Genomic DNA, 57671 nt, shown 5'->3' on the forward strand with positions numbered 1-57671 from the left:
ACTGGAAATTCAGGCAACTTGATAAGGTGGTCAGAAAAACGTTCGATGCTAATTGCCGTTATCTTGATGCTATTCTGGTGCAGTACCATCAGGGGAAAGACAACAGTCTCGAGTACCGTCTGGCCCGCCGTGATGCGCATAATTGCGATGCCGAACTGGCGTCCGTGGTGTCGAACATGAGCTCTGAGAGAAATAACGAACCGGCGACACTCGAAGCGGCGTTTCGCCTGTTATGCCTCAATCATACTATGCTGAGCTACATTTCAGCGCTGGGTGCCCATCGCGAAAAACTCAATGATGCCGAAACCCTGAGGTTGCTGGATGATGCAGCATGCTGCGTTGACGGCGCTTTGCATCATCTGCCTTCTGAAGCAGAACGCATCCAACACGCGCTCGGTGAACTCACTGCACGTATTCAGATGCGTACAACGGATATCGACAGTAAAGAGCAGCTCGTGCTTCAGCAAATTGGATTACTGGTGGCTCATTTGCCTGAGCTCACCAGTCTTAATACTAAGATCCTGCCGGCACAAAATCGGCTCTAGTTGCAGATAACTTACGCAAACTTAGTGCACAACCGTTGATAGCTGCTCTTGGTGATGGTTAAACCAGTGAGTTAATGACTCTCTGGATTCCATCGGCAAAGCGGCTTCATGGAAGCCCAAAATTGCCCCTTCGAGTGCCATCAGTAAATTAATCCCTAAATTCTTTTTTTTAATGGCACACAGTTTGAGGTAGGTATGGCAGGCCCCCTGTAACCGCAAGTCCCCCGAGTTCTCAATGCCGACTTGCCAGAGCATCCTTTCTAGCGCCAGCGAGAGATTGGGTAAATCTTTCAATCGGACCGCTTCGTTGTTTTTTTTCAGCTCTATATCCCGCAACATCCCTTGCAACGATAATCTGCCCAGCTCGCACAGTGCCTGGTGATCACTCCATTGCCGGGCACTCACTTTGAAATAACGCAACTGCACATCCATGCCTCGCTTGCGATAGGTCAGCCTCTCCATCTTTTTGCGGCGAAAATGAGTTTCGGTTTCTCCGGTCGCTCGCAGATAGAGTTCACCATCAGAAACCAGGGCGAACATGACGCGGTCAGCGGACAAGCTCATCCCCCCAAATTGGGTGCGGGAACGAATATTGCCCAACGGGGCAAAAATCTCCAGACACTCAAGCACTCGTTTTTTTGATTTGTTTATCATTGCGTTATCCTTTTCACGTTAATCCCTTGCTTCCATTTTGAGTTACCAAAACAGCTAAAAGCAAAATACGCAATCTTATGAACTCCAACAAACATAAAATGCCGTTACAGCCTGTTGCCTTCAAAATTTGCGAGATATCTTGGAAAAATTGGGTTGATCTTTGCTCACCGCCAGAGTACTGTACATACATACAGTAACTCACTGGAGTACATCATTATGCGAACTCAACACCATACAAATCATCATTTTAGTCAGCTTGCTTTGCCCGTCACTCCGTCACAGGTAAATACGTCTGCATCCTTGAATAATGGTCTGATCACTGAGTTCGTCTATAGTGCGAGCCAACCTGCTTTTGCGCAGTTATTACTGCCCTTACTGCAACACCTGGGTATGCAGTCTCGCTGGTTGTTGTGGCTCACACCTCAACAAAAACTGAGCCGTCATTGGTTATCTCAGTCAGGTCTGCCGGTGGATAAGATGGTGCAAGTTAATCAAATTACGGCGATGTCGACGGTAGATGCGATGGAGAAAGCCTTGCAGACGGGTAACTACAGTGTCGTGTTGGGATGGCTTCCGGATTTGAGTGATACTGAGAGGGAAAGATTGCAAATTGCAGCACGCCAGGGTGGTGCTTACGGCTTCATAATGAGACCGACAAATGAACAGAATTCAGCTTGTGGACATCATTCCACAGTAAAAATTCACTCTTCCGTATACCATTAGTTCAAAATAGGAATCTTCCTATGAAAATAATGCGGAACTTAGTGATTTGTGCTGAATAATGCCTGCAAGCCAGTAAAAACGGGCTTCCGGAATGCAGATTAGTGCCAGATTTTGTCAGCAAATTGCCAAAGCCGTTAAGAAATGTGTCCGTTTTTCCCTTTTTTTCCACGGTGTTAACACATCAAGCTTGTAAGTTTCGCGCCACGTTGTAGACTTTACAACGCCAAGGTTGCTCGATAATGCCAACGTAAAGTGGCAAGTTCTGAAATGAAGCAATAATCTTGGCGTAAGGATTTTAACCAAGGGCTTAAAAAGCTTAAAGCTCAATTGCCTATTTGGATGATAACGAGGCGCAAAATGAAAAAGACAGCTATCGCATTAGCAGTGGCACTGGCAGGTTTCGCTACCGTAGCGCAAGCCGCCCCTAAAGATAACACCTGGTATACCGGTGGTAAATTGGGCTGGTCCCAATACCATGACACTGGTTTCGCAAACGCTTACAACGGTATCGGCAACGGCCCTACCCACGAAAGCCAACTGGGTGCAGGTGCGTTCTTGGGTTACCAAGCGAACCAATACCTGGGCTTTGAAATGGGATATGACTGGCTTGGCCGTATGCCTTACAAAGGCAGCGTAAATAACGGCGCGTTCAAAGCACAAGGCGTTCAGCTGGCTGCTAAACTGAGCTACCCGCTGACTGACGATCTGGACCTGTACACCCGTCTGGGTGGTATGGTTTGGCGTGCAGATGCTAAAGGTAACTTCAACAACGGTGCTAATGGTCGCGTAAGTGATCATGACACTGGTGTTTCTCCACTGGCAGCAGTTGGTGTTGAATACGCAGTAACCAAAAACTGGGCTACCCGTCTGGATTACCAGTGGGTTAACAACATTGGTGACGCGGCTACCGTTGGTGCACGTCCTGATAACGCAATGCTGTCTGTAGGTGTTTCTTACCGTTTCGGTCAAGATGAAGCAGCTGCTCCAGTTGTTGCTCCAGCACCAGCTCCAGCTCCAGTTGTAGAGACTAAGAAATTCACTCTGAAATCTGACGTTCTCTTCAACTTCAACAAAGCGACTCTGAAACCAGAAGGCCAACAGGCTCTGGATCAGCTGTACAGCCAGTTGAGCTCTATCGATCCTAAAGACGGTTCTGTTATCGTTCTGGGTTACACCGACCGTATCGGTTCAGAACAATACAACCAGAAACTGTCTGAGCAACGTGCTCAGAGCGTAGTAGATTACCTGGTATCTAAAGGTATCCCTGCTAACAAGATCTCTGCACAAGGCCAGGGTAAATCTAACCCAGTTACCGGTTCTACCTGTGACTCCGTTAAAGGCCGTGCTGCTCTGATCGACTGCCTGGCACCAGACCGTCGTGTAGAAATCGAAGTTAAAGGCTACAAAGATACTGTTACTCAGCCACAGGCTTAATAACACGCTTTAGCTACAGATACTAAAAACCCCGCCATGGCGGGGTTTTTTTTATGCCTTCGGTCAGAGCAAATAGCTGACTCCCTGAGACGCGAAAGCAAATCTATCCAATATCTTTCTTGCCGAGTATTTGTTCTAAATCTTCTTTCAATGAAGACATCTGATTCGCGTATTTCTCTTTACGCTCGGCATCTTCAAGCAGCTGAATGATTGTGTCAGAAAGCGTGACACCACGCCTTTGTGCCAATCCCGCTAAACGCTGCCAGACCAGAAATTCTAAATCGATAGATTTTTTGCGAGTGTGCTGATGCTCTGCATTGAAATGACGCTTACGGCGTGCACGAATCGTTTGCTTAAGACGATTTTCCAGCGCCGGATTCATATTATTAACAATCCAGTCTGACACTTTGACCGGCTCGTTTTCCAGGTTGAGAAGTTGATTCACGGATTCCTGGGCAGCGCTGTTTTCCAAATGGCGGGTGATCCGCTCACCTTCCCGGTGTTTTTTCACCAGATACTTCCATTTCCAACCACTTTCGAGATTTTCCAGTTGCTGATATTTCATCGTGAACTCTTCGGTGACCACGTAACTTTACTAAGCATAACAGCTTTAATTCAATTTTCACCCCAAATAAAACCGCTTATTTTGGTTGTTTTTTGCCCACCTGTACAGCAATGTGCACTAAGACCAATTCCGCTACGACTCTCATTGTATGCAGCCGGATTTATTCTTGTATAATCGCACTTTCCCTTTTTATAGAAAACAGCTAACACATTGACCAATAACCGACTTGACTGGCAGCTTTTACTGCCCGACTCCGCGCCTTACGAGGCAATCTTTGCAACGGCTGCCCAGTTAGCCCCTGTCGATTTTGCAGGAATTCAGCCCCGGCTGGAAAATGGTTTAACGCTGTTTTGTCATCCCCGCTCACGTGTGCGTTTTATGACGCTCAAGGCGCAGGAAAATCGCGAATACTTGTCACGCATTACGCAGGTGGTCAGCGACTTACTACCTGAACCGGCGGAAGTCACGGGTAATCGTTACCATATTGAAGGCAATAAGGTAACGCTGCTGGCGGCGAAGACAGCGGAAGATGCATTCGCGGCGAAATCGACCTGCCAGTATCGTGAATGGGTTGAACCTGAACAGCTGTTCGGGTGCGTGCGCATTTACAAAGACCAGATCCAGCTGGAGCCGGGATTGGTACACCAGGTGAATGGCGGTGTGCTGGTACTTTCCATCCGTACCCTCATCGCGCAGCCTCTGATGTGGTTGCGTCTGAAACAGATGATCACCGAAGGTCAATATCATTGGGTCTCACCAGATGAGACGACACCTTTACCTGTGACAGTCCCTCCGATGCCTTTGGATATTCGCCTGATTCTGGTCGGTGACCGCTTATCGCTTGGTGACCTCAGTGATATGGAGCCAGAGTTGGTGGATTCTTCCATTTATGGTGAATTTGAAGCCGACCTGCCGCTGACGGAAGAAAGCGATATGGAAACCTGGTGTGGTTATGTCAATACGCTGGCTGATGAGCTTGAGATCCCACGCCTGGCCGCTGATGCATGGCCCGAGTTTCTGAAAATGGCCATTCGTCACAGCACCGATCAGGGCAGTCTGACACTCGACCCAGTATGGCTGAACACCCAGCTTAGCGAAGCTGCACTCTATAATGAAGACGAGTTGCTGAGCGTTAAGTCTCTTGAAGCGGCATCCGGTGCACGTGCATGGCGTGAGAGTTATCTCCAGGAGCGTATGCAGGATGAAATCGAACTTGGACAAATTCGCATTGAAACAGAAGGCGAAGTTGTCGGGCAGATTAATGGCCTGTCTGTACTGGAATATCCGGGGCATCCGCGAGCGTTGGGTGAACCTTCCCGAATTAGTTGTGTCGTACATGCCGGCGACGGCGAATTTACAGACGTCGAACGTAAAGCCGAGTTAGGTGGTAATCTGCATGCCAAAGGCATGATGATTATGCAGGCCTTTCTGATTTCCGAGTTAGAACTCGACCAGCCTCTGCCCTTTTCCGCCTCGATTGTATTTGAGCAGTCTTACGGAGAAGTGGACGGCGACAGCGCTTCACTTGCTGAACTCTGCGCACTGATCAGTGCGTTGTCGATGCAGCCGATCAACCAGCAAATTGCGGTCACCGGCTCTGTCGATCAGTTTGGGAATGTGCAACCTATTGGTGGCGTAAACGAGAAAATCGAAGGTTTCTTCGAAGTTTGTCAACGTCGCGGTTTGACCGGTAAACAAGGGGTCATTCTGCCAACCAGCAACGTGCGCAACCTGTGCCTGCATCCGCAGGTTCTGGACGCCGTTCGCGAAGGCCAGTTTCATTTATGGGCAGTTGATAACGCAGCCGAAGCGCTGCCTATCCTGACCGGATTGATTTACACAAACGAAGAAGAAGCTGAAGAAGAGCGTCCGAGTCTGCTGGGATTAATTCAGCAGCGTATTGCGCTGGCGACATCGCAAGGCAGCCCGCGTTATCCGTGGCCTCTTCGCTGGTTGAACTGGTTCAATCGCAGCTGATCGGAGTTGTTCAGCTTACAGCTGTTCGCTAAACTTCGCCCTTCATTAAAATAAGGCTTACATAGAACATGGTAGATAAACGCGATTCCTATACGAAAGAAGACCTCATAGCTTCTGGCCGCAGTGAACTGTTCGGCGCTGGTGGCCCTCCGTTACCATCAGGCAATATGCTGATGATGGATCGTATCGTTAAGATGCAAGAAGACGGCGGCACCCATGGCAAAGGCTATGTTGAAGCTGAATTAGATATCAACCCTGATCTGTGGTTCTTTGGTTGTCACTTTATTGGCGATCCGGTAATGCCTGGTTGTCTGGGTCTGGATGCCATGTGGCAGTTAGTGGGCTTCTATCTGGGCTGGCTCGGTGGCGAAGGCAAAGGCCGCGCACTGGGTGTGGGTGAAGTTAAATTCACCGGTCAGGTTCTGCCAACCGCAAAACTGGTCACCTACCGCCTGAATTTCAAACGTGTTATCAACCGTAAACTGATCATGGGCGTAGCTGATGGTGAAGTGCTGGTTGATGGTGTGGTGATTTACACCGCAACTGATCTGAAAGTGGGTTTGTTCAAAGACGCGGCTGCTTTCTAAGAGAGCCTGTTGCTGAGTCTGATAAAACGGTGAGTCTGATGGGCTCGCCGTTTTTTATGCGTGTTTTTCAGCGAACAGGGATGGTATTTGCCACAAACAAAAACCTCCGCGCACAGCGGAGGTTGTTCCTTATTCTGACAGGGTAGCCGCTTAAGCGGTAACAGCCCTGTCCTCCATGGCTTGTCGCCAACCCCCGAGCCAGTGTGATCGGGCATCTAATGATTGGTACGGACAAATCTCTTTTGAGCGTCCGCCAATACCTGCTTGATATCCACGTGATTGTGCCCGTTCCAGGCGATCGCGTTTTTGTCTCTTCATGCCTTGTATCCCTCATTATTCAGGTCAGGTGGAAAGAAAACAGTGGCCCGCTTCTGCGTCCACATCTAACAAATAGCTGCAATATGAGGAGAGGTCAATGCGCAAAATTCACGCCAATGTCACATTTGTGAGCTATATTATTGGATTGCGCACAAAATAATCGCGCCAGTTAATCCCTCATCTGGCTGATCCCCATAAAAAAATCCCGGTGTCTGTCAGGTCAGAAACCGGGATTTTTTATCTTTAACTTAAAAAATATTAAGCTTAAAAAAACGTCATCTTATCTGCGCAGCAATCTGGCCCGCTTCTTGCTGCCAGCCGGTAGCCAACGTTCTGACCAGCGCGTCATAACCATCTTCGTTTTGCTTGAGATTCAGGGTGAAATCACGCTGAATCATCTGCCCGTTGCGTGTCAGGCTCCAGCTGCCACTGACGATCACAATACCGTCATAGCGGCCATGGAAACCGGTGACATTAACGTTCAGCACATCCTGATCGTCGGTATTCGCCGCCTGAGTGGAAACCAGCGAGCCCGGCAAGTCCCGGCGTAAATAGGTGACCAGTGCTTGCTGTAGTTGCTGATCCAACGGACTGGCCCAGAGATTATTCTGGGTCAGCGTGTACTGCACATCATTGGTCTGATATACCAGCCCTGACCCTGCCAGATAATCAGCAACACTCACCCGCTCAACCCACAGATGCCGCTGTACGGCACCTGCAGACATCACGCTACCTGTTGTTACGGTGCTGCTCAGCACAGGCAACTGGTAGTAGGTTTTCTGATCACTGCTGCTACAGGCAGTCAGGAATAATGCTAAGACGACAGGTATCCATTTCATCATTATTTGGCCTTCTTCGGCTGAGGATCATCTTGCCCTGGGGCAGCGAAAATCAGTGCGTTACTTTTCTGATTCAGCGTTTTCAATACCGGTTGCAGCTCACGCAGGGTTTTATCCAGACTCTGCATATCGCCGACCAGATTGCCGTACGCTGGCGAACCAGGCTGGAAGCCTTTCAGGCTGCGGTTCAACTGAATCAGCGTCTGCTGCATATCCTGAGGCAGATTTTTCATCTCTTTACTGCTGACAATCGCGTTCAGAGACTCAATCGTTTTCTGCGTTGACTTCATCGTCCTCTGACTTTCAGCCAGCGTACTTGTCGCTTCGCGCATCATCGGTTCGATTGGCAAATTGTTGATCTTATCGAGGGTTGTCATCAGTTTTTGCTGAATCTGTGCAAAGCCTCCGCTCACCGTCGGCAACAATTTATGCCCGCCGATTTCCAGCGGCCCTTTCCACGGTTTTTCATTCGGATAGAAATCCAGATCGATATACATCGCCCCTGTTAACAGGTTGGCGGATTTCATCGAAGCACGCAGACCCTGAGCAATACCGTCACGGATATGATCTTCAATATTGAAATTACTGCCCAGCAGTTGAACGAAGCGATCGGGTTCAATGCGGATCAGCACAGGAATACGATAATCGTCCGACATCTGCTGTTTCACCACATTCATCGGATAAGGCACTTCGGCCACAGTACCCAGACGAATACCACGGAATTCAACAGGTGCGCCAGGTTGCAGACCGCGAATAGAATCCGAGAAGAACATCACGTAATCCGTGTGACGGGTATACAGCGATTCCTGAATGCTTTTCTGATCATCAAAGAGCTTATAACTGTCACCATTTTTGGCTTCGTTGCCCTGCGTCCAGCCATTCGGAATATCAAAGCTGACACCACCACTAAATAACGTGGTCAGTGACCCCATTTCGACACGCATACCGGCGGCAGACATATCGAAGTTCACGCCGCTGTCTTTCCAGAAACGCACGTTATCAGTTACCAGTGTGTCGTAAGGCGCACGGATGAAAAGCTGGTATTTGATGTTACGTGCTTTCGGATCAAAGTGACTGGTTTCCACCGTACCGACCTGGAAACCCCGGAACAACACCGGGTCGCCTGGACTCAGCTGACCGGAACGCTCACTTTCCAGACTCACGCGGATCCCTTTCGCATCAGGTGAAGCCAGCGGGGGGGAGTCATCCAGTTTATATTCTGATTTTTCTCCCCCCTTGTTACCCGGCTGCAGCTGAATATAAGCGCCGGACAATAATGTGCCCAGACCGGAGATGCCTTCACGTCCGATTTGCGGTTTCACTACCCAAAAAACAGAGTCCCCGCGCAGCATTTTTTCCATGCCGGTGTTCAGTCGTGCTTTGATGATAACTTGTTGTAAATCATCGCTAAGCGTAACGGACTCTACTTTACCGACATCGACGTTACGGCTTTTGATGGTGGTTTTGCCACCTTCGATACCCTCAGCAGTGGTAGTGATCAGCGTGACTTCCGGGCCCTGATGGCTGTAGTGATAAAACAGGATCCACGCGCCAATCAGCGCAGTGACGATCGGTACGATCCACACTGGCGACCAGCGTTTAATTTTCTCTACTTTGGCAGTTCCGTCATGCTCTGCCATGTTATTTCCCGCCATCTTGTGGCTCCTTTGTAGACTTCATTCCAGCACGATCCCAAATGAGCCTTGGGTCAAATGTCGTTGCGGCAAACATGGTGAGGATAACTACGCCGGCGAACAGCAGCGCGCCAATATCCGGATAAATACTCATCAGTTGCCCCATTCTCACCAGCGCCGCCAGTACCGCAATAACAAACACGTCGATCATTGACCAGCGGCCAACGAACTCAACCACCTCGTAAATGACATGTAATCGTTCCCTGTCGATCTCTTTATTACTGTTCGCATCCCAGCATAGCCAGCCAATAGCGATCATTTTGAGCGTCGGTACCATAATACTGGCGATCAAAATAACCAGAGCCACGGGATAGGAACCTTCGCTCCATAACAGCGCCACCCCGGCCATAATCGTAGACGGTATCGGATTACCCAGTACCTGAGTGATCATGATAGGCAACAGATTTGCCGGGATATACAGCAGAACGGAGGTCACCAGCAGAGCCATTGTCCATTGCAGACTATTTTTACGCCGTGCATGACCATGGGTTTTGCAACGGCCGCATTCTTTCTGATCAACCGGTAAAATTGCCATGCAGCAATGACAGGATCGCAGACCCTGACGCAGACCGCTTTCTCCCATGCGCAGTGGCTGATCTACCGCCGGAGCAGGTTCGATGTGCTGCCATATCCAAAGACGGTCAGTGCATTGAAAGGCACGCAATTGCAGAAGGCAAAACAGGACATAGGGATAAAAACTGCTGCCCACGCCCACGTCGCCATAAGCCATGAGTTTCACGAAGCTGACCAGTACCCCGGCAAGGAAAATCTCGACCATACACCAGGCTTTCAGTTGGAATAAGGTCCGGGCAATGACAACTTTCCAGCGAACGGGAATATTGAAACTCTGGCAGAGGATGATAATGGACAGCATGCAGATGGCCGGGAGCAGTTGCACCACGATCATGAATAACGACGCCATGCTGGCATAGTCTTCTGAAACCAGAACCTGAGGGATTTGCACCAGCGTGACTTCGCTGCTCAGCCCGGCAACATTCATATTGACGAAAGGAAAGAGATTGGCCAGCAACAGCATGAACAACGCACTGATGGCATAACCGACAGGACGTCTTCGAGGCTCATTCCAGCGGGAGGTTAGCGTAGTGTGGCAACGGGGACACACCGCTTTTTGCCCGATGTGCAGGCCGGGTATTGCCACCAGCATATCGCATTGGGGACATAATATGTGCGGGTCATGATCATGGGCGTCAGAACACACTATCGACTCCTCAACAGCGGAAAGACTACGAATATCGGCAACCGGCCTTCCCTTTATCCGGTTGCCAATCATGAGGCAGTGTTAAGCGTTCTTCTGCGCTTCCAGCGCTTCCCAACGTTCAAACGCCTGCTCTAACTCAAGCTCTGCGGCAGCGAAAGCGGTGAGCACCTGCTGCGTTTCTTCATGAGGAAGGGTGAAGAAATTCGCATCGCTCATTTGCTGTTGCAAGGCACTGATTTTTTCTTCCAGAGTGCTGATTTGCGAAGGCAATTGTTCCAGCTCACGTTGCTGATTATAGCTGAGCTTATTCGCGGTGCGTTTGGCCGGTTCTGCTTTAGGTTGTGCAGCGGGTTTATTTTCCGTGGTCACCGCCTGACGGATTGGCTTCTGGTTGCGGCGCTGATGCTGTGCATCATGGTAACCACCGACATAGCTGTTGATCACGCCATCGCCTTCATAAATCCAGCATTCGGTTGCCGAGTTATCAACGAATTCACGATCATGACTCACCAGCAGTACCGTGCCCTGATAGCTGTCGATCATCTCTTCCAGGAGTTCAAGAGTTTCCACATCCAGGTCGTTGGTCGGTTCATCGAGGATCAACAGGTTGCTTGGGCGCAGGAATAATTTTGCCAGCAGAAGGCGGTTACGTTCGCCACCTGACAGCGCTTTTACCGGTGTCATGGCACGTTTCGGGTGGAACAGGAAATCCTGCAGGTAGCCCAGTACATGGCGTGCACGGCCATTGACCATCACTTCCTGCTTACCTTCGGCCAGGTTATCCATCACCGTACGCTCAGGATCCAGCTCAGCACGGTGCTGGTCGAAGTACGCCACTTCCAGTTTAGTACCGCAGTGAACACGGCCGCTGTCTGCCTGAATTTTACTTAACATCAGTTTCAGCAACGTCGTTTTACCACAACCGTTCGGGCCAATCAGCGCAATTTTATCACCACGCATGACTTGCGCAGAGAAGTTGCTCACCAGTTGTTTTCCGGCAATGCTGTAATAAACGTCTTCCATTTCAAAGACAATCTTGCCTGAACTCGCGGCTTCGACCACCTGCATTTTGGCGGTGCCCATCACTTCCCGGCGATCGGAACGCTCTTTACGCAGGGCTTTCAGAGCGCGTACGCGGCCTTCGTTGCGGGTACGGCGGGCTTTGATACCCTGACGGATCCACACTTCTTCCTGCGCCAGTTTTTTATCAAACTCAGCGTTCTGCAGTTCTTCAACGCGTAAGGCTTCTTCTTTTGCCAGCAGATAGGCTTCGTAATTACCTGGATAAGACACCAGTTTGCCGCGATCAAGATCGACAATGCGCGTCGCCATATTGCGGATGAAAGAACGGTCATGGGAAATGAAGATAATGCTGCCCTGGAATTCCTTCAGGAAGTCTTCCAGCCACGCGATACTTTCGATATCCAGATGGTTCGTCGGTTCATCGAGCAGCAGAATATGCGGCGCGCTGACCAGAGCACGGCCCAGCGCCGCTTTACGCAGCCAGCCGCCGGACAGGGATTTCAGCTCTGTATCTGCATCCAGACCCAGTTTCAGCAATACTTCGTTGATACGGCTGTCGAGCTGCCACAGGCCCTGATGATCGAGGATCTCCATCACCTGAGCCAGTTTGTTCATGTTCTTTTCGCTCGGGTCGGTTTCAACCAGATGCGAAATCGCGTGATACGCCTTCAGATGTTCAGCCTGCTCGAACACGCCTTCGGAGACGAAATCAAACACCGTACCCTCGACATTGCGCGGCGGATCCTGTTGCAGACGCGCCACAATCAAATCCTGCTCATACACGATACGCCCGTCATCGAGCGGCACTTCGCGGTTCAGGATCTTCATCAGCGTCGATTTACCGGCACCGTTACGGCCAACCAGACAGACACGCTCATTCGGCTCGATGTGTAATTCGGTGTTATCCAACAGCGGCGAGTCACTGAATGACAGCCAGGCACCTGACATACTAATTAACGACATAAACTTTATTTTTCCTCGCCGGCATGGGACAGCAGCCAGCAGTTATGAATCTGACGATTACGGGCGAAATCCTGTGACAGGGTTTGGCTGGTGATTTCTTTCGCGCTCAGCCCCAGTTTACTCAGTCCGTCGAGATCCATCTGGAAACCGCGCTTGTTGTTGGAGAACATAATGGTGCCGTTGCGACGTAAAATGCGTTTCAGATCTTTCATCAGAGCCAGATGATCACGCTGTACGTCAAAACTTTCGGCCATACGTTTCGAGTTGGAGAACGTCGGTGGATCGATAAAGATCACATCAAACTGTTCGTCACACATGCCCAGATATGACAGGCAATCCGCCTGGATAAGTCGATGCTGACGGCCGGTCAGATCGTTGGCACGCAGGTTCTTTTCCGCCCATTCCAGATATGTGCGGGACATATCTACCGTGGTCGTGCTGCGCGCGCCGCCCAGGCCAGCATGAACACTGGCGGTACCGGTGTAAGCAAACAGGTTAAGGAAGTCTTTACCTTTGCTCATTTCACCCAGCATTTTGCGAGCGATACGGTGATCAAGGAACAAGCCGGTATCGAGATAATCCGTCAGGTTAACCCACAGTTTAGCGTTGAATTCCTCAACCAGCAGGAACTCACCTTTCTGCGCCAGTTTCTCGTACTGACTGGTGCCTTTCTGGCGCTCACGGGTTTTCAGGATCAACTGGCTGGATGAAATATCCAGTACAGACAGGGTGGCGTTTATCACGTCAAACAAGCGCTGACGGGCTTTTTGTGCATCAACCGTTTTTGGCGGCGCATATTCCTGCACCACCACTTTGCTGCCATAGCGGTCAACCGCAACGTTATAATCCGGCAAATCGGCATCATACAGGCGATAGCATTCAATGCCCTGCTGTTTGGCCCATTTTCCCAGTTTTTTGACGTTTTTACGCAGGCGGTTAGCGTAATCTTCCGCCATTTGCGTACCGGCCGCACCCGTCGGGTTTTCTGCCAGCTGATAGTTTTTCTGCACACATTCCAGCGGGCCGTTTTTAGCTTTGAACTGGCGCTCAGCACGCAGTTGCAGGCAGCTCAGCAATTCCGGTGACGCACTGAACAGCGACAACTGCCAGCCACCAAATTTGGTCTTCATGATGCGGCCGAGCATGTTATGCAGCGCAATCAATGCCGGTTCGCTTTCCAGACGCTCGCCGTATGGCGGGTTGCTGATGACCGTACCCACCGGGCCTTCCGGCAGCGGATTCACCAGTTTCCCAACTTCTGAGGCTTCAAAGCTGATCAGTTCCGCAACACCAGCGCGACGGGCGTTCGCACGCGCCATCTCAATCACGCGACGGTCGATATCAGAACCGAAGAAACGGGACGTGGTTTCCTGCACCGCACGGCGGGTACGAACCTGCGCTTCTGCGATCAGTTCGCGCCACAGTTCAGCGTCAAATTTATTCCAGCCGGTAAAGCCCCAGTGCTGACGATGTAAGCCAGGCGCGCGATCGGCAGCGATCATTGCCGCTTCAATCAGCAATGTCCCGGAACCACACATCGGATCGACCATCGGTGTGCCCGCCTGCCAGCCGGAGCGCATTACAATCGCTGCTGCCAGGTTTTCTTTCAGCGGCGCCTGACCGGTCAGATCGCGGTAGCCGCGCTGATGCAGGCCTTCGCCGCTGAGATCCAGCGCGACGCTGGCGGTATCACGCTGCAGGAAGACGTTTACGCGGATGTCGGGCTGCTGTTTCGCCACATTCGGACGTTCGTCCATTTTGCGGGTAAAGCTGTCGACGATGGCGTCCTTCACTTTCAGTGCACCGTACTGGCTGTTACGGATTTCGTCATTCAGGCCGCTGAAATGCACAGCGAAGGTTTTTTCCACGCCAAAAACGGCCGGCCAGTCGATCGCCATCACGCCAAGATAAAGATCCAGATCGCTGTGAACTTTGAATTCGTTCAGCGGCAACAGGATGCGCGAAGCCAGACGGCTCCACAATAAGCTGCGGTACAGCAGGCGATCGTCACCTTCAAAATGCACCCCTCCCTGCACAACTTTACAGGCTTGCGCACCCAGCGTTTCCAGTTCGCTTTTTAACAGTTCTTCCAGTCCACGCGCCGTGCTGGCAAACAAAGAGTTCATATCGACATATCACCAAAAATAAAATTGTTGCGCATTATAGCTAATCCCCGCCTCTTGTCATAAAGTCTCTGGTTCTTCTTAAGACTTTACACTCTGAGAGGCAGTCTTCAGTGCCCATTCTTTCACGTTTATTTGTTCACCCGGTCAAATCCATGCGCGGCCTGCAGGTTTCATACTCGCTGGTGACAGCAACCGGCCTGGCGTTCGATCGCCAGTTTATGATTACCGATCCGCAAGGCATGTTCATTACAGCCCGCCAGTATCCGAACCTCGTTCTGTTCACGCCGGTTTTGTTGCCCGATGGTCTGATGATCTCCGCGCCCGAAGGCGAAAGCATCACAGTCAAATTTCGTGATTTCGCAGGCGTTCACTCGCCGACGGAAGTCTGGGGCAATCAGTTTACCTCACTCATCGCGCCGGAACCCGTAAATCGCTGGTTAAGTGGCTATTTAAAGCGTGACGTTCAACTGCGCTGGGTTGGCGATGAACCGACGCGCCGGGTAAAAAAACATCCGGAAGTGCCGCTGTCGTTTGCTGACGGATTCCCGTATCTGCTGATCAATGAAGCCTCAATGCAGGATTTACAGCGCCGCTGTCCGGGCGGTGTCAGGATTGAGCAATTCAGGCCGAACATCGTGGTCAGCGGCGCACAAGCCTATGCCGAAGACAGCTGGCAGACGATCCGCATCGGGGAAGTGATTTTCGATCTGGTGAAACCTTGCAGCCGCTGTATTTTTACCACAGTCAGTATCGAAAAAGGTCGCAAACATCCGCGTGGCGAACCGTTGAAAACATTGCAGGGCTATCGTACCGCCAGCGACGGCGATGTCGATTTCGGTCAGAACATGATTGCCCGCAACAGCGGCGTGATCCGCGCAGGCGACAGCGTTCAGGTGCTGGCAACCAGGCCACCACGGCCTTACTGCGCGGGCGATATCATTGAAAATGTGGAAGCGCCAAAAAGCACCGCGCAGGACGTCAGCATTAATTATCAGGGAACGCAGTTTACCGGCAACAATCAGCAGATTTTGCTCGAGCAGCTGGAATTGCAGGGATTACGTATCCCCTATTCCTGTCGTGCAGGAATTTGTGGCGCGTGCAGGATGATATTGAAAGAAGGAAAAGTGGCACCGCTGAAAGAGAGTGCAGTGGGAAAAGATGGAACGATATTAGCGTGTAGTTGTATTCCGGCTACGGATATCGTGCTCGGCTAGAGGTGTATTTAATGAGGATCAGGCAGGAAACTAAACTGCCTGATCGTAGACATCATCCCTGTCAACGCGGAATGCTGCTGGCATTAGCCGGTCATGCATCACTTTAATAGCATCCCCCAGCACCATGCCGCGCCCTGCGACCGTCAGCCGTTCCTGCGCCAGCAGGCACAGACTGGCATTATCACCGGATTCCACCACCAGTAATGTCGCCTGTTCACCGCTTTCCATCACCTGCACCTGAGCAAGCTGACCATTCGCAGGCTGGTAAGGACGCATCTGCTGACTGAAATGCCAGCTCTTCGGCATCAGCGGTTTTAAAAAACGATAAGCGACTAAGGCGTTCAGAACTAATTCAGCGCGTTGTTCAGCTGCGAGACGAATATGTTTGCACTGTTCTTCAAAATCAAAATACAGCGCCGCATCATCGACACAAAATGACATATTTCCGAAAGCATCAGGAGTTAACATTTTGGCGGGAAAACGGGAACGGAAAATCATGCCATTGGCGAGGTCCAGCATAAGCCGGTCATGTTCTGTATCAAAATACCAACGCCAATTATCATCTGGTTTAATTTTCATTTCGTCATCCTGTTTACCCTCATGCCCTCTGCCTGACTTCATTACCGGCTAATCTGTAAGAATAGATTTTTCAGTAACGAAACGATATCAGACAAATCCTGAGCCTGAATTACGGTCAGTGGACAAAATATAGACGAGCCGGGTTAATAAATAAACCCCTGACTCGTCTTCAGGATGAAAAATATTAGATATGGGTAACAATATCTTTGATCAGACCCGGACCTTTAAAGATAAAGCCGGAATAGATTTGAATTAAGGAAGCGCCTGCGGCCATTTTCTCACGGGCCGCCGTTAATGAATCAATACCGCCAACACCAATAACCGGCAGACGCCCTTGTAATTCATGAGAGAGCATACGGATAATTTCTGTGCTGCGCAGCTGCAACGGGCGCCCGCTCAGACCACCAACCTGTTCGCAATAATTTAGCCCCTGAACCAGTTTACGATCGAGTGTGGTATTGGTCGCAATCACGCCATCCATATTATGGCGCACTAAACTGTCGGCTATTTGGATCAATTCTTCCTCAGAAAGATCCGGTGCGATCTTCACCGCAACAGGCACATATTTCTGATGGCGTTGCTGTAACTCAAGCTGCTTATTCTTAATCGCTGCCAGCAAATCATCCAGCGCTTCACCGTATTGCAGTGAACGTAATCCCGGCGTGTTAGGTGATGAAATATTCACCGCGATATAACCGGCGTACGGATATACCTTTTCCATACAGGTCAGATAATCGTCTGCGCCGTGCTCAACAGGCGTATCTTTATTCTTGCCAATATTAATCCCCAGAATGCCGCCAAAATGTGATTTTTTGACATTATTCACCAGATTATCCACGCCATGGTTATTGAAACCCATGCGGTTAATCAGGCCTTCAGCTTCCACAATACGGAATAAACGCGGCTTATCATTACCGGCCTGCGCACGCGGGGTCACAGTACCGACTTCAATAAATCCAAAGCCCATTGCCCCCAGCGCATCAATACATTCGCCGTCTTTATCCAGGCCTGCGGCCAGTCCCAAAGGGTTCTTAAAGGATAATCCCATGCAGTTTACCGGTTTGGTGGGCACTGACTGGCGGATCAAGAATTCAAACGGGGTGCCGGAAATGCGGCTCAACTGACGAAAGGTTAACTCGTGGGCGCGCTCTGGATCGAGCTGAAACAGTGCTTTCCTGACAAGAGGATAATACATGGAGACTCCTGAATTCCCGGTGGCTAGACGGGGCGGTATTATTGACTAAGCGCCGGACAATTGGAAATGATAACCGGCATATTGGCCAAATAATTGCTTCGCTGCGCAAACGATTACCTTTTTGTTACCTTTAATTCACTTTTATTTCCTTTCCCCCCATCGCCCCACAGCACACCCGACACGTGCTTTATCTGATTTGAAACTTTCCATAGCCAAAATTGAGATTTCCGCTGCGCCGCCTCTGCCTGCTAGGTTTACCTCACTTCGTTAAGAAAAATGATAGTTCTATAACAGATTGTTATAAGGAATAAGCAAATGCGTGTAGTGACTCTGGCAGGCAGTCCGCGACAACCCTCCCGCTCCTCTTCCCTGCTGGCACTCAGCCACCAGTGGCTGGCGAGCCGTGGCGTTGAAGTCTTTACCTACAATATTCAGGATTTTTCAGCAGACGATCTGCTTTTCGCTAATTTTGGCAGCCCGCAACTCAAGCAACTGAATGCTGAACTGGCGAGTGCTGATGGCCTGATCGTCGCCACACCAGTGTATAAGGCGTCTTTTTCCGGCGCACTGAAAACCCTGCTCGATTTACTGCCAGAACGCGCGCTCGACCATAAAGTGGTGTTGCCACTGGCTACAGCCGGATCTATCGGCCATATGCTGGCCGTCGATTACGCCCTAAAACCGGTACTCGCCTCGCTGAAAGCACAGGAAGTGTTGCAGGGCGTTTTCGCAGATGACAGCCTGATCACCGATTATCAGACGTTCCCTGCGAAGCTGGCCCCCGCACTGGAAGAGCGTTTGATCGAATCTCTGGAAAACTTCTACCTGGCGCTGAGCCGCCGCCGTCCGCAGCTTCCGTCTGTTGCATCCCTTTCTGCGCAAGCACTGCGTGTCTGACTTTAAAAGGAATTAATCATGCCTGCTTCTTTCTCTTTATTACGCCGTATCCCGGTTGTGGCCAGCCTGCTGACCAGCCTTTTCCTGAGCGGCACCGCAACGGCTCAGGAAAAGGATCCGGCGCAATTACGTATTGCCTATCAGAAAGGATCTGTCGGACTGGTGCTGGCGAAATCACACCAGTTACTGGAAAAACGTTTCCCGGACACAAAAATAAGCTGGGTAGAATTCCCTGCCGGGCCGCAAATTCTTGAAGCGCTGAACGTCGGAAGTATTGATCTGGGCGGTACCGGTGATTTGCCGCCGTTGTTCGCGCAGGCAGCGGGGGCAGATTTGTTGTATATCGGCTCTGAACCCCCGAAACCGAAAGCAGAAGTGATTCTGGTCGACAGCAAGAGTCCGATCAAAACCGTCGCAGATCTCAAAGGTCATAAAGTCGCTTTCCAGAAAGGCTCCAGTTCGCACAACCTGCTGTTGCGTGCCCTGCAACAGGCGGGCCTGAAATTCAGCGATATCCAGCCGGTCTATCTGACCCCTGCCGATGCACGGGCCGCATTCCAGCAACATGATGTGGATGCCTGGGCTATCTGGGATCCGTATTATTCGGCCGCGCAAGTTCAGGGTGATGTGCGCGTTCTGACCGACGGCTCGACGCTCCACCAGACGGGCTCCTTCTATCTGGCACCGAAAAAATACACCGAGGCCAATCCTCAGTTCATCAGTCAGGTTCTGGAAGTGTTAACGCAGGCGAATGCGCTGACCAAAACTGACCGTGAACAAAGTATCAAACTGCTTTCTCAGTCGATGGGGTTACCGGAAAAAGTGGTCGCCTCTTATCTGGATCATCTGCCGGATATGCCTATCACGCCGGTCAGTGCGGAAACAGAAAAGCGCCAGCAGCAAACCGCCGATTTGTTCTATCAGAACCATATTTTGCCAAAGCCGGTTGAAATTAAAGACCGCATCTGGAAACCAGCCGTACAAGCTAACTGAACATCCATTTAGCCGCCGCTGAGCGGTAACGAATCGCACACTTTGAGAGGAACACAACGATGAGTCTGAACGTATTCTGGTTTTTACCTACCCACGGCGACGGCCGCTATTTAGGCACAGAAGAAGGTGCCCGCGTGGTCGATCACGGCTATCTTCAGCAGATCGCGCAAGCGGCTGACCGTTTAGGTTTTGGCGGCGTGCTACTGCCAACGGGTCGTTCATGCGAGGACTCATGGCTGGTAGCGGCTTCCCTGATTTCTGTCACACAACGTCTGAAATTCCTGGTGGCGCTGCGTCCCGGCATTATTTCTCCGACACTGGCAGCCCGTCAGGCAGCAACACTCGACCGGCTTTCCGGCGGTCGTGCACTGTTTAATCTGGTGACAGGTGGCGATCCGGCTGAACTGGCGGCTGAAGGTTTACACCTCAATCATAAAGAACGTTATGAAGCGTCGGCGGAATTTACGCGTATCTGGCGTCGTGTTCTGGAAGGTGAAACCGTCGATTACGAAGGCAAACACATTCAGGTAAAAGGCGCGAGCCTGATGCATCCACCGGTTCAATACCCCCGCCCGCCGCTGTATTTCGGTGGTTCTTCCGACGAAGCACAGGATCTCGCCGCCGAGCAGGTGGAACTTTATCTGACCTGGGGCGAACCTCCGGCGTTAGTGAAAGAGAAAATTGAACAGGTGCGTGCCAAAGCTGCCGCACAAGGCCGCACCGTGCGTTTCGGCATTCGTCTGCACGTGATTGTGCGTGAAACCAACGAGGAAGCCTGGCGTGCTGCCGACAAACTTATCGCCAACGTGGATGATGAAACTATTCAACGCGCGCAGGCGGCTTTCGCTAAAACCGACTCTGTCGGTCAGCATCGTATGGCGGCATTGCACGGCGGCGACCGCAACAAGCTGGAAATCAGCCCGAATCTCTGGGCCGGCATTGGTCTGGTACGCACCGGAGCCGGGACGGCGCTGGTGGGCGATGGCCCGACCGTCGCCGCGCGTATGCAGGAATATGCTGATCTGGGCATCGATACCTTTATTTTCTCCGGTTATCCGCATCTGGAAGAAGCGTACCGCGTCAGCGAACTGCTGTTCCCGCATCTGGAACTGGCGAAACCGGAAGATGACAATACTGTGAAGAAAGCCATTTTGCCGCGTGGCGAGCTGGTCGCTCATGACTTTGCGACCAAACGCACCGCCAGTCAGCACTGAGGAGAATACCGATGACAACGACACAACGCTGGCTGAACCGCGCTGCTCCCTGGGTAGTGCCGGTGGTTCTGATCGGTGGCTGGCAGTTAGCTGTCGAAGCGGGCTGGTTATCCAACCGCATTCTGCCCGCTCCCAGCGCAGTGGTGGAAGCCTTCTGGACACTGGCGAAGAGTGGCGAGCTGTGGCAGAACCTGAAAATCAGTACCTTCCGCGCTCTGATTGGTTTCGCTATCGGCGGCAGTCTCGGCTTGCTTCTCGGCTTTATTACCGGGCTTTCCCGCTGGGGCGAACGTCTGCTCGACAGTTCTCTGCAAATGCTACGAAACATTCCGCATCTGGCGCTGATCCCGCTGGTGATCCTGTGGTTCGGCATTGATGAATCCGCCAAGATCTTCCTCGTGGCGTTGGGAACGCTGTTCCCGATTTATCTCAACACCTACCACGGCATCCGCAATATCGACCGCGGTCTGCTTGAAATGTCGCGCAGTTACGGGCTTTCCGGTTTCCCGCTGTTTATTCAGGTGGTATTACCGGGCGCGTTGCCATCAATTATGGTCGGCGTACGATTTGCGCTGGGGTTCATGTGGCTGACGTTGATTGTGGCCGAAACCATTTCCGCCAACTCCGGGATTGGTTATCTGGCGATGAATGCCCGCGAGTTTTTACAAACTGACGTCGTGGTTGTCGCCATCGTGCTTTACGCCATTCTTGGCAAACTGGCCGATGTCCTTGCCCGCCTGCTGGAAAGTGTCTGGCTGCGCTGGCACCCTGCATATCAGAAAAAACATGGAGATGCCGCATGAACGCCCCCGCACGTATTCCGCAAGGCACGCCGGTGACACTGTCCGGCATCACCAAAAAATACGGTAACCGCGCCGTGCTGAACGATATCAATCTGCGCATTCCGCCCGGCCAGTTTGTAGCCGTCGTCGGGCGCAGCGGTTGTGGCAAAAGTACCCTGCTGCGTTTGCTGGCCGGGCTGGAAAAAACCACTCAGGGCGAACTGCTCAGCGCCAGCGCACCGCTGAGTCAGGTGCGCGAAGATACGCGTCTCATGTTTCAGGATGACCGACTGCTGCCATGGAAAAAGGTGATTGATAACGTGGGATTGGGCCTGAAAGGCCAGTGGCGTGAAGCCGCACAAGCTGCACTGGAAGAAGTCGGGCTGGCAGATCGTGCCGACGACTGGCCGTCAGCATTATCCGGCGGACAGAAACAACGCGTGGCACTGGCGCGTGCATTAATCCACCGCCCTCGCCTGCTGTTACTGGATGAACCGCTGGGCGCACTGGATGCCCTGACGCGCATCGAGATGCAAAGCCTGATCGAGCGTTTGTGGCAGCAACATGATTTCACCGTGCTGCTGGTGACGCACGATGTCAGTGAAGCGGTGACCGTCGCTGACCGTGTGATCCTTATCGATCAGGGGCAGATTGGCATGGATTTAACGGTTGATTTGCCACGTCCGCGTCGTAAAGGTTCTGCGCGACTGGCGGAGCTGGAAGCCGAAGTGCTGGAACGCGTGCTGACGCCACAGCCTCCACATACGGTGGCGCAGGAAGCAAAACGCGCGCAAAACTGATCTCTCTGTTCAGCGAATACAAAACGAAAAAAGGGCGATGTTTCCATCGCCCTTTTGCTTTGCGGTTAATTGCGATTACGCATCTAACGCTTTGGTAATTTTCTCGAACAAATCACCGGACAGATTTTCCAGCCCTTTCAGCTGTTGCAGCGCCTGACGCATCAGCGCCTGACGGTTCTGGTCATAGCGTTTCAGGCGGATCAACGGCTCGATCATACGTGCCGCTACCTGCGGGTTACGGGTGTTAAGATCGGTGAGCATTTCAGTCAGGAACTGATAACCGCTGCCATCTGCGGCATGGAATGCAGAAGGATTTGCAGACGCAAAAGCACCGATTAATGAACGGACCCGGTTCGGGTTGCCCATGCTGAATGAACGGTGGTTCAGCAGTGAGCGGACTTTCTGCAATACATCGGCTGCCGGGCTGGTCGCCTGCTGGATAAACCATTTATCCATCACCAGACCGTCGTGATGCCAGCGCTCATCGTAAGCCGCCATCAGGGATTCACGGCAAGGCAGTTGCGCGGAAACCGCCGCAGACATCGCCGCCAGAGAATCCGTCATGTTATCAGCCTGCTCAAACTGCGCTCTGACAAGTTGATCTGCCAGCGTCACATCGGCAAAGGCCAGATAATGCAGGCAGGTGTTACGCAGCGAACGTTTACCGATATCTTCATGCACGACACGGTATGCAGGCAGACGGTTAGCGTTGTAAACCGCCAGGAATTCATCCGCCATTTCGGTTGCCAGACAACGGGTGATCGCATCGTGAACAGCGCTGATCGCTTCAGGATCGATAATATCGAACAGTTCAGCAATTTCATTTTCAGACGGCAGAGTCAGAATCTGCGACGCCAGCGCCGGATCAATGTTCTCATCCAGCAATACCGCGCGGAACGCATCTGCCACATGCAACGGCAGGGACAATGGCTGTTTCTGCTGATGACGCGCTACGTTCAGTTTGATGTAAATTGCCAGCAGGCTTTGTGCCGCATCCCAGCGGGCGAAATCATTACGCGCGTACTTCATCAGGAAAGTCAGCTGATGATCGCCCCATTTGTAATCGAGTTTCACCGGTGCGGAGAATTCACGTAGTAAGGAAGGCACCGGCGGATATTCCACGTCGTCAAACACAAACGTCTGCTCAGCTTCAGTCACGTTCAGCACGTTACTGACCGTCTTACCCTGTTGTTTCAGCGCAATCACATTGCCCTGCGGGTCATACAGTTCAATATCCAGCGGGATATGCAGTGGCAGCTTTTCAGTCTGATCAGGCGTCGGCGGGGTTTTCTGGCTGACAGTCAGGGTGTATTGCTGTTTTTCCACGTCATAGTCGTCGCGCACGGTCAGCACTGGTGTACCAGACTGGCTGTACCAGCGACGGAACAGGGAAAGATCGACGTTTGAGGCATCTTCCATCGCCTGTACAAAATCGTCACAGGTTGCCGCGCTGCCATCATGACGCTCGAAATACAACTGCATGCCAGCCTGGAATTTCTCTTCACCCAGCAAAGTGTGCAGCATGCGAATAACTTCTGAACCTTTCTCGTACACCGTCAGGGTGTAGAAGTTATTCATTTCAATGACTTTTTCCGGACGGATCGGGTGCGCCATCGGGCTGGCATCTTCAGAGAACTGCGCACCACGCATGACACGTACGTTATCGATGCGGTTAACTGAACGCGAGCCCAGATCAGAGCTGAATTCCTGATCGCGGAATACGGTCAGGCCTTCTTTCAGGCTCAGCTGGAACCAGTCGCGGCAGGTCACTCGGTTGCCGGTCCAGTTATGGAAGTATTCATGGCCGATCACCGCTTCGATACCAAGATAATCTTTATCGGTGGCGGTTTCGGCTTTCGCCAGCACGTATTTGGAGTTAAAGACATTCAGGCCTTTGTTCTCCATCGCGCCCATGTTGAAGAAATCAACGGCGACAATCATAAAGATGTCGAGGTCGTATTCCAGATTAAAACGGGTTTCGTCCCATTTCATGGACTGCTTCAGGGATTCCATCGCCCAGCCTGCACGATCCAGATTGCCACGATCGACAAACAGTTCGAGCGCTACATCCCGGCCGGAACGGGTTTTGAAGGAATCGCGCAACACATCAAAATCACCCGCGACCAGCGCAAACAGGTAGCAAGGTTTCGGGAACGGGTCCTGCCATTTGATCCAGTGTTTGCCGCCTTCCAGCTCACCCTGATCAATACGGTTACCGTTTGACAGCAGATACGGATAGCGGGCTTTATCCGCCACAATGCGGGTCGTGAAACGCGCCAGCACATCCGGACGATCCAGATAATACGTAATGTGGCGGAAACCCTCGGCTTCACACTGCGTACAAAGCGCTTCACCGGAAAGATACAATCCTTCGAGCGCAGTGTTTTTTGCCGGATGAATTTCATTAACAATCGCCAGTTCAAAGGCTTCCGGCACACCGGTAATTTCCAGTGCGCCTTCTTTTAACTGATATTTTGGCCAGTCCTGGCCGTTAACCTTCAGGCTAATAAGGGTCAGGTCTTCGCCGTTGAGCACCAGCGGCGCGCCCTCTGCGCCCTGTCGTTTAATCTGACTGACCGCAGTCACAAGGGTCTTCTGTGCATCAAGCTCGAAATTAAGGTCAATGTCCGTGATGGTATAGTCCGGCGCACGATAATCGTGGCGGAACTTGGCTTGTGGCAGTTGAGTCATAAAAAACCTTTTGACGTGTTGGTGGTTAGTAGTGATGGCGATATTGATTAATGAAGCAGGTTTTGCAAGTCAGCGAATCGCTGCACAGCACACCGGACGACCTTCATACTTTTTATCTTTAAACTCTACCACAGGCATCAGGAAATCCCAGATTGTTGCCAGTTTGTGAGTGCGTATGCGCACCTTTCAACCAAAACACAGAAATTTCTGTAAAACAGCGGGTTTGGCGCATCCGGCAAAAACACAACCGTCACGGACAGCTTGTCGTATGGCTTCATGGTATTCACATACTGGTCGTGATGCGGGTGATCGGTATTTGGGGCAAAAAAAACCTGAATCACTCTCGAAAACATCAGTTCGTTTACTATCGTGAACAAACGTAGCGAAATGAACATAAGAAAACCGGGGTTTAATCGCCCCCAATTTTTTCTTCCTTAATGTCAGATTGATTAAATTTATGTAATCAATTCGTGCTTTTTTTACGCCGGAAAATCGCCAGCTTGCCCATATTTCCTACATTTAAGCACATTTAGACCTCGACCATTCCCCGACAATTATGATGTGATGAGGGTTCTTTGACGGGATAATACGGTATACTTCACAGACTTTGCTGTTTTATCCAGAACGTTTTTTTTACGGAACGGTTGTTTGTGTTCAAACACTCAGTTTCTGACGAGGATGCTGTAAACGCGCTATGACTCCATACGCCTCCCCGATTTTGACTTCGCTGTTAGATACCGATGCCTACAAGCTTCATATGCAGCAAGCAGTCTACCATCGCTACCACAACATCAGCGTCGTGGCAGAGTTCCGTTGCCGTGGTGATGAACTGCTGGGCGAATACGCCAGCGAGGTCCGCCAGCAAATCCAGATGATGAGTCAACTGGCGCTGACGGACGACGAGTTCACCTACCTTTCCGGGCTGCCGTTCTTCACGCAGGATTACCTGAACTGGCTAAAAACCTTCCGCTACAATCCTGAACATGTAATGGTTTCCGATCGCAACGGACATTTGCATGTGCGCATCGAGGGCCCGTGGCGTGAAGTGATTATGTGGGAAGTGCCTCTGCTCGCGGTCATCAGTGAAGTTGTCCATCGCCAGCGTTCTCCACAAGTGACGGCGCAAATGGCCGTGGAGCACCTGCGTAAAAATCTCGCCAGTTTTAAAGAACAGGCCGCAGATATCGATCTCGGTGCCTTCCGTCTGATGGATTTCGGTACCCGTCGCCGCTTCTCCGGTGAAGTTCAGGAAGCCATCGTCAGCACACTGAAAAATGAATTCCCTTATCTGGTCGGCACCAGTAACTACGATTTAGCGCATAAATTGCAGCTGGCACCGGTCGGCACGCAAGCCCACGAATGGTTCCAGGCACATCAGCAAATCAGCCCGGTTCTGGCTAACAGCCAGCGCGCGGCGTTGCAGGCCTGGCTGGACGAATATCCGGATCAGCTGGGGATCGCTCTCACTGACTGCATTACGATGGATGCTTTCCTGCGTGATTTCGGCAGCAAATTCGCCAATGCCTATCAGGGACTGCGTCATGATTCCGGGGATCCGTTTGAATGGGGTGAGAAAGCGATAACGCATTATCATGCGCTGGATATCGACCCGATGACCAAAACGCTGGTCTTTTCCGACAATCTGGATCTGGACAAAGCGTTACACCTGTATCGCCATTTCCATCAACGGGTGAATCTGATATTCGGGATTGGTACGCGTCTGACATGTAATATTCCGGGCGTGAAGCCGCTGAATATTGTCATTAAATTGGTACAGTGCAATGGCAAACCTGTCGCGAAACTCTCTGACAGCCCAGGCAAAACGATTTGCCAGGACAAAGCTTTTGTTAAAGCCCTGCGCAAAGCTTTCGATCTGCCGCTGGTGAAAAAAGCGTCCTGACTCTCCCTAAAGTGCCGGAAATCAATCCGGCGCTTTATTCAGATTTTCTTTCCTTTATATAGTTGCGATCTAATTCTGCTCGGCTTTTATTCACTCTCTCAATATTTCCCCACAACTCTCTTCATTCGCGCCACAATTCTTGTCCGCTGACGACGATTTCTGCTTGTGTCCTGAGAAAGCCTAAGTAACATAGCAAAATCCCTATTTACAGGGTGTCCAATATTTCTTAGTCAACATATATAAAGAAAGAGAGAAATCTATGAGCGTTGTGCCTGTAGTCGACGTACTGCAAGGCCGTGCTGCGGTTGACAGTGAAGTCACCGTACGCGGTTGGGTACGTACCCGGAGAGATTCTAAAGCTGGTATCTCATTCGTCGCCGTTTATGACGGCTCCTGCTTTAATCCTTTACAGGCCGTCATCAATAATTCTCTGCCCAATTATCAGGAAGACGTATTGCGTCTGACGACGGGTTGTTCAGTAGAAGTGACCGGTATTGTTGTCGCCTCACCTGGCGAAGGCCAGAGTTTTGAGTTGCAGGCAACGACCGTCAACGTTGTTGGCTGGGTGGATGACCCTGATACTTATCCGATGGCGGCAAAACGCCACAGCATCGAATACCTGCGTGAAGTGGCTCACCTTCGCCCGCGCACCAATCTGATTGGTGCTGTCGCCCGTGTGCGCAACACCCTCTCTCAGGCCATTCACCGTTTCTATCATGAAAACGGGTATTTCTGGGTGTCCACACCGCTGATCACTGCCTCCGATACTGAAGGCGCGGGTGAGATGTTCCGCGTATCGACACTGGATCTGCAAAATCTGCCGCGTACAGACAAAGGCGAAATCGACTTCAGCGAAGATTTCTTCGGCAAAGAAGCGTTCCTGACGGTTTCCGGCCAGCTGAACGGCGAAACGTATGCCTGTGCGCTGTCCAAGGTTTACACCTTCGGTCCGACTTTCCGTGCAGAGAATTCCAACACCAGCCGTCACCTTGCGGAATTCTGGATGGTAGAACCGGAAGTCGCATTTGCGACACTGGATGACATCGCAGCACTGGCTGAAAACATGCTTAAATATGTTTTCAAAGCCGTTTTAGACGAACGCGCAGACGATATGGCCTTTTTTGCTGACCGTGTAGACAAAGATGCTGTTGCACGCCTTGAGCGATTTGTAACATCCGATTTCGCCCAGGTAGACTACACCGATGCAGTAGAAATATTAATGAATTGTGATCAGAAATTCGAAAACCCGGTTTCATGGGGTGTCGACCTTTCTTCTGAGCATGAACGTTATCTCGCGGAACAGCATTTCAAAGCGCCGGTGGTGGTTAAAAACTATCCGAAAGATATCAAAGCCTTCTACATGCGTATGAATGACGATGGTAAAACCGTCGCGGCAATGGATGTTCTGGCACCGGGCATTGGTGAGATTATCGGTGGCTCTCAGCGTGAGGAACGTCTGGACGTACTGGACGCCCGTATGGCTGAAATGGGGCTAAATAAAGAAGATTATTGGTGGTATCGCGATCTTCGTCGTTACGGCACAGTCCCGCATTCAGGCTTCGGCCTTGGCTTTGAACGTTTAGTCGCCTATGTGACCGGTGTTCAAAACGTTCGTGACGTGATCCCGTTCCCACGTACACCACGTAGTGCAACCTTCTAATTAATTAAACTATTTTTAATTAACATAATAGTTACAAAACTAAGGCCAGCTTTGCTGGCCTTAGTCATTTTCAAAGATAGATCCCTGTCACAAAGTTCCGTAAAATACACATTTTGAAATACATTCTTTCCTGCTGAAACATATTTAGTAATTTAGTAGCATTTTCGCTGTGGATTAAGCTCACCACGGATGGAATAGTGCGTTCAGACACAGGAGACACCAAACTTTCGTGAATAGTTCCGTAAAGAATTATTTAGGCAGTGGCAGGTGTCCAAATAAAACCAATGAGGGTAATAATAATGATGAAGCGCAATATTCTTGCAGTGGTAATCCCTGCTCTGTTAGTTGCTGGTGCAGCTAATGCAGCTGAGATCTATAACAAAGATGGCAACAAACTGGATCTGTACGGTAAAGTTGACGCACGTCACACCTTCTCTGACAATGCTGGCGACGATGGCGACCAGACCTATGTCCGTTTCGGCTTCAAAGGCGAAACTCAAATTACTGACCAACTGACCGGTTACGGCCAGTGGGAATACAACGTTCAGGCTAACCATGCAGAAAGTGCTGGCGATGAAGGCAACAAAACTCGTCTGGGCTTCGCAGGTCTGAAATTTGGTGATGCAGGTTCTTTCGACTACGGTCGTAACTACGGCGTAATCTACGACGTAATGTCCTACACCGACCAATTGCCAATCTATGGCGATGACACCATGTACCAGAACAACGACAACTTCATGGTTGGTCGTGCTAACGGTGTGGCAACTTACCGTAACAGCAACTTCTTCGGTCTGGTTGATGGCCTGAGCTTCGCTGTACAGTACCAGGGCAAAAACGACGAAGGTCGTGATGGTCGTGGCGCAGTTGATTCCAATGGTGACGGCTGGGGTACTTCTGCCGCTTACGCTATCGGCAACTCAGGTGTTAGCATTACTGGTGCTTACTTCTCTTCTAACCGTACTGTTACTCAGAAACAAGACGGCACTGGCGACAAAGCTGACGCATACGCATTCGGCGCTAAATACGACGCTAACAACCTGTACCTGGCAACCTTCTACGGTGAATCACGTAACACCACCGATTACGGTAACCCGGATGCAATTGCTAACAAAACTCAGAACTTCGAAGTTGTTGCTCAGTACCAGTTCGATTTCGGTCTGCGCCCATCTATCGCATACCTGCAGTCTAAAGGTAAGAGCCTGAACGGTTTCACCAACAACGGTTCTACCTACGCTGGCGGCGATGCTGACCTGGTTAAATATGTAGAAGTTGGTACTTACTACTACTTCAACAAAAACATGTCTACCTATGTTGACTACAAAATCAACCTGCTGGACGACAACAGCTACACCAAAGCAGCGGGTCGCAGCACTGACGACATCGTGGGTGTTGGTCTGCAATACCAGTTCTAATATCACTTAACGATGCGCTTACGGGCGCATCAAAGTGGATATCAAGGCAGAGCTTCGGCTCTGCCTTTTGCATTTCTGAGTCTTGAAAAGACCGCTTTTCCACCCTCGCCTATAAAATATTTTAATCTCCCACGCCTTCTCACAACTCTGTTTTCTTTTTGCCGCAAACGGTTGGCAAAAGGGGGCGCTGGCGTTACCCTGATGACCTCTTTCGTAATATCAGGCTATGGAATTTTCCGACATGTTTGAAAAAATCACTGCAGCACCTGCTGACCCTATCCTGGGTCTTACCGATCTTTTCCGCGCTGACGACCGCTCTAATAAAATCAATCTGGGGATTGGTGTTTATAAAGACGAAACAGGTAAAACGCCGGTTCTGGCCAGCGTGAAAAAAGCCGAACAGTTCCTGTTGGAAAATGAAACCACTAAAACCTATCTGAGTATCGACGGGTTGCCTGATTTTGCCCGTTGTACACAGGAACTGCTGTTTGGCAAAGACAGCACGGTTATTGCTGATAAACGGGCACGCACCGCACAGACTCCGGGCGGCACCGGCGCTTTGCGTATCGCAGCGGATTTCATCGCTACACAAACCAGCGCCAGACGCGTGTGGGTCAGTAATCCGAGCTGGCCGAACCATAAAGGTGTGTTCTCTGCTTCCGGTCTGGAAGTTGTGGAATACAATTACTATGACGCTGCAAATCACAGCCTTGATTTCGATGGCATGCTGAAAAGCCTGAGCGAAGCGAAAGCAGGCGACGTGGTGCTGTTCCATGGCTGCTGTCACAATCCAACCGGTATCGATCCTACAGAAGAACAATGGGCACAGCTGGCAGAATTGTCGGTGAGCAACGGCTGGTTACCGTTGTTCGACTTCGCCTATCAGGGCTTTGCAAAAGGTCTGGAAGAAGATGCGGCGGGTCTGCGCCTGTTCGTGGCAAAACATAAGGAATTGCTGGTCGCCAGTTCTTACTCGAAGAACTTCGGCTTATACAATGAACGCGTAGGTGCTTGTACGTTAGTCGCAGCCGATGAAGAAACTGCCGGTCGCGCTTTCAGCCAAATGAAATCGGTTATCCGTGCAAACTACTCCAACCCGCCGTCACACGGTGCTGCGGTTGTAGCCACCATACTGGGTAACGAAGCTTTGCGCACGCTGTGGGAGCAGGAACTAAGCGATATGCGCCTGCGTATCCATCGTATGCGCCAGCTATTCGTCAGCACCTTGCAGGAAAAAGGCGCTCAACAGGATTTCAGCTTTATTATTAACCAGAACGGGATGTTCTCTTTCAGCGGCCTGACCAAAGATCAGGTATTGCGTTTACGTGATGAATTCGGCGTGTACGCGGTGAACTCCGGCCGTATCAACGTTGCTGGCATCACGCTCGAAAATATGGCACCGCTGTGTGAAGCCATCGTCGCCGTACTGTAAAAGATAAGCAGTGTTGCTCAATTAAAAAAGCCCGTCAGGTATCCTGACGGGCTTTTTGTTTTTTGCTGATAAACAGCAAACGTAATTACCAGACCGGCATTTCATCCTGCAGGAACGGGTTCGTTTTACGCTCATAACCAAAGTCTGACATCGGGCCATGACCGGGAATAAAGACCATGTCATCGCCGAGCGGTAATAATTTCGTTTTGATGGAATGAATCAGCGCCTGATGGTCACCACGCGGGAAATCACTGCGGCCTACGCCACCCTTGAAAACCACATCACCAGAAACGGCAATTCGCGCTTTATCATTGATGAAGACAATATGCCCCGGCGTATGGCCTGGACAATGCAACACGGATAAGATTTCTTCACCAACACTCACTGAATCCCCTTCTTCCAGCCAGGTATCCGGCGTCAGCGGGTCACAATGGTCGAGGCCAAACATCTGGCTTTGGGTCGGTAACGCATCCAGCAGGAATTCATCTTCTTTTTGTGGTCCGATAACCGGTACCTGATAGTGCGCAGCCAGTTCTGCTGCGGCACCAACGTGATCAAGATGTCCGTGAGTCAGCAAAATTTGCGTAACCAATACACCTTTGGCAGAAACTTCCTGGATGATCCTGGCGGCTTCACCGCCCGGATCAACAATGGCGGCCTGATTGGTTTTAGCACACCAAATCAGTGAGCAGTTTTGGCTGAACGCCGTGACGGTAATAAGATGGGTTTTCATAGAGCTCCACAAAATGGCCTGTACATTCCGGCAGGCCATTAATTACACACATCACCAGGTCCGTGCGGGACCGGTATCGATGTGCACAAAGTTACTTCGTGGATAATATCCTACACCACCCATCCGCATTTTTAATGCTGCTTTGCGGATATTGCTCAGTTCAATGCCCTGAATGTGGAAATCCATTGCCTGCCCAAGCGTGTGATAGCTGTGCTTCGCTACCCCGCTTCCGGGTTCACGCATGCTGTTGTTTGTCGCCAGTGAGCGGTAACCCGAAATCAGCTGGACTGGTTTATTCGTTCCGCCAAGCATCACCTGCAAACGATAGAGGTGATCGAACAACGCGGGATCGATAGATTTTACTTTTTCCGCACGATAGTCCCTGAACAGATGATTCAACCGGGCCAACTCATCCTTGTTGTAACGCTTTCCATCAAAAAACTCGGTTTTGAGGGTTTCGCCGGTATTGATATTGTTAACGACTAAAATACGCGGGCGAGGTGTGGAAAGAGTGGCGAATGCACGACCTGGAAGTAATGCAATCCCCATAGCGGCACTGCCTAATGCCAGCCATTTACGGCGATGTTTGTCGATTTCATTCATGAACAGTTTACTATCCGGTAAGAGAGTCAAAAATAAGCTCTGATCTGAGCCGTTTTGAACCTTAACTGCCAATTTTCTGCGAGTCAAGGGAACCCATATAAGCAAAACGAGCGTGCCAGTGGCTCACGCTCGTTCGATGGCCAAATACTCTGACCCTTATCAGATTAGTTTTACTGCATTTATTGAAGCAAAATTTCCGCCTGAGGCAGAATTTGTGCACCGGATCTCACCGTTGAATCATAATTGTAAATATCTGTTCTGAATTGCGGCTTACCGTCATCCGCGACCCATGCCGTCAGATAAAACAGTTTTACCGGTATATGATGGCGTATTGCCACATACGTGGTATTGCCGCCCTGCAATGCAGAAGATATTCGCGTGTCATTCCAGCCTGCATCCTGTAACAGCATATTGGCTAATTCAGAAGCCTTATTCACCCTCACACAGCCAGAACTCAGCGCACGAATGTCTTTGCTGAACAAGTTATGGTTTGGCGTGTCATGCAGATAAATAGCATCAGAACTCGGCATATTAAATTTATACCGCCCCAGAGAGTTGCTTACGCCCGGCGCCTGACGGATGCGATAGGGGAAATGGTTGGGTGATATCATTGCCCAGTCGATCATTGAAGGATCGATGACTTCAGCATCGTTACTCCAGCCAGACAATACCTGATAGCCATGTTGCTGGAAGTAACCGGGATTGTTCATGGCTTTAGGCACGATATCTTCACGCACTAACGTTGTGGGCACATTCCACGGTGGATTGACCACCACATTATTCAACGCACTGCTCATTAACGGCGTTTTACGGCTTGGACGACCGACAATTACCCGTGACGACAACACTTCATTGCCATTGAGATAATAGGTGAGCTGATAGTTTGGAATGTTCACCATGATTCCGGTGTTCACATTGCCTGGAAGAATGCGCAGACGCTGAATATTCAGCGCCAGCAAGGTAGCACGCAATTGCGGAGAGGCATTCAGCCACTGACGGGTACGTCCGCCAATAATACCGTCCGCTTCCAGCCCCTGCCATTTTTGAAAACGCTTAACAGCTTCCACTAAATCCGGTGTGTACTGATTATCAGCGACAGCCACTGGCGCGGGTGTCGCTGGCACTTCTGTCGACTGAACCGTTGGCAGGACATCTTGTACTGATGTTGCGGAAGGGCTGACAGCCGGGGTCGATTGCTGGGCCTTATCAGCGGTTTCATCAACAGACAGATCGTCATTTGCCGCGCTTCCCGGCGTGTTCGGAGCGATAGTTTCATCTGTCGGTTTAGCCACCTTATTCTCTTCAGGCGAGGCGACCATCATACCAGTTCGGGTCAGGATCTCCCGCAAGGCCGGGACATCGTCACTGATCTGGTCCGGACGCAAACTGGCTGATCCTGTCATCACGGGCCATGGTCGATTGTCCGTCAGCATGATTTTCAATGCATCATGCATTTTGGTGTAATAAGGGTGCTGTGGTGCGAGAGTCGACAAATAGTGTGACGTATTGCCCTGACGCACAGCCAGTTGCCACTGATTAATCACAGTCAGCGACGGCGTCGTCATTTTGTACGGTGTGGCGCTGTATAACCACTTATCTCCATTGGCTTCCACGCTGCTCGTAAACTGCAAATAGCCCAGCATTGCATCTGACAACACCACATCACGGGCCATGCCGGTAACTTGCGGATCCGTCAGCCATTTCACCCATTGCGTGAACTGAGGCTGGATCCCCGATATGGCCAGCTCGGCGAGTTGCTGCTGGAATAACTGAACTGTTTCACGATCGTTCCACATGGGCTGCATATGATTTGCAGCATAAAGCGATGACAGAGATGACAGATACAACGGCCTGATGCCCCTTGGCAATAACTCTGCCTGCAACTGGCTCATGCTCTGTACGCTTGATAGCGTGGTTTTTCCTAATGGCAGCGCGGGCACGGTAGCCCATGCAGCAAACCACGGCGAGAGACCGCTCGCCAGCAGACAGCTGGCGACTAAAAACCTGAGAGACCTTTGATTCATTAACATCTTCCCTTGCCTCCCGATAAGGTGCTCAATCTCATCCCCAAAATTGAGCCAACAGCTCTTGGAATAAGTATATAAAGAGAATTCTTTTTTTGCGTAGGAACTCAATGAAATAGAGCCCGCGTGTAACGTAAAGACTCTAAGCCAGCTGTCAGTTTAAATAAAGTCTTCCCTTACGTGTTTATGTGCTGTTTTCAGGCATTCGTCTATAAATTGCGCAGCACCTTAGCGTTGGCTTACAAACTATTTAGTTCACCACAACTTTTTAAAGAAATATAAGTGAAATGGATGCAATTTCAATAAAAAGCCCCGGCGCTCAGGCCGGGGCTTTTAAAAATCAGACATCTTATTTATCTGAAAACACTCAGGAAACGTCAGCTTCCGTATTGACCAGTGCCGGAAGTTCAGGTGCGAATCCACGTAAACCGACCACGTGTACATGTTCATTATTGCCGAACACTTTACGTACCAGTTTATAGGTCGTGCCTTTTTCAGGGCTGATGTTTTCCGGTGCCGCAATAATCAGCTGCATTTCCAGACGGTCGCAAAGCTCGAACAGCGTGGCGATAGATTTAGCATCCAGACGTGCGGCTTCATCAAGGAACAGCAGACGACAAGGCGAAATATCCTTCCCGCGCATACGGCTCGATTCGTCTTCCCAGCTCTGAACCACCATCACCAGAATCGACATACCGGTACCGATCGCTTCACCCGTTGACAGCGCCCCGCTTTCTGCGCGTAACCAGCCGTCAGAACCACGGTTCACTTCCACTTCCATTTCGAGATAGTTGCGGTAATCCAGCAGTTCTTCACCAATAGTTTGCGGTGTGCGCTGACCCATATCAATTTGCGGGTTCAGACGCTGATAGAGTTTCGCCAGCGCTTCCGAGAAGGTCAGACGGTTACTGCTGAAGAGATCCTGATGCTGTTCCTGCTGTTCAGACAGCACATCCAGCAGTCCCGCGTGCGCTTCGCGTACATTCACGTTCAAACGTACACTTTTCACCTGACCAAAGGCCACAGCCTGCAGGCCCTGGTTCAGCTGGCGGATACGGTTCTGTTCGCGCTGAATGGTTTTACGGATGATATTCGCCACACTTTTCGAACTGATAGCCAGTTGCTGCTCACGGGCTGTCAGTTCTTCGGTCAGACGGCCCAGTTCGATTTCCATCTGTTCAATCGCTTCAACCGGATCATCGGTACGAATAATATCCTGACGGATACGTTCGCGCAGATGCTGGTATACAGCAATGTAGAACTGGATTTTACGTTCAGGGCGTTTTGGATCTTCGGACAGACGCAGTACATCGCGCAGATGTTCGTTATCAGAGACCGCCAGACGCAGCGCGCCAAGGGATTTATCCGACATGGAACGCAGTTCGTCGCCATCCATATACGCCAGCTCACGACGGTGCAAACGACGTTCAACGCCATTGTCTTTCACCAGACGCATCACCGCACACCAGCCCGCTTTCGAGGTCACTACCTGTTCGCGGCTCTGATGATAATCACGCTCAAGTTTGCGCAATTTCTTCTGCAGGTTATCCATTTCTGCTTCGCAGAAGGTGATTTGTTTTTCGAGCTGATTACAGCGTGCCCGGTTGGTGCTGAGCGCGGTGTGCAGTTCGTCACGGCGGGTTTTAGCACGTGCTTCAGCATTTGCATCAGCCTGAACACCGATATCCTGCAATTCCTGGCTAAGTTCTTTGAGCATATCGCGTTTGGCATCGAACGAACTTTTCAGCGAGGCCAGAACCTGACTGTACTGCGTCAGTTGTGTCTGATGCTGACGCATTTGTTCACGGGCACGCGTACGTTCCGCTTCCGCATGTTCCAGACGCTGACGCAGTTTGTCATTCAGATCACTGTTTTCATTCAGCATGCCGGCGGAGTCGGTATAGCTGAAGTGAGCACGGCGCTGAACCACTTCCGTCAGAGCGAATGCCTGTTGCTTCGCCAGACGCTGTGCATGCTGCGCCTGTGCGTAATCTTCTTTCAGTTGCTCATGCTGTTCCGGGTCGCTTTGCAGCACCGATACCAGCGGTTCCAGCTTGCTCAGTGACACACCGTGTTGCTGAATGAAACGGGCGGAATCCTGTGCCTCTTCCATTTCTTCGCGGATTTCTTCAACGCGATCAATCAGCGTTTCATCACACAGCAAGCCGACACGTGGCTGCAATTTATTGAGCATGCCGATAGCGTCTTTCGCCTGCTCGTATTGCTGACGCTGTTGCTGATTCTGGCCTTCATGCGCATTGATAGCGCGTTCCAGTTCGCCACGACGCCCGCTCAGAGTGCGGATTTCAGCTTCCGGGTCGGCGTCAAACGCCACGGCTAAATGACTGCCGATGAAACGACTAAATGCCTGATGTGCACGCTGAATTTTCTGCACGTCAAACGACAATGTCGCGTAACGCTCTGACAGGTTTTCGCGTTCTTTATGCAAGGTTTCCAGACGGTTCTCACGCGCCGCACGGCCAAACAATGGCACCTGTGGGAAGTGAGAATAACGCCACTGGCGATCACCCGTTTTGACCAGTACCGCGCCCTGCATTTCTTCTACTTCAAAGACATTGTCATCAAATGACTGTGGATCCCCTTCGATAAGATAGAGGTCTTCCGGGCAATCATCCAACCCATCCAGCTGATCGCGGATCAGGGATAAATCAGGCACCACAATCGCGTGGCGGGACGGACCATACAATGCAGAGAAGTAAGGCGCATCGTCGATGGTGACGTCATCATAAATTTCCGACAACAACACGCCACCGAAGCGTTCTGCAAGCGCGATCATGCGGGAATCTTCCGCACCACTTGGCTGGCTGAGGCGGGTTATCTGCCCTTCAATACGACGCTTGCGGGCAGCCACTTCGTCACGCTCAACCGTCGTTTCGCGTTCCGTTTCCAGCAACTGCTGCATGTATTCGGTCACCTGCTGGCTGCTTTCCAGCGGTTCCTTACTTTGCTCGCTTAACTGGCTAAGTGCTTCCTGCGCGGCCAGCCAGACGGGTGCACGGGCGGTCAGTTCGCGAATGCGAGACTGAACACGTTCAAGTTCCTGACGCATTTCCATGCGACGCTCACCTGCCTGCGACACAACACCCTGTAATTCTTCGATCTGTACTTCCAGCTCACGCTGCATTTCGTCCAGATCTTCGGGATGCACATCCTGACCCGTACGCTTGCAGAATTCCTGCAACTGACGTTCGGCATCCTGCTGTTCACGCAGGCGGCCTTCAAGTTCGGACAAGCGCATGCGCAGCGGTTCGACACGTTCGGCCTGATGCTGTTGTGAAGACCAGTCGCGCAGTAATTCACGCGCCGTTTGCCAGGCGTCACTGCGGCTCACTTCACCGGCGATTTTTACCACCAGCTGATAAGCCGTTTCAAACTGATTATGGGCGGCAGAAGCGACGCTCATCTTCTGTTCCAGCATCAGCAGGATTTCAGTCGCTTCCTGCTCTTTACTCTGGAAAGTTTCCAGCCATGCTTCACTGTTCTGAATGCTCAGATCGGGGATCTGGCACAAATCGCGCGCACGCTCAATGGCCTGCAACGCCTGCTGATACTGAATCGCACGGGTCTGCTGAACATCCAGCGCCTGCTGGTAATCGGCCAGCTGGCTTTTCAGCTCATCCACTTCCAGTTCAGCGGCTTCAGCGCGCGCTTCATGTTCAGCGTGCAGCTCGCTGGCTTCAGCCACCACTTCGTTCTGTTCTTCGAGACGATACGTCAGCTCTTCGAGATCACTTTCATAACGCTCGATTTTTTCCTGTTGACGCATTGCCGTCTGAACCAGACTCAGATGATCGCTGGCAGCCTGATAATCGGTTTCTAAATCGCTTTGCGCACCACTTTGCTCAGCCAGTTCACGTGCCATTTCGACATGACGGTATTGCTCGCCGGACAACTGTTTGCGGCTGGTGAACAAATCATTACGCAGTACCAGCGCACCATCGAGATGAATACGGCGTTCATTGGCGTGACGCATATAGTCTGCAGCCACGTAAGACGTCGCTTCAGAAATCAGATGTTTAAACAGGTCGCGGTCAGACTGAGTAACGCGGATAGCTTCCAGCGTCATGCGGTTTTCACGCAGCGCCGCTTCCATATCCTGGAAGGCTTTCCGCACGCCACTGTTTTCCGGCAACAAATAGTCGCGCAGGGAACGGGTGATGGCACTGGAAATACCGCCATAAAGCGAGGCTTCAATCAGACGATAGAACTTGCTACGGTCGGATGCCGATCGCAAACGACGTGGAATAACACCCAGATCAAACATCAGGGCATGGTAATCGGTAATCGAGTTGAACTGCTTGAACTGCACGCCTTCCATCGCTTCCACGCGATCTTTCAGTTCCTGCAAAGACAGCACACGAGCCTGACGCTCGCCGACCGTTTCAGTCAACATTTCCGTCGGATTGACCGCAACCGGCAAGCCCTGAATCGTGAAAGGTTTAATGTCGACTTTACGGTCACGACCAGCGACCTGCTGCAGACGAACCCCCACGACAATACGCTGGTGACGGGAGTTCACCACATCCAGAACCGAGTAACAGACACCCGCGCGCAATTTACCGTGCAGGCCTTTATCACGCGAACCGGAAGTTGCGCCCGCTTCGGTGGTGTTACGGAAATGCAGCAACGTCAGATCGGGGATCAGCGCCGTAACGAAAGCCGCCATCGTGGTGGATTTACCGGCCCCGTTACCGCCGGAAAGCGTGGTGACCAGTGAGTCGAGGTCAAAAGTACGGGCAAAGAACCCGTTCCAGTTAACCAGCGTCAGTGAGCGAAATTTACCGCGTTCAATCATTCCTGTTCATCCTCTGCGCTCTCATGCCCTTGCTGCACTGCCAGCGATTCGCCGTCCTCACTTTCGTCATTCAGTGACAGCGCGCTGTCGACGGGCATTGCTTCACCGTCGCGGATCATCCGCAGTTGTGCTTCGCGCGCGTCATCGCCGCTGCGGACATCCGCACCAAACCGGAATACCGCTTCAGTGATACGGAATTTGCTGCTATCAATCCCCATGAAATACACCATGCCCAGCCGGCGTAGTCGGTTCAGGGACGTGCGGACTTTGTCCTGCAATTTCTGGCGATCCAAATCTGAGCCGGTTGAACGTTGGTTGACGTATTTAAGTAATTTGCTTTCATCCGCCAGGCTCAGTAATTCGTCATACAGTTCCTGCTGGGTAAAAATCCCCTCATGCGCCAGACGTTCCGGGCTGAGATACAGATAGCAAAGGATTTTACCCACCATCATGTCCAGTTCAGATAAGACTGAACGCGGGATAAGCGTAGTGGAGCGCGGACGCAGATAGAAGAAACCTTCAGGTGCCCGGATTAACTCCACGTTGTAGCGGCTGTAAAAGAGTTCCATTTCTTCCTGATAGTCCATCAGGAAAGCGTGGTTATCCAGCTCATCAATACCGATATGACGGCCAGAACGCAGCTGGCTGTCGAGAGCAGGAAACACTGAGTTCGCCAGTGCCTGCGCCAGCTTAGCTGGCATTATGTGTTCAATATTTGTCGATGACATGGGCCTGCACCTTGGCTCCGTAATCATTGATTGCCTGCCATTCGGCATGCAATCCTGAAAAATCTGCTTCAGCCACACCAAGGCGCACAGCCTGGTCGACCACAATTCGCGCGACATCAAAATGTCGGGCACGCGGATACTGTTTAAGATATTCGCGCATTACCATGCCCAGATTGAGCGGCGTTTTTTGTTGCTGATAAACCTGTAATGCCTGTTCAATCAATGCCGCAAGTTGTTCGCGGATTTCGTTAAATTCTTCAAACTCAAGATCTGGCGGAAGTTCGCCGGTCACTTCCTCGCTGCGCAAGGCCAGTTCTTCATCGCGCATATCCAGCAGACGGTCAGCATTGGCGAAGGTCAGCGTCCATGGCTGATCAAAATAGTTCTGAACCGACTGGCGCAGACGCTGGGCGAACACCCGGTTTTTATCCATGTCGATGGCGGTACGGATAAATTTATGCACATGCCGGTCATAGCCAATCCACAGGTCAATAGCCTGCTGGCCCCAACTGGTAATGCGGTCGAGTTTGTTCTGCAGGTCGAAAACCAGTTTGTCGACAAAGCTCAAATCGAGTTCGACCATCGTGGCATCCTGAATACGCATAAGATGCGCCTGCAACAGGTTACCGGCCGCCTCGAGCGTATCCTGCAATTCACGCAGCGTGCCGGAAGTTTCTGACAGGAGGATTTCACAACTGGAAATTGCCGCACGCCAGTCTTTATTGAGCAACGCGGCAATGTCGTCTTTCACGCCCTGCTGCTGCTCGTCCATGATCCGCTGGGTCATGTCGATGCTGTCAAAAATTTCAGCTACAGAGTATTTAAGTGGCGCGTAAACATTGCGATGCCAGTGAAAATCATCACCGCCCTCTTCGGCTGCATCGGCTGCACGCTTGAGTTCCTGCGCAACGATCGACAACTGCATAGACAACCGCAACGTTGAGAACTCACGCTGGCGGATGTAATAATCTGAAATGCCGATCGCCAAAGGCGTCAGGCGATAAATGGCATTACCGTCGGCCAGTTCACTGACAAAACGGTTGAGCAAACGCTGACGCACCATGTCATTGATGGCGTTATTGGCACGTACGGTGATGGTTTCATTTGTCTGCTCAAATCCCTTGCTGACATGACGAAACGCGTCCACCAGTTCACCCTCACTCATTTCTCCATCAAGGCGCTCGCTGTTTAATGTGGCGATTGCCAGAAGAAAAGCCAGCCGCTCCGTTGGCAGCGAAATTGAGAAATCATTTTTGCGTGCCCAGGCGACCAGTTCGGGTACAGTCTGGGAAAATTCACTCATAATTCGTCCTTCAGAATGGGTTTGTGCGCCATCACGTGGATGTAACGTCCCAAACTAACAAAAGGTTCCTGACGACAATAACGCTGTTCCAGCGCCAGAAGCTCATCAAAATCCTGTTTATGTTGTTGTCTGTTTCGCAAATAATCGTGGAACACTCTAACACCGGTCTTGCCGCTGATCTGCATCCCAAGTTCTTCCAGCCACTGGTAAACCTGTGCGGGTTCCAGCGGGTGATCGGGTAGCAGGGAGCTTTTTTTGATTTTTGGCACACCCGCTTCAACATGAGCAAAATTGCCAAGGATCATGTGCCGCATGACCAGACCGTGGATATTGTAAAACATCAGTGATATTGCGCCACCGGGCTTCAGACAATCGACCAGTGCGGCCAGAGCCTGTTGAGGTTCGGCCAGCCATTCGATGACCGCATGGAACAATATCAGATCAACCGGCTGTTCCAAATGTTCGGCGATATGCTGAGCCGGACATTGTACAAATTGCATGTTGTCGCTCACACCTTTTTCCAGCGCAGCCGCCTCGGCGCGGCGGATCATCTCACCGGAGAGATCACACAACAAGACCTTATGTCCTAAAGCTGCCAGTTCACAGGCCATTTGTCCTTCACCGCCGCCCGCATCAAGGATGCGCAGTGGCCGCTGAGGCAAAGTCTGTAGTAAATCATGCAGATCCTGACCCAGCACAGCCTGACGGATACGTCCCTTTGTTGTGCCGTAGATATTGCGCGAAAACTTCTCGGCCATATCGTCGAAATTACGATCCTGCATGAAATGAACCCTGTTTCTAAAAACAATTTGTTAATGATGGCTGTGCGGTGATACCGGGTGAAGTGCTATTTTGGCACAGGCTGGCATAGAATAAATCATCCTGACGCGGATTCACGCCCGGATGTCGTTTTTTCACCCAAAAGGATCGGTTTCTGATGTTATTTATCCTAAAAAAGACGCTGGGGGGCCTGCTATTACCTCTGCCATTTATTCTGCTCTTCATGGCGATTGCACTGGTGTTGCTGTGGATGACCCGCTGGCAAAAAACCGGAAAAGTGTTTTTTTCACTGAGTTGGCTGCTTCTGTTGCTGCTCAGCTTGCAACCTGTTGCGGATAACCTGCTGCGTCCTATTGAATCGGTTTACCCCACTTACCAGGCCAGTGGCAATGTGCCGGTAAAATATGTTGTCGTACTGGGCGGCGGTTATACCTATAACCCGGCGTGGGCACCGAGTTCTAATCTCATCAATAACAGCCTTCCTCGCGTGGCCGAAGGGATCCGCATTTACCGGGCAAATCCCGGTTCAAAAATGATCTTCACCGGTGCGCGGGCCATGACCAACCCGATGAGCAGTGCTGCGGTCGCCGGGAAAGTTGCGGAGAGTTTAGGGGTGCCGGAGAGCGATATTATTCTGCTCGACAGGCCACGGGATACACATCAGGAAGCCTTGCAGGTTAAAGAAATGCTGGGAGAGCAGCCGTTTGTGCTGGTGACGTCGGCAAACCATCTGCCGCGGGCAATCATTTTCTTCCGGCAACTGGGACTGAACCCTATTCCGGCACCAGCGAATCAGCTTGCGATAGATTCCCCGCTCAATCCGTGGGAAAAAGCGTTGCCACAGGCACTGTTCTTGTCTCACAGCGAGCGGGCATGGTATGAAACGCTGGGGCGCGCATGGCAATGGATGACGCTGCCGGCACCCGCAGCGAAGTAACTCAGTTAAGCCACGGCAACAATTGCTGCCGTGCATAATCGAATTGCCGGCGATCAAGCTTACCGGTATGAATCAGATGCGCGACTGATTCCCACACCAGATACAACCAGCGCCGTGCGAGGAATGTTTCTGAAACAGGTGCTTTTTGCAGATAACTGAACAGCAATTGCTCGCTCATGCCTTTTTCCCACAACCTGAAAAGATCAAACTCCCTCGGCGCCCATAACACGGTGCCGGGATTAATCATTGCCAGCAGTTGATCGCTGCGAGGATCTTTGAGCATGCTGCGCAACGAGAGATTGCCGTGTACCAGTACCGGTGTATCGTCGAACTCTTCAAATAGCTTAGGAATGCAGGCACGGGAACGGAAAAGCAGCGTGCGGTCGTCAGGTGTGAGTTCGGATGCCTGTAAATTCGATAACGTTGCCCACAACACCTCCACCCGCTGCGGGTACCAGTTTTCCCAGCGATTTTCCTGCGTGCTGTCAACAGAACCGACACAACCGTGGCTGTCAATCCGGTGCCACGCCAGCATCGCCTCGACAATTTGCTCCTGCAAGATTTGCCAGCGTTCAGGGGTGCGTGTTGGCGCTTCCGCCGATACGCCGCGCAGACGTTCAATCAGCAATATTTCCTGATACGGTTTCTGATGCGTGGTGACCATGCCATAAACCGTAGGCACCCTCACCACGCCCTCCCGCGCCAGCATTGATAATTTATAAGCCTCCTGCCCGGCGATTCCCTGACAAGTAAAACTCTTCGCCATCAATGGCATCGCATAACCCTGCTCATCATAAAGGGAAAAAAGATGGGCATAAGGCTGCTCACTGACACATTCGAGGCGGGATAAACGCTCGCCCAGCACAATACTCAATTCGGCTTTTAGCTGTTCCATAACGTGTTCGCAGTGACGAATAAATTAACGTTTATGATGAAAGTTTCAGGAAAGGATTACCCCGTTTCAGATCAAACAAAAACCGGATAGTCGGGGCAGAAACAGGAAGGCAGTGCGCAAAACGAAAAGAGAACAGTGATGACAAAACGGAATGCCGGAACATTCCGCTTTTATGACTTTTTATACTCTGTGTGGTCAGGAATTTTTATGCCCCAAAATTACGCGCACACGTTCCAGATCCTCAGCGGTATCGACACCCACAGAAGGAATGGCCTTCGCTACATCAACGTGGATTTTTTCACCGTACCACAGCACCCGGAGTTGTTCGAGTAATTCGATGTGCTCAAGTTTAGTCGGTTCCCACTTCACATACTGGCGAATGAAACCAGCACGGTATGCATAAATACCGATGTGACGAAGGAAGACATCACCAACCGTTTCTTTCGACACGGCAAAACGTTCACGTTCCCAAGGAATTGTAGCGCGGGAAAAATACATGGCGTAACCTTTGGCATCCCGAACCACTTTGACCGCATTCGGGTTAAACGCTTCTTCCGCTGTTTCAATTGGCACTGCCAGTGTTGCCATTCCTGCTTCACTGTTTGCCAGATTATCAGCCACCTGACGGATGATAACAGGCGGGATCAGCGGCTCGTCGCCCTGAACATTAACGATAATTTCATCATCGGAAAACTGACATAAATCGATGACTTCTGCCAGACGCTCAGTGCCTGACTGATGATCAGGTCGGGTAAGACAAACTTCACCACCCGCAGCTTCAACCGCCGCCACAACGTCAGGATGGTCTGTCGCAACAATTACACGTTTAGCACCCGACTCCCGTGCACGTTCCATCACATGCACAACCATAGGTTTACCGTTGATATCGGCCAACGGCTTCCCCGGCAAACGGCTTGACCCGAAGCGGGCCGGGATAATAGCAACAAAACTCATGGGTGTGTCTCATCAACAGAAAGCGGGCGGGCCTCGTTTTCTAATAAAACAGGGATACCCTCACGCACGGGATAAGCCAGGCTGTCTGCCTTACACACTAATTCCTGCGACTCTTTATTAAAGTAAAGCTTCCCGTTACATACAGGGCACGCAACGATTTCAAGCAAACGGTGGTCCATAAATTCCTCCCGGAGGCGAATACACCGCATTTTCAGCAAGGTGTAACGTAAAAAAGCATTGGAAACACAACATAGCGGTTCAGGAGAATAACATAACGCCGCACCCCGCGTTAATCCTCACTCATCCTCCGATACGACTTCAAAGAAGTTACATTTCTGTAAATAAAAAATATCTCCTGAGGAGCATTGCGCTGCCGATTTCGTGGGAGTACAATTTTTTTGTGATGCACGTCACACTAAACACCTTCAATATGAGCACTAAAAATGAAAACCATTAACAAAATCATCGCAATGTTCGCTAACTTCAGCCACTAAGCTGGATGCCACCTGCAATCATCGTGAAATAACGGCTGCCTGATGCAGCCGTTTCATTTTGTGACATTAAATCTGCCAGTCTCTTTCCCAAAACACCGTTAACGTTTCAGGTACTTTCAAGGTTTTGACTTTTTCAGCTCCCTGCCACTGTGCAAACCGGCTGATTGCTCCGTGTATATCTTTTGCACGTCGTGAAGACATCGTCACATCGGGCTCGAGATGGAGGCTTTTCACTTCCAGTAGTTTTTCTTTGCGATGCATTTTTGCATCCACCCGACCAATCAGTTCACCCCGCTGCAGTATGGGTAGCGTGAAATAGCCGTACTGGCGTTTTGCTTCCGGCGTATAGCATTCGATCCGGTATTCAAAATTAAACAACATTGAGGCGCGTTTACGATCCCATACCACGGGATCAAAAGGTGAAAGCAGCGTGGTGACCGTTGAACCGATCCGTGATTCAGTGGCTTGTTGCAGAAGGGGAAACTGTTTCCGGTGGACATAGTAAATATCTTCAAGCCCGGCCACTTCGACCGGTGTAATTTCCTCATCCATCAGTAATTGTGCAATCACAGCCTTGGTATTCACCCGCCTGAGGCGATAATAGTCCGCCAGCCATTCCGGTCTAAAGATGCCAAGATATTGCGCCGAGCGCCGCAGCATCTGATATTCCGCTGCAGACTGTTCAAGAGTCTGGCTCGCATCGTCCCAGCCAGGCATCACCCGTTCAGCAAGGTCGTAAACCCGGTGGAAATTACGCCGTTCAGACACCATCAGTTTCCCGGAAGTAAACAATGTTTCCAGGTGCTTTTTATGAGGCTTCCAGTCCCACCAGCCGCTGGCAGACTTTTTATCTGTACTGAAATCGGCCGAACGCACAGGGCCATTTTCAGCAATGTGTCCCAGCAGTGCCTCAATATCCGTCTGATGTTCATCAAACCAGGTCTGAGAAAATTTCCACCCCATCCCCTGAGGATTGAGCATCCGGTGGCGCAGGAGTCCGTAATCTTCACTGGGAATAAAACAGGCCTCATGTGCCCAATACTCGAATATTTTTCCTGCCGGGAGGGCTTGTTCCAGCCATTGAGGGTCGTAATTACCTAAGCGGCTGAACAACACCAGATAAGGACTGCGCGCAACCACGCTTATCGTGTCAATTTGCAGCAATCCCATATCACGGATCGCCTGAACGACATCCGCAGCAACAGGCTTTCGGGTCACTGGTTTAAGAAGATTTTGCGCAGATAGATGCAGGGTGCGGGCTGAAGCAAGAGATATAACCGGGTGAGACATATCGGTATCCGTGGCAGCAATTTAACTGTGGATACCGATAGCATATTTTTACCGGAGCGTAAAATTCAACTCAACGGTGAACAACAAAACCGGACTCAGAAAGCAATAACATCAGCCGCGGAAGGGCCATGTGTTACGCTGCGGTAAGTGGTGAACTCCACCTTCTGACCGGCACTCAGAGATTTATTCCCTGTATTGGCGATGGAAGTACGCTGAACATAAATTTCAGAAGAACCATCAAGCGGGCAAATAAAACCGTAGCCTTTAGCCTGATTATACCATTTAACTAAACCCATTTTTAACATCATAATTTCTATCCTTTCTTTTGGGCATCCATGAACACACTTTTTTATTATTGTTCGGATGCGTTTGCCCATTGCTAAGTTATTTTTTTATAAAAAACCTCTAATGAGCGAATTAGTTTTAACGACTACTTTTACAACTTTCATGACGTCTTATAAACGCCGTATTTACCTTTTCAGGTATGTAAAACCCGCCATCCGGCGGGTTTTACTCTGCTGACATGATTAGCGATTAACGTTGTTTCATATCATCACGTTTGTCTCTTATCAGAGTGCAATAACGTTAGCAGCAGCAGGACCACGCGGGCTATCCTGAATGGTGTATTCTACACGCTGGCCTTCGGCCAGAGTTTTGAAACCATCGGTTGCGATTGCAGAGAAATGTACGAATACATCCTTACCGCCATCAGCCTGCTCAATAAAACCAAAACCTTTGCTTTCATTGAACCACTTAACCTGACCATTTTTCTTCGACATATTTAAAACCTTTTACAAAATATAAAATCCTGCCATTCGGCAATACTAGCCAATAGTTCAGACAATTACTTATGGGGAGGACTTAGAAGGTTCGTCTTGGAAGCGGAATCATCGGGAAAGAGATAACGTCTGGGAGGAACTGCTTTACTCTACACTCATACATAAATAGCGCTGCAACACAGGCTGCAAGCATTTACTCATAAGTGCAGAGCAATAGCAAGTCACGTTGCGCAATTATTCTGACGTTAAACATTAACGGTGAATATTAGTCTTTAAAATCAGGGAGATTGAAACTTTAGATTTACGTAAATTTTTATCAGAGGCGCGAAAACGGTCTGTTTTTGCTGTATCAATGCATCTTTTGCAAAATAAGCTCAGCTATTCTTTGGAGCAGTTTCTCAGCCTGGTCACCCTCGATTTTGGCGTCAACCGGTAAATACCACCAGTCTGGCTGAGCAAAAGAACGACATTTTACTGCATCCTTTTCAGTCATCAGAAGGACCTGTCCTGGTGCCTTCACAGCTGACAGTTGTCCGGAGGTGTAAGCCTGATGATCCGAAAAAGCGACTTCCTTTTGTACATTTATCCCTAGCTGTTTCAACGTGGAAAAGAAACGCGGTGGATGCCCGATGCCGGCAATCGCAACCACATTTTTCAATGCAGAAGCATCACACTGTTCACCTGTGACCAAATTTATCGCTTTGCCAGGTTGCAAGAACATCGCTAACTCACCAGGACGGGCTGTGCCCCCATTGGTAATAACCGCATCCACTGAACGCAAACGAGATTCTCTTTCACGCATAGGTCCTGCAGGTAACCAGTGACCATTACCAAAACGGCGGACTCCGTCGATCACAACAATTTCGATATCACGCTGAAGTGCATAATGCTGTAATCCGTCATCCGTGATGATAACGTCTAACTCATTTCCATCAAGTAATGCTTTCACCGCATCAGAGCGAACCGGAGACACCGCAACCGGTGCCCCGGTTCTCTGAAATATTAGCACTGGCTCATCACCTGCCTGCGTGGTGGGCGTCGCCTCCGTCAGCAATAAGGGATAGTGCTCAGCCCTGCCACCATAACCGCGCGAAACGACTCCAACACGAAAACCATGCTGCTGGAGTGTTTCAACCAGCCAGATCACCACCGGCGTTTTACCATTACCTCCGGCAGTCAGATTTCCGACCACCACGACAGGCACCGAAGCCCGCCAGCTTTTTTTAAGCCCCGTTTTATAGCTGTAACGGATCAAAGTTGAAACTAACCCGTACAACCATGAAAGAGGCAGGAGTAACAGATATAGCGGTGATTTCCCTGACCAGATGCGCTCAATCATTGGCCAAACTGCATCCGGTACAGCTGTGAGTAAACACCACGCTCTTCGAGCAGGCTCGTATGTGAACCACGTTCCACCACGCAACCATCTTCAATGACCAGAATCTCATCGGCCTTTTCAATAGTGGATAAACGGTGTGCGATCACCAGGGATGTGCGGTTTTTCTGTAGTTCGTCGAGTGCAGCCTGAATAGCACGCTCAGATTCAGTATCAAGGGCAGATGTCGCTTCATCAAGGATCAGAACCGGCGAGTCACGCAGCAAGGCACGCGCAATTGCGATACGCTGACGCTGGCCACCAGAGAGCAGAACGCCATTTTCACCAATGACCGTATCCAGCCCTTGATCCATTTTGCTGATAAAGTCCATCGCGTAAGCCATCGTCGCCGCTTTTTCGATTTCTTCGCGGGAGTACATATCCGTACGGGCGTAAGCGATGTTATTGGCAATGGTATCATTGAACAGGTGGACGTTCTGAGAAACGAGTGCCACCTGATCACGTAATGACGACAGGGTATATTCCCGCAGATCATGACCATCCATCAGGATTTTACCTTCCTGAATATCATAGAAACGGGTCAGCAAATTCGCGATAGTCGATTTACCGGAACCTGAGCGGCCAACCAGTGCAACGGTTTTACCTTCCGGCAGGTTAAAGGAAATATCACGCAAAGCAGGAATATCGCGCCCCGGATAAGTGAAGGTCACGTTTTTGAATTCGACATTTCCGTTAACGCGTTTGACTTCCAGTTTCCCTTCGTCTTTTTCCTGTTCCATATCCAGGATTGAGAACAGCGTCTGACAAGCGGCCATACCGCGCTGGAACTGGGAGTTCACGTTAGTCAGGGACTTCAGCGGACGCATCAGGGCAATCATAGAAGAGAACACAACGGTGATAGTACCCGCGCTGAGCGTTTCCATCACGGACGGGAAGCTTGCCGCATACAACACGAATGCCAATGCCAGAGAGGCGATCAACTGAATAATCGGGTCTGAAATTGAAGAAGCGGAAACCATACGCATACCCTGCTGGCGCATACGGTTACTCACTTTATCAAAACGCGCGGTTTCAACTTTCTGGCCACCGAAGATCAACACTTCTTTATGACCTTTGAGCATCTGTTCCGCGCTGGTCGTCACCTGTCCCATGGTGTTTTGCATTGTTTTACTGATATTACGGAAGCGCTTAGACACCACACGGATAACAACAGAAACAATCGGCGCAATCACCAACAGGATTACAGAAAGCTGCCAGCTGTAATAGAACATCATGACAAACAGACCAATGATTGACGCACCTTCACGTACGACGGTCACGAGCGCACTGGATGATGAAGACGCCACCTGCTCGGAATCATAGGTGATACGGGAAAGTAAAGTACCGGTAGATTGCTGGTCAAAGAATGCTACGGGCATTCTCATCATGTGACCAAACAGACGACGACGCATATGCATCACCACTTTGCCCGAAACCCATGAAATGCAGTAACTCGAAATGTAGCCACTGACCCCACGCACAACCATCAGACCGATAACGACCAATGGCATCCAGAGTAGGATCGAGCGGTCAGCTTTACCAAAACCGTCATCTAACAGAGGCTTCAGCAAAGACAGCATGAAAGTATCACTGGCGGCGTTTGCGACCAGCGCAATAGCCGCAGCGATCAGCCCGGCTTTAAAAGGTGTGATCATCGGCCAAAGGCGACGAAATGTCTGCCATGTGGAGAGATCTTTATCGTTCATCATGCAATATCAACCAGCATCGAAAGAAATAGCGGTCTATTCTACTCATTATCTGTAGATACTCCAAACTGGCGGTGATACCAACGGGGGATTAATTGCTCACGTAAGCCTTTAATTGTCCAATAATCATCAAAAACGAAGAGGCTGAGTTGACCCGATTCAGACGTTGAATGCCAGTCATAGTGCGCTTTGTTGTATCTGCTAACAACTTTATGTGCCGGCAGATGCCATTTATTAAAACGGGATGCGGACGCCAGTGCGATAACCGGCTTAACTGCCCGCAAAAATGGAGGTGTCGATGACGTATTGCTGCCATGATGAGGAACCTGAAGTACAGTGGCTTGCAGTTCGCTCCGCCACTTCCTGACTAACGCTTTTTCTGTTTCAGTTTCAATATCTCCGGTCAGGAGCAAACTGAATGAACCGTCATCAATGCGGATAACGCAGCTGTCGTTATTCCCTGCATCCTCTGACATTTTATCCGGCCACAAAACGTTAAAATCCAGCCCCTGCCAGCGCCATTGCTCGCCTGCTATGCATTTCAGATGATGCTGATCCGACAAAGCACTTTCACGAACGCTGGCGGCAGGATAACGGTTTTGTAACGGGGCCAAACCGCCCCGGTGATCCATGTCATTATGACTGATAATTATCTGTTCCAGCTGAATATTCTTCCAATTTAAATAAGGGATAATATTTTGTTCAGCGGCTGAGCCCCCTTCCCAACGGTTGCCGGTATCATAAAGAATGCCCCGGCCGTTTTTGCTGATAAGAACAGACAAGCCATGTCCGATATCAAGCATATCAACCCGCCAGCGCTCCGATGGATTTCTGTTCAGCCAGACAGAAGAGATCGCAAAAAGAGACAGCAACAGTGAAAGACAATATCTCAACGGGCAAATCCGCCAGCACAGAAGCACCAGCCATCCCATCAGGCTCACGGCCAGAAATGACTCACCCAATGGGATCCAACCGCCCGGTAATGCTTTTACCCCCCACAAAGCCAATCTCAATGTGGCATCCGCCAGTTGCCAAAGCAGAGCTTGTGCGTTATCCATCAATGCGCAGGGCGCGACGTTCGTCAACAAGGCCAGTAATACCAGCGGGACTGTGATCAATGAAACAACCGGAACTGCCCACATATTGGCCGGAAACGAGAAGACGTTTACGCCGTGGAAAATCCAGACCTGTAAGGGCAACAGAAGAAGTGTCATTCCCACCTGCAGATGCCCCCAGCGAAACAATGCCCAATACCATGCCTGCTGAAACATTGCAGGAAGAGGCACCCACTGGAACCAGAAAACCAGAGCCCCCACCGCGAAGCATGACAACCAGAAGCTGTCGGACAATAAATTCATAGGGTCGACCAGCAGAAGCATAGCCACCACCCAAAGCCATATCTGGCACGGATGACAGCGGACACGGAACAGACGCAGCAGGATCCACATCAACACCGCAAACGTTGCACGCAGCGCAGGTGCATTGCCTCCGGAAAGCCAGGTATAGAACAGCAGAAAAACGCCGCTCACGAATAACGGAAAGCGGTAGTCAATCAGTTTTACCGGCAGCAGATACTGCAATCCACGCGCCAGCCACCATCCAAATAACGCCGCAATTCCGATATGTAGGCCTGATATCGCCACCAGATGCGCGATGCCAGTCTGTTGTAACATTAGCTTGTCTGCAGCCTGTATTAATCCTTTTTCGCCAAAAGCCAGTGCAATCAGTACGGGCGTATTTTCCATCGGTGGCATCTTCTGCTGCAACCGCTGAATAAATTGCTGACGAAGCGAACTTCTGGCATCTAATAGCTGCCTGTTACGGACAGTTGCTGTCAGAGGTGCATGCTGAGCCAACGCCCAACGCTGGGCATCAAATCCGCCTTCATTCAGCAAGCTGTGGACGGGCCGCATACTGACGATCATATCCCAGCGCTGGCCCGCTAACAGTTCTCCCTCTGTCTTGTCCCATTTAGTGCGGAACATGACCGGCGGGAAAATTATTTTTCCTTCTGCTTTTTCTATTTTGAAGAGTACAGAAGATGTACTGGTGCTCCCGAGATTAATACTCTCTACCACGGCGATAACATGACGCTTTGTGCCCTGAAGCGCTGAAATCTGATCGAGCTGAATACCGCCCTGAAACGAGGCCCAACTGAAACTCAGCAGGCCGATCGCTATCAGGCTGAATATTTTGTGATGAAATCTGAAGCAGCATGAGGCGCAAAGACACAGCGTGACCAGATGAATAGCCGAAGGAAGTTGGGAAAAAATAAGCAGTGGCAACATCCCTGCAATAACCGCTAAAGCAGCCTCGTCCAGTGAAATTTTGATGTTTTACTCCCTTCACGTTCATCAGACATGTTTTCGTGCCGGAGTATGATTTTCATGCAAAGAAGGAGCAACCAGGAAAGCAAAACGCTGCGTGACGTTACGCAAAAATTTTATGATCGCAACTGAAAGAGGGGGGGAACTTATTCGTCATAAAGCAAAAAAAAACGGCACCCCGAGAGGTGCCGCTTTACGTTCGCTATAGGCAGACATTTACGTTCAGGCGAAAGCCTCAGCCGTAAATATTCGCGCGATCACGCAACTCTTTCCCTGGCTTAAAGTGAGGAACGTACTTGCCGTCCAGCTCGACTTTATCGCCAGTTTTAGGGTTGCGCCCAACACGCGGAGCACGGTAGTGAAGAGAAAAACTGCCAAACCCACGGATTTCGATGCGTTCACCATCAGCCAAGGTTGCAGCCATATGCTCAAGCATCTCTTTCACTGCATCCTCAACAGCTTTCGCCGGGATATGAGAGTGCTGGCCAGCAAGTCTTTCAATAAGTTCAGACTTGGTCATAGTACCTCCAAGCTTTGCAGCTAAACTACCGTTTCGGGGCGACTGAGCCGCCCCCCGTCATTACTCGCCTTTTGCCGCTTTGAACGCTTCAGCCATAGCACTAGAGAAGTTGCTTTCGTCTGGTTTGTTGTTAACAACAGCGATTGCATCTTTCTCGTCAGCTTCGTCCTTAGCACGGACGGACAGGCTTACTACGCGGTTCTTACGATCAACACCGGTGAATTTAGCTTCTACTTCATCACCAACGCTCAGAACCAGAGTTGCGTCTTCAATACGGTCGCGAGAAGCTTCTGAAGCGCGCAGGTAACCTTCTACGCCGCCAGCTAATTCAACTGTAGCACCTTTGGCGTCAACTGCTGTAACTTTACCAGTAACAATAGTACCTTTCTTGTTAACAGACAGGTAGTTATTGAATGGATCTTCAGCCAGTTGCTTCACGCCCAGGGAGATACGTTCACGTTCTGCATCAACTTGCAGAACCACAGCTGCGATTTCGTCGCCTTTTTTGTATTCACGTACTGCTTCTTCGCCTGCAACGTTCCAGGAGATGTCAGACAGGTGAACCAGGCCGTCGATGCCGCCGTCCAGACCAATGAAGATACCGAAGTCAGTGATTGACTTGATTTTACCTTCAACGCGGTCGTTCTTGTTGTGGGTTTCTGCGAATTGCTGCCATGGGTTGTTTTTGCATTGTTTCAGGCCCAGGGAGATACGACGACGTTCTTCGTCGATATCCAGAACCATAACTTCAACAACATCGCCCACGTTAACAACTTTAGATGGGTGGATGTTTTTATTAGTCCAATCCATTTCAGAAACGTGAACCAGACCTTCAACGCCTTCTTCGATTTCTACGAAGCAGCCGTAATCAGTCAGGTTGGTAACGCGACCAGTCAGTTTAGTACCTTCTGGGTAACGTTTAGCGATAGCGACCCAAGGATCTTCGCCCAGTTGTTTCAGACCCAGTGATACACGGGTACGCTCACGGTCAAATTTAAGAACTTTAACAGTGATTTCATCGCCAACATTAACGATTTCGCTTGGGTGTTTAACACGTTTCCAAGCCATGTCAGTGATGTGCAGCAGGCCGTCAACGCCGCCCAGATCAACGAATGCACCGTAGTCAGTGAGGTTCTTAACGATACCTTTAACTTCCATGCCTTCCTGCAGGTTTTCCAGCAGTTGATCGCGCTCTGCGCTGTTCTCAGACTCAATTACTGCACGACGGGAAACAACAACGTTGTTGCGTTTCTGGTCCAGTTTGATGACTTTGAACTCAAGATCTTTGCCTTCGAGATGCAGCGTGTCGCGAACAGGACGAACGTCTACCAGTGAGCCTGGCAGGAACGCACGAATACCGTTCAGCTCAACAGTGAAACCGCCTTTAACTTTACCGTTGATAACACCGGTAACAGTTGCAGATTCTTCGTAAGCTTTTTCCAGCGTGATCCAAGCTTCATGACGTTTAGCTTTTTCACGGGACAGCAGAGTTTCACCGAAGCCGTCTTCAACAGCGTCCAGCGCAACATCAACTTCGTCGCCAACCTGGATTTCCAGTTCGCCCTGTGCGTTTTTGAATTGTTCTGCCGGGATTGCAGACTCAGATTTCAGACCGGCGTCAACCAGTACGATATCTTTGTCGATAGACACAACAACACCACGAACGATGGAACCAGGACGGGTTTCGATTGTTTTTAAGGATTCTTCAAAGAGTTGAGCAAAAGATTCAGTCATGTTGATAATCTTTAGGTTCTTAAGTTTAACGTCCATCTGGCTTCCTGCTGGATGGGGTTGTTTCAAATGCCCCGCTACAGATCCTTGCGGCGAGGTTAAAAAAAACTATAGCCAAAACTGGCACTGAATATTCTTCAGCACCAGAGTGAGGCTCGATTACCGGGTTTGTTTTTGCGGCAATCCTAGAATTTCTGTGGCATAAGCCAGTGCTTTTTCGATGACTTCGTCGATGGACATGCTGGTTGAATCCAGCAACAACGCATCGGAAGCAGCCACTAGAGGCGCGACGGGCCTGTTACGATCACGGTCATCGCGCTCTTTGATCTCGGCTAAAAGCCGTTCAAAGTTAACACTAAAGCCTTTTTCCTGCAACTGTAGCATTCTTCTGTTTGCACGTTCTTCCGAACTGGCATCCAGAAATATCTTCACCGGTGCATCAGGGAAAACCACCGTCCCCATGTCACGACCATCCGCAATCAGGCCCGGTGCATCACGGAATGCGCGCTGCCGGCGCAATAATGCTTCACGAACGCGGGGAAATGCCGCCGCCTGAGACGCAGTATTGCCTACCGTTTCGGTGCGGATTTCATGGGTAACATCCTCACCTTCTAAAATAACGTGCAACTGCCCATCCTGAGCCACAAAACGAACGTCGAGATGTGCGGCAAGCGGAACTAGCGCCTCTTCTGAGACAATATCAACCTGGTGATGCAAAGCCGCCAGCGCCAAAACGCGGTAAATCGCGCCGGAATCCAACAGATGCCAGTTAAAGGCTTCGGCCAACGCTTTACACAACGTACCTTTACCTGCACCACTTGGCCCATCAACGGTGATTACCGGGGCTAAAGCCGTCATTTTTGTCTCCTTTCGGTGGGGTATGCCCGCTTCATTAGCCTCACAGGACTAATTCAGGAGCGGCATTATACGCTGCCTTCACTGCAACTGTTACCCCACATTTTTCAGTTGGCTAAAAAGCGGACGGTTCTGAGCCTGAAAACAAAAAAACGGACATCAGGGATGTCCGTTCATACACGGGCAACCAAGTGAAAAACTATGCCAGTGTGCTGATTGCCGCCAGACGGTCAAAATAGTCCGGGAACGTTTTTGCGGTACACTTCGGATCAAGAATGGTCACCGGCGTATCGGATAACGCCACCAGCGAGAAACACATCGCCATGCGGTGATCATTATAGGTGCCAATTTCGGCAAATTTCAGCGATTGAGGCGGATCAATACGAATGTAATCTTCGCCCTCTTCCACTGTTGCACCGACTTTACGCAGCTCAGTCGCCATCGCCGTCAGGCGATCGGTCTCTTTAACACGCCAGTTGTAAATATTACGCAACGTTGTCGGGCCTTCAGCAAACAAGGCAGCGGTAGCAATGGTCATTGCTGCATCAGGAATATGGTTCATGTCCATGTCAATGCCGTTCAGTTCACCGCGGGTACATTCGATATAATCATCAGCCCAGTGAATAGTAGCACCCATTTTTTCCAGCACGTCTGCAAAACGAATATCGCCCTGCATGCTGTTTTTGCCGATTCCGGTCACACGAACCGTACCGCCCTTGATCGCCGCAGCGGCCAGGAAGTAGGACGCTGAAGAGGCATCACCTTCGACCAGATATGCCCCCGGAGACACATAATGCTGACGTCCTTGGATGCTAAATCTCTGGTACTCGTGGTTTTCCACTTCAATACCAAAGGTTTTCATCAGGTTCAGCGTGATATCGATATAAGGTTTGGAAACCAGATCACCTTTAATCTGAATGGTTGTATCGTTATCTGCCAGCGGAGCTGTCATCAATAACGCTGTCAGAAACTGGCTGGAAACACTGCCATCAACACTGACGTCACCGCCACTAAATCCACCCTGCAGGCGCAAAGGCGGATAGTTTTCCTGCTCCAGATAATCAATCTGCGCACCGCCCTGACGAAGCGCATCAACCAGATGCCCGATCGGGCGCTCTTTCATGCGCGGCTCTCCGGTCAGTACAACATCCTGTTCGCCCAGGCATAATGCTGCCGCCAGCGGACGCATTGCGGTTCCTGCATTCCCAAGAAACAGTTCCAGACCTTTAGCATTGGAAAAAGCCGTGCCCAGACCATCGATTTCACACTCGGTGCGGGATGCAGATAAACGATGCGTGACACCCAGTTGAGTGAGTGCTGTCAACATATGACGCACATCATCGCTGTCGAGCAGGTTAGTCAGGCGGGTAGTACCCTGTGCAAAA

General features: G+C 50.6%; 47 protein-coding genes (2 of these 47 only partly in view). 16 read left to right on the forward strand and 31 right to left on the reverse strand.

Features of this window, described 5'->3' with window-relative positions:
- Window positions 1-545, forward strand: the 3' portion of a protein-coding gene (yccS, locus tag LC431_RS13505) for a YccS family putative transporter (protein ID WP_013574878.1). Its footprint begins 1597 nt before the window's first position; only the last 545 of its 2142 coding nucleotides appear in the window; its start codon lies beyond the left edge, outside the window; the stop codon is at window positions 543-545.
- Window positions 546-566: 21 nt separating this feature from the next.
- On the opposite strand, the gene LC431_RS13510 is transcribed toward yccS, so the two are convergent.
- On the reverse strand, window positions 567-1199 hold the full coding sequence (locus tag LC431_RS13510) for a TfoX/Sxy family DNA transformation protein (RefSeq protein WP_013574877.1): 633 nt from the start codon (window positions 1197-1199) through the stop codon (window positions 567-569).
- A 216-nt stretch (window positions 1200-1415) separates the two neighbouring features.
- Between LC431_RS13510 and sulA the strand changes: the two genes are divergently transcribed.
- Both sulA and ompA read left to right on the forward strand, forming a co-directional pair.
- Window positions 1416-1922, forward strand: coding sequence for an SOS-induced cell division inhibitor SulA (gene sulA, locus LC431_RS13515; RefSeq protein ID WP_013574876.1), 507 nt, complete (start codon window positions 1416-1418; stop codon window positions 1920-1922).
- Window positions 1923-2279: 357 nt separating this feature from the next.
- Entirely contained in the window at window positions 2280-3356 is a 1077-nt protein-coding gene (gene ompA / locus LC431_RS13520) for a porin OmpA (RefSeq protein WP_013574875.1), read from the forward strand.
- Between the two features lie 103 nt (window positions 3357-3459).
- On the opposite strand, the gene matP is transcribed toward ompA, so the two are convergent.
- Window positions 3460-3921 carry a macrodomain Ter protein MatP gene (gene matP / locus LC431_RS13525; protein ID WP_037035996.1) on the reverse strand — a complete coding sequence of 154 codons (462 nt, stop codon included), beginning with the start codon at window positions 3919-3921 and terminating at the stop codon, window positions 3460-3462.
- 210 nt (window positions 3922-4131) lie between these two features.
- On the opposite strand from matP, the gene LC431_RS13530 reads away from it, so the two are divergent.
- Window positions 4132-5898, forward strand: a complete 1767-nt coding sequence (locus LC431_RS13530; RefSeq protein WP_013574873.1) for a Lon protease family protein — start codon at window positions 4132-4134, stop codon at window positions 5896-5898.
- A gap of 68 nt (window positions 5899-5966) precedes the next feature.
- Window positions 5967-6485 (forward strand): bifunctional 3-hydroxydecanoyl-ACP dehydratase/trans-2-decenoyl-ACP isomerase, encoded by a 519-nt coding sequence (gene fabA / locus LC431_RS13535; protein WP_119261438.1) that lies wholly within the window; start codon window positions 5967-5969, stop codon window positions 6483-6485.
- A gap of 150 nt (window positions 6486-6635) precedes the next feature.
- Here fabA and rmf read toward each other — a convergent pair whose 3' ends face one another.
- The 6 genes from rmf to rlmKL all read right to left on the reverse strand — a co-directional run bounded on the left by rmf (window position 6636) and on the right by rlmKL (window position 14667).
- Window positions 6636-6803, reverse strand: a complete 168-nt coding sequence (rmf, locus tag LC431_RS13540) for a ribosome modulation factor (RefSeq protein ID WP_013574871.1) — start codon at window positions 6801-6803, stop codon at window positions 6636-6638.
- Window positions 6804-7078: 275 nt separating this feature from the next.
- A complete protein-coding gene (gene pqiC / locus LC431_RS13545) occupies window positions 7079-7645 on the reverse strand; it encodes a membrane integrity-associated transporter subunit PqiC (RefSeq protein WP_013574870.1) in 567 nt (188 codons plus the stop codon).
- Window positions 7645-9297 (reverse strand): intermembrane transport protein PqiB, encoded by a 1653-nt coding sequence (gene pqiB, locus LC431_RS13550; RefSeq protein ID WP_112197638.1) that lies wholly within the window; start codon window positions 9295-9297, stop codon window positions 7645-7647. The genes pqiC and pqiB overlap by 1 nt, the downstream gene beginning before the upstream one ends.
- Window positions 9284-10558 (reverse strand): membrane integrity-associated transporter subunit PqiA, encoded by a 1275-nt coding sequence (gene pqiA, locus LC431_RS13555; RefSeq protein ID WP_369794817.1) that lies wholly within the window; start codon window positions 10556-10558, stop codon window positions 9284-9286. Before pqiA ends, pqiB begins: the two co-directional genes overlap by 14 nt.
- 78 nt (window positions 10559-10636) lie before the next feature.
- Window positions 10637-12541 carry an ABC transporter ATP-binding protein gene (locus tag LC431_RS13560; RefSeq protein WP_013574867.1) on the reverse strand — a complete coding sequence of 635 codons (1905 nt, stop codon included), beginning with the start codon at window positions 12539-12541 and terminating at the stop codon, window positions 10637-10639.
- A 5-nt stretch (window positions 12542-12546) separates the two neighbouring features.
- Window positions 12547-14667, reverse strand: coding sequence for a bifunctional 23S rRNA (guanine(2069)-N(7))-methyltransferase RlmK/23S rRNA (guanine(2445)-N(2))-methyltransferase RlmL (gene rlmKL / locus LC431_RS13565; RefSeq protein WP_223509984.1), 2121 nt, complete (start codon window positions 14665-14667; stop codon window positions 12547-12549).
- A 110-nt stretch (window positions 14668-14777) separates the two neighbouring features.
- Here rlmKL and LC431_RS13570 point away from each other — a divergent pair, with 110 nt between their 5' ends.
- Window positions 14778-15881, forward strand: a complete 1104-nt coding sequence (locus tag LC431_RS13570; protein WP_112197637.1) for a YcbX family protein — start codon at window positions 14778-14780, stop codon at window positions 15879-15881.
- A gap of 30 nt (window positions 15882-15911) precedes the next feature.
- Here LC431_RS13570 and LC431_RS13575 read toward each other — a convergent pair whose 3' ends face one another.
- The gene (locus LC431_RS13575) at window positions 15912-16460 is read right to left on the reverse strand and encodes a cell division protein ZapC (RefSeq protein ID WP_112197636.1); all 549 of its coding nucleotides are present in this window, start codon (window positions 16458-16460) and stop codon (window positions 15912-15914) included.
- Window positions 16461-16644: 184 nt separating this feature from the next.
- Window positions 16645-17655 carry a quinone-dependent dihydroorotate dehydrogenase gene (gene pyrD / locus LC431_RS13580; RefSeq protein WP_013574863.1) on the reverse strand — a complete coding sequence of 337 codons (1011 nt, stop codon included), beginning with the start codon at window positions 17653-17655 and terminating at the stop codon, window positions 16645-16647.
- 315 nt (window positions 17656-17970) lie between these two features.
- Between pyrD and ssuE the strand changes: the two genes are divergently transcribed.
- From ssuE to ssuB, 5 genes are read left to right on the forward strand one after another with little or no spacing between them, the layout of a single operon-like run.
- Entirely contained in the window at window positions 17971-18552 is a 582-nt protein-coding gene (gene ssuE / locus LC431_RS13585; RefSeq protein WP_013574862.1) for an NADPH-dependent FMN reductase, read from the forward strand.
- A gap of 18 nt (window positions 18553-18570) precedes the next feature.
- Complete coding sequence (locus LC431_RS13590; protein WP_013574861.1) at window positions 18571-19545, forward strand: sulfonate ABC transporter substrate-binding protein; 975 nt, start codon at window positions 18571-18573, stop codon at window positions 19543-19545.
- Window positions 19546-19604: 59 nt separating this feature from the next.
- Window positions 19605-20759 (forward strand): FMNH2-dependent alkanesulfonate monooxygenase, encoded by a 1155-nt coding sequence (ssuD, locus tag LC431_RS13595; RefSeq protein ID WP_037036006.1) that lies wholly within the window; start codon window positions 19605-19607, stop codon window positions 20757-20759.
- Window positions 20760-20770: 11 nt separating this feature from the next.
- Complete coding sequence (ssuC, locus tag LC431_RS13600) at window positions 20771-21562, forward strand: aliphatic sulfonate ABC transporter permease SsuC (protein WP_223509985.1); 792 nt, start codon at window positions 20771-20773, stop codon at window positions 21560-21562.
- Window positions 21559-22341: an aliphatic sulfonates ABC transporter ATP-binding protein gene (gene ssuB / locus LC431_RS13605; protein WP_013574858.1), complete on the forward strand. Its 783-nt coding sequence runs from the start codon at window positions 21559-21561 to the stop codon at window positions 22339-22341. Before ssuC ends, ssuB begins: the two co-directional genes overlap by 4 nt.
- A 75-nt stretch (window positions 22342-22416) precedes the next feature.
- Here the strand turns inward: ssuB and pepN are convergent, their stop codons facing one another.
- Window positions 22417-25032 carry an aminopeptidase N gene (gene pepN, locus LC431_RS13610; protein ID WP_013574857.1) on the reverse strand — a complete coding sequence of 872 codons (2616 nt, stop codon included), beginning with the start codon at window positions 25030-25032 and terminating at the stop codon, window positions 22417-22419.
- Window positions 25033-25726: 694 nt separating this feature from the next.
- On the opposite strand from pepN, the gene pncB reads away from it, so the two are divergent.
- The 4 genes from pncB (at window position 25727) to LC431_RS13630 (ending at window position 31436) form a co-directional block, all read left to right on the forward strand.
- Entirely contained in the window at window positions 25727-26932 is a 1206-nt protein-coding gene (gene pncB, locus LC431_RS13615) for a nicotinate phosphoribosyltransferase (protein ID WP_013574856.1), read from the forward strand.
- Between the two features lie 259 nt (window positions 26933-27191).
- On the forward strand, window positions 27192-28592 hold the full coding sequence (asnS, locus tag LC431_RS13620; RefSeq protein ID WP_013574855.1) for an asparagine--tRNA ligase: 1401 nt from the start codon (window positions 27192-27194) through the stop codon (window positions 28590-28592).
- Window positions 28593-28891: 299 nt separating this feature from the next.
- Window positions 28892-30004, forward strand: a complete 1113-nt coding sequence (ompC, locus tag LC431_RS13625) for a porin OmpC (RefSeq protein ID WP_013574854.1) — start codon at window positions 28892-28894, stop codon at window positions 30002-30004.
- A 241-nt stretch (window positions 30005-30245) separates the two neighbouring features.
- A complete protein-coding gene (locus LC431_RS13630; RefSeq protein WP_013574853.1) occupies window positions 30246-31436 on the forward strand; it encodes an amino acid aminotransferase in 1191 nt (396 codons plus the stop codon).
- Between the two features lie 85 nt (window positions 31437-31521).
- Here LC431_RS13630 and LC431_RS13635 read toward each other — a convergent pair whose 3' ends face one another.
- The 7 genes from LC431_RS13635 to cmoM form a co-directional block, all read right to left on the reverse strand.
- Complete coding sequence (locus LC431_RS13635) at window positions 31522-32169, reverse strand: MBL fold metallo-hydrolase (protein ID WP_223509986.1); 648 nt, start codon at window positions 32167-32169, stop codon at window positions 31522-31524.
- A 51-nt stretch (window positions 32170-32220) separates the two neighbouring features.
- The gene (locus LC431_RS13640) at window positions 32221-32772 is read right to left on the reverse strand and encodes a YcbK family protein (RefSeq protein ID WP_013574851.1); all 552 of its coding nucleotides are present in this window, start codon (window positions 32770-32772) and stop codon (window positions 32221-32223) included.
- A gap of 179 nt (window positions 32773-32951) precedes the next feature.
- Window positions 32952-34802 (reverse strand): L,D-transpeptidase, encoded by a 1851-nt coding sequence (gene ldtD, locus LC431_RS13645; protein WP_013574850.1) that lies wholly within the window; start codon window positions 34800-34802, stop codon window positions 32952-32954.
- 361 nt (window positions 34803-35163) lie between these two features.
- The gene (gene mukB, locus LC431_RS13650; RefSeq protein ID WP_013574849.1) at window positions 35164-39612 is read right to left on the reverse strand and encodes a chromosome partition protein MukB; all 4449 of its coding nucleotides are present in this window, start codon (window positions 39610-39612) and stop codon (window positions 35164-35166) included.
- Window positions 39609-40340, reverse strand: a complete 732-nt coding sequence (gene mukE, locus LC431_RS13655; RefSeq protein ID WP_223509987.1) for a chromosome partition protein MukE — start codon at window positions 40338-40340, stop codon at window positions 39609-39611. Before mukE ends, mukB begins: the two co-directional genes overlap by 4 nt.
- Window positions 40321-41643: a chromosome partition protein MukF gene (gene mukF / locus LC431_RS13660; protein WP_013574847.1), complete on the reverse strand. Its 1323-nt coding sequence runs from the start codon at window positions 41641-41643 to the stop codon at window positions 40321-40323. Before mukF ends, mukE begins: the two co-directional genes overlap by 20 nt.
- Complete coding sequence (cmoM, locus tag LC431_RS13665; RefSeq protein ID WP_121019481.1) at window positions 41640-42425, reverse strand: tRNA uridine 5-oxyacetic acid(34) methyltransferase CmoM; 786 nt, start codon at window positions 42423-42425, stop codon at window positions 41640-41642. The genes mukF and cmoM overlap by 4 nt, the downstream gene beginning before the upstream one ends.
- 155 nt (window positions 42426-42580) lie before the next feature.
- Here cmoM and elyC point away from each other — a divergent pair, with 155 nt between their 5' ends.
- A complete protein-coding gene (elyC, locus tag LC431_RS13670; RefSeq protein WP_013574845.1) occupies window positions 42581-43360 on the forward strand; it encodes an envelope biogenesis factor ElyC in 780 nt (259 codons plus the stop codon).
- A gap of 1 nt (window position 43361) precedes the next feature.
- Here elyC and LC431_RS13675 read toward each other — a convergent pair whose 3' ends face one another.
- The 13 genes from LC431_RS13675 to aroA all read right to left on the reverse strand — a co-directional run.
- Window positions 43362-44255: a YcbJ family phosphotransferase gene (locus tag LC431_RS13675; RefSeq protein ID WP_121019482.1), complete on the reverse strand. Its 894-nt coding sequence runs from the start codon at window positions 44253-44255 to the stop codon at window positions 43362-43364.
- 195 nt (window positions 44256-44450) lie between these two features.
- The gene (gene kdsB, locus LC431_RS13680) at window positions 44451-45209 is read right to left on the reverse strand and encodes a 3-deoxy-manno-octulosonate cytidylyltransferase (protein WP_013574843.1); all 759 of its coding nucleotides are present in this window, start codon (window positions 45207-45209) and stop codon (window positions 44451-44453) included.
- Window positions 45206-45388 (reverse strand): Trm112 family protein, encoded by a 183-nt coding sequence (locus LC431_RS13685; RefSeq protein WP_013574842.1) that lies wholly within the window; start codon window positions 45386-45388, stop codon window positions 45206-45208. Before LC431_RS13685 ends, kdsB begins: the two co-directional genes overlap by 4 nt.
- Before the next feature lie 381 nt (window positions 45389-45769).
- A complete protein-coding gene (locus tag LC431_RS13690; protein ID WP_112197631.1) occupies window positions 45770-46993 on the reverse strand; it encodes a winged helix-turn-helix domain-containing protein in 1224 nt (407 codons plus the stop codon).
- 95 nt (window positions 46994-47088) lie between these two features.
- Window positions 47089-47301 (reverse strand): cold-shock protein, encoded by a 213-nt coding sequence (locus LC431_RS13695; protein ID WP_013574840.1) that lies wholly within the window; start codon window positions 47299-47301, stop codon window positions 47089-47091.
- A 261-nt stretch (window positions 47302-47562) separates the two neighbouring features.
- Window positions 47563-47772: a cold shock domain-containing protein gene (locus LC431_RS13700; RefSeq protein ID WP_013574839.1), complete on the reverse strand. Its 210-nt coding sequence runs from the start codon at window positions 47770-47772 to the stop codon at window positions 47563-47565.
- A 349-nt stretch (window positions 47773-48121) separates the two neighbouring features.
- On the reverse strand, window positions 48122-49111 hold the full coding sequence (lpxK, locus tag LC431_RS13705; protein ID WP_217244256.1) for a tetraacyldisaccharide 4'-kinase: 990 nt from the start codon (window positions 49109-49111) through the stop codon (window positions 48122-48124).
- Window positions 49108-50856, reverse strand: coding sequence for a lipid A ABC transporter ATP-binding protein/permease MsbA (msbA, locus tag LC431_RS13710; protein WP_037036021.1), 1749 nt, complete (start codon window positions 50854-50856; stop codon window positions 49108-49110). Before msbA ends, lpxK begins: the two co-directional genes overlap by 4 nt.
- 38 nt (window positions 50857-50894) lie before the next feature.
- Window positions 50895-53174 (reverse strand): ComEC family protein, encoded by a 2280-nt coding sequence (locus LC431_RS13715; protein ID WP_255611216.1) that lies wholly within the window; start codon window positions 53172-53174, stop codon window positions 50895-50897.
- 241 nt (window positions 53175-53415) lie between these two features.
- Window positions 53416-53700, reverse strand: a complete 285-nt coding sequence (gene ihfB / locus LC431_RS13720) for an integration host factor subunit beta (RefSeq protein WP_013574835.1) — start codon at window positions 53698-53700, stop codon at window positions 53416-53418.
- 60 nt (window positions 53701-53760) lie between these two features.
- Entirely contained in the window at window positions 53761-55434 is a 1674-nt protein-coding gene (gene rpsA / locus LC431_RS13725; protein ID WP_015689619.1) for a 30S ribosomal protein S1, read from the reverse strand.
- Between the two features lie 156 nt (window positions 55435-55590).
- Window positions 55591-56289 carry a (d)CMP kinase gene (gene cmk / locus LC431_RS13730; RefSeq protein ID WP_013574833.1) on the reverse strand — a complete coding sequence of 233 codons (699 nt, stop codon included), beginning with the start codon at window positions 56287-56289 and terminating at the stop codon, window positions 55591-55593.
- 196 nt (window positions 56290-56485) lie between these two features.
- On the reverse strand, window positions 56486-57671 hold the 3' portion of the coding sequence (aroA, locus tag LC431_RS13735) for a 3-phosphoshikimate 1-carboxyvinyltransferase (RefSeq protein ID WP_037036023.1). It continues 98 nt past the right edge of the window; the window shows 1186 of its 1284 coding nt (coding positions 99-1284); its start codon lies beyond the right edge, outside the window; the stop codon is at window positions 56486-56488.

This window comes from Rahnella sp. GSA61A (assembly GCF_019969905.1).
In the GTDB taxonomy this organism is placed as follows: Bacteria; Pseudomonadota; Gammaproteobacteria; order Enterobacterales; family Enterobacteriaceae; genus Rahnella; species Rahnella aceris.

Excerpts from the sequence above, each read along its gene's own strand:
- mukF (WP_013574847.1), bottom strand. The coding sequence starts at position 41,643 with ATGAGTGAATTTTCCCAGACTGTACCCGAACTGGTCGCCTGGGCACGC.
- ldtD (WP_013574850.1), bottom strand. The coding sequence starts at position 34,802 with ATGTTAATGAATCAAAGGTCTCTCAGGTTTTTAGTCGCCAGCTGTCTG.
- fabA (WP_119261438.1), top strand. The coding sequence starts at position 5,967 with ATGGTAGATAAACGCGATTCCTATACGAAAGAAGACCTCATAGCTTCT.
- kdsB (WP_013574843.1), bottom strand. The coding sequence starts at position 45,209 with ATGAGTTTTGTTGCTATTATCCCGGCCCGCTTCGGGTCAAGCCGTTTG.
- asnS (WP_013574855.1), top strand. The coding sequence starts at position 27,192 with ATGAGCGTTGTGCCTGTAGTCGACGTACTGCAAGGCCGTGCTGCGGTT.
- rmf (WP_013574871.1), bottom strand. The coding sequence starts at position 6,803 with ATGAAGAGACAAAAACGCGATCGCCTGGAACGGGCACAATCACGTGGA.
- cmoM (WP_121019481.1), bottom strand. The coding sequence starts at position 42,425 with ATGCAGGATCGTAATTTCGACGATATGGCCGAGAAGTTTTCGCGCAAT.
- msbA (WP_037036021.1), bottom strand. The coding sequence starts at position 50,856 with ATGATGAACGATAAAGATCTCTCCACATGGCAGACATTTCGTCGCCTT.
- pepN (WP_013574857.1), bottom strand. The coding sequence starts at position 25,032 with ATGACTCAACTGCCACAAGCCAAGTTCCGCCACGATTATCGTGCGCCG.
- LC431_RS13630 (WP_013574853.1), top strand. The coding sequence starts at position 30,246 with ATGTTTGAAAAAATCACTGCAGCACCTGCTGACCCTATCCTGGGTCTT.
- rpsA (WP_015689619.1), bottom strand. The coding sequence starts at position 55,434 with ATGACTGAATCTTTTGCTCAACTCTTTGAAGAATCCTTAAAAACAATC.
- elyC (WP_013574845.1), top strand. The coding sequence starts at position 42,581 with ATGTTATTTATCCTAAAAAAGACGCTGGGGGGCCTGCTATTACCTCTG.
- LC431_RS13560 (WP_013574867.1), bottom strand. The coding sequence starts at position 12,541 with ATGTCGTTAATTAGTATGTCAGGTGCCTGGCTGTCATTCAGTGACTCG.
- lpxK (WP_217244256.1), bottom strand. The coding sequence starts at position 49,111 with ATGATTGAGCGCATCTGGTCAGGGAAATCACCGCTATATCTGTTACTC.
- LC431_RS13575 (WP_112197636.1), bottom strand. The coding sequence starts at position 16,460 with ATGAAAATTAAACCAGATGATAATTGGCGTTGGTATTTTGATACAGAA.
- LC431_RS13695 (WP_013574840.1), bottom strand. The coding sequence starts at position 47,301 with ATGATGTTAAAAATGGGTTTAGTTAAATGGTATAATCAGGCTAAAGGC.
- mukB (WP_013574849.1), bottom strand. The coding sequence starts at position 39,612 with ATGATTGAACGCGGTAAATTTCGCTCACTGACGCTGGTTAACTGGAAC.
- sulA (WP_013574876.1), top strand. The coding sequence starts at position 1,416 with ATGCGAACTCAACACCATACAAATCATCATTTTAGTCAGCTTGCTTTG.
- pncB (WP_013574856.1), top strand. The coding sequence starts at position 25,727 with ATGACTCCATACGCCTCCCCGATTTTGACTTCGCTGTTAGATACCGAT.
- LC431_RS13690 (WP_112197631.1), bottom strand. The coding sequence starts at position 46,993 with ATGTCTCACCCGGTTATATCTCTTGCTTCAGCCCGCACCCTGCATCTA.
- LC431_RS13700 (WP_013574839.1), bottom strand. The coding sequence starts at position 47,772 with ATGTCGAAGAAAAATGGTCAGGTTAAGTGGTTCAATGAAAGCAAAGGT.
- rlmKL (WP_223509984.1), bottom strand. The coding sequence starts at position 14,667 with ATGAACTCTTTGTTTGCCAGCACGGCGCGTGGACTGGAAGAACTGTTA.
- LC431_RS13510 (WP_013574877.1), bottom strand. The coding sequence starts at position 1,199 with ATGATAAACAAATCAAAAAAACGAGTGCTTGAGTGTCTGGAGATTTTT.
- ompC (WP_013574854.1), top strand. The coding sequence starts at position 28,892 with ATGATGAAGCGCAATATTCTTGCAGTGGTAATCCCTGCTCTGTTAGTT.
- ompA (WP_013574875.1), top strand. The coding sequence starts at position 2,280 with ATGAAAAAGACAGCTATCGCATTAGCAGTGGCACTGGCAGGTTTCGCT.
- matP (WP_037035996.1), bottom strand. The coding sequence starts at position 3,921 with ATGAAATATCAGCAACTGGAAAATCTCGAAAGTGGTTGGAAATGGAAG.
- ihfB (WP_013574835.1), bottom strand. The coding sequence starts at position 53,700 with ATGACCAAGTCTGAACTTATTGAAAGACTTGCTGGCCAGCACTCTCAT.
- pqiC (WP_013574870.1), bottom strand. The coding sequence starts at position 7,645 with ATGATGAAATGGATACCTGTCGTCTTAGCATTATTCCTGACTGCCTGT.
- LC431_RS13675 (WP_121019482.1), bottom strand. The coding sequence starts at position 44,255 with ATGGAACAGCTAAAAGCCGAATTGAGTATTGTGCTGGGCGAGCGTTTA.
- mukE (WP_223509987.1), bottom strand. The coding sequence starts at position 40,340 with ATGTCATCGACAAATATTGAACACATAATGCCAGCTAAGCTGGCGCAG.
- cmk (WP_013574833.1), bottom strand. The coding sequence starts at position 56,289 with ATGACGGCTTTAGCCCCGGTAATCACCGTTGATGGGCCAAGTGGTGCA.
- LC431_RS13635 (WP_223509986.1), bottom strand. The coding sequence starts at position 32,169 with ATGAAAACCCATCTTATTACCGTCACGGCGTTCAGCCAAAACTGCTCA.
- LC431_RS13685 (WP_013574842.1), bottom strand. The coding sequence starts at position 45,388 with ATGGACCACCGTTTGCTTGAAATCGTTGCGTGCCCTGTATGTAACGGG.
- ssuB (WP_013574858.1), top strand. The coding sequence starts at position 21,559 with ATGAACGCCCCCGCACGTATTCCGCAAGGCACGCCGGTGACACTGTCC.
- ssuE (WP_013574862.1), top strand. The coding sequence starts at position 17,971 with ATGCGTGTAGTGACTCTGGCAGGCAGTCCGCGACAACCCTCCCGCTCC.
- pqiB (WP_112197638.1), bottom strand. The coding sequence starts at position 9,297 with ATGGCGGGAAATAACATGGCAGAGCATGACGGAACTGCCAAAGTAGAG.
- LC431_RS13640 (WP_013574851.1), bottom strand. The coding sequence starts at position 32,772 with ATGAATGAAATCGACAAACATCGCCGTAAATGGCTGGCATTAGGCAGT.
- ssuC (WP_223509985.1), top strand. The coding sequence starts at position 20,771 with ATGACAACGACACAACGCTGGCTGAACCGCGCTGCTCCCTGGGTAGTG.
- pyrD (WP_013574863.1), bottom strand. The coding sequence starts at position 17,655 with ATGTATTATCCTCTTGTCAGGAAAGCACTGTTTCAGCTCGATCCAGAG.
- LC431_RS13590 (WP_013574861.1), top strand. The coding sequence starts at position 18,571 with ATGCCTGCTTCTTTCTCTTTATTACGCCGTATCCCGGTTGTGGCCAGC.
- ssuD (WP_037036006.1), top strand. The coding sequence starts at position 19,605 with ATGAGTCTGAACGTATTCTGGTTTTTACCTACCCACGGCGACGGCCGC.